The 54,913-nt window shown below is 72.4% G+C and carries 53 protein-coding genes and 1 riboswitch (1 of these 54 running past the window's edge); of the genes, 20 read left to right on the top strand and 33 right to left on the bottom strand.

Annotated features, from left to right (window positions below):
* From OEIGOIKO_RS37570 to OEIGOIKO_RS37545, 6 genes are all read right to left on the bottom strand, one after another.
* Positions 1–605, bottom strand: the 5' portion of a protein-coding gene (locus OEIGOIKO_RS37570; RefSeq protein ID WP_125057781.1) for a hypothetical protein. The gene continues 1 nt to the left of window position 1, outside the view; the window shows 605 of its 606 coding nt (coding positions 1–605); its start codon is at positions 603–605; the stop codon is cut by the window's left edge — 2 of its three bases fall inside, at positions 1–2.
* Entirely contained in the window at positions 602–1,621 is a 1,020-nt protein-coding gene (locus OEIGOIKO_RS37565; protein ID WP_125057780.1) for a WXG100 family type VII secretion target, read from the bottom strand. The genes OEIGOIKO_RS37570 and OEIGOIKO_RS37565 overlap by 4 nt, the downstream gene beginning before the upstream one ends.
* A complete protein-coding gene (locus OEIGOIKO_RS37560) occupies positions 1,618–1,932 on the bottom strand; it encodes a hypothetical protein (RefSeq protein ID WP_125057779.1) in 315 nt (104 codons plus the stop codon). The genes OEIGOIKO_RS37565 and OEIGOIKO_RS37560 overlap by 4 nt, the downstream gene beginning before the upstream one ends.
* 550 nt (positions 1,933–2,482) lie before the next feature.
* Positions 2,483–3,445: a GNAT family N-acetyltransferase gene (locus OEIGOIKO_RS37555; RefSeq protein WP_125057778.1), complete on the bottom strand. Its 963-nt coding sequence runs from the start codon at positions 3,443–3,445 to the stop codon at positions 2,483–2,485.
* Positions 3,446–3,669: 224 nt separating this feature from the next.
* Complete coding sequence (locus OEIGOIKO_RS37550; protein ID WP_125057777.1) at positions 3,670–4,419, bottom strand: SDR family oxidoreductase; 750 nt, start codon at positions 4,417–4,419, stop codon at positions 3,670–3,672.
* A gap of 46 nt (positions 4,420–4,465) precedes the next feature.
* Complete coding sequence (locus OEIGOIKO_RS37545) at positions 4,466–4,894, bottom strand: cupin domain-containing protein (protein WP_125057776.1); 429 nt, start codon at positions 4,892–4,894, stop codon at positions 4,466–4,468.
* A gap of 333 nt (positions 4,895–5,227) precedes the next feature.
* Positions 5,228–5,461, top strand: a riboswitch (cobalamin riboswitch).
* A 166-nt stretch (positions 5,462–5,627) separates the two neighbouring features.
* Between OEIGOIKO_RS37545 and metE the strand changes: the two genes are divergently transcribed.
* The gene (gene metE / locus OEIGOIKO_RS37540; RefSeq protein WP_125057775.1) at positions 5,628–7,946 is read left to right on the top strand and encodes a 5-methyltetrahydropteroyltriglutamate--homocysteine S-methyltransferase; all 2,319 of its coding nucleotides are present in this window, start codon (positions 5,628–5,630) and stop codon (positions 7,944–7,946) included.
* Positions 7,947–8,798: 852 nt separating this feature from the next.
* Here the strand turns inward: metE and OEIGOIKO_RS37535 are convergent.
* Genes OEIGOIKO_RS37535 through fdh form a run of 4 tightly spaced genes read right to left on the bottom strand, consistent with a single transcriptional unit; the run spans position 8,799 to position 14,546 of the window.
* Positions 8,799–9,185 (bottom strand): hypothetical protein, encoded by a 387-nt coding sequence (locus OEIGOIKO_RS37535; protein ID WP_125057774.1) that lies wholly within the window; start codon positions 9,183–9,185, stop codon positions 8,799–8,801.
* Positions 9,182–10,279: an NrfD/PsrC family molybdoenzyme membrane anchor subunit gene (gene nrfD, locus OEIGOIKO_RS37530; RefSeq protein WP_125057773.1), complete on the bottom strand. Its 1,098-nt coding sequence runs from the start codon at positions 10,277–10,279 to the stop codon at positions 9,182–9,184. The genes OEIGOIKO_RS37535 and nrfD overlap by 4 nt, the downstream gene beginning before the upstream one ends.
* Before the next feature lie 32 nt (positions 10,280–10,311).
* Positions 10,312–11,301 (bottom strand): 4Fe-4S dicluster domain-containing protein, encoded by a 990-nt coding sequence (locus OEIGOIKO_RS37525; RefSeq protein WP_246177812.1) that lies wholly within the window; start codon positions 11,299–11,301, stop codon positions 10,312–10,314.
* On the bottom strand, positions 11,298–14,546 hold the full coding sequence (gene fdh, locus OEIGOIKO_RS37520) for a formate dehydrogenase (protein ID WP_125057772.1): 3,249 nt from the start codon (positions 14,544–14,546) through the stop codon (positions 11,298–11,300). The genes OEIGOIKO_RS37525 and fdh overlap by 4 nt, the downstream gene beginning before the upstream one ends.
* A gap of 488 nt (positions 14,547–15,034) precedes the next feature.
* Between fdh and OEIGOIKO_RS37515 the strand changes: the two genes are divergently transcribed.
* The 6 genes from OEIGOIKO_RS37515 (at position 15,035) to OEIGOIKO_RS37490 (ending at position 20,642) form a co-directional block, all read left to right on the top strand.
* Positions 15,035–16,513 (top strand): aminotransferase class I/II-fold pyridoxal phosphate-dependent enzyme, encoded by a 1,479-nt coding sequence (locus OEIGOIKO_RS37515; RefSeq protein WP_125057771.1) that lies wholly within the window; start codon positions 15,035–15,037, stop codon positions 16,511–16,513.
* A gap of 1 nt (position 16,514) precedes the next feature.
* A complete protein-coding gene (locus tag OEIGOIKO_RS37510) occupies positions 16,515–17,060 on the top strand; it encodes a cysteine hydrolase family protein (protein ID WP_125057770.1) in 546 nt (181 codons plus the stop codon).
* Between the two features lie 463 nt (positions 17,061–17,523).
* Positions 17,524–17,715: a hypothetical protein gene (locus OEIGOIKO_RS37505; protein ID WP_032926801.1), complete on the top strand. Its 192-nt coding sequence runs from the start codon at positions 17,524–17,526 to the stop codon at positions 17,713–17,715.
* Positions 17,712–18,539: a hypothetical protein gene (locus OEIGOIKO_RS37500; RefSeq protein ID WP_125057769.1), complete on the top strand. Its 828-nt coding sequence runs from the start codon at positions 17,712–17,714 to the stop codon at positions 18,537–18,539. Before OEIGOIKO_RS37505 ends, OEIGOIKO_RS37500 begins: the two co-directional genes overlap by 4 nt.
* 10 nt (positions 18,540–18,549) lie before the next feature.
* A complete protein-coding gene (locus OEIGOIKO_RS37495; protein ID WP_125057768.1) occupies positions 18,550–19,494 on the top strand; it encodes a DUF6895 family protein in 945 nt (314 codons plus the stop codon).
* Positions 19,491–20,642, top strand: a complete 1,152-nt coding sequence (locus OEIGOIKO_RS37490) for a serine hydrolase domain-containing protein (RefSeq protein ID WP_246177810.1) — start codon at positions 19,491–19,493, stop codon at positions 20,640–20,642. Before OEIGOIKO_RS37495 ends, OEIGOIKO_RS37490 begins: the two co-directional genes overlap by 4 nt.
* A gap of 112 nt (positions 20,643–20,754) precedes the next feature.
* Here the strand turns inward: OEIGOIKO_RS37490 and OEIGOIKO_RS37485 are convergent, their stop codons facing one another.
* Positions 20,755–21,375 carry a YigZ family protein gene (locus tag OEIGOIKO_RS37485; RefSeq protein ID WP_125057767.1) on the bottom strand — a complete coding sequence of 207 codons (621 nt, stop codon included), beginning with the start codon at positions 21,373–21,375 and terminating at the stop codon, positions 20,755–20,757.
* 239 nt (positions 21,376–21,614) lie between these two features.
* On the opposite strand from OEIGOIKO_RS37485, the gene OEIGOIKO_RS37480 reads away from it, so the two are divergent.
* Together OEIGOIKO_RS37480 and OEIGOIKO_RS37475 are read left to right on the top strand one after the other, a co-directional pair.
* Entirely contained in the window at positions 21,615–22,022 is a 408-nt protein-coding gene (locus OEIGOIKO_RS37480; protein WP_125057766.1) for a CoA-binding protein, read from the top strand.
* Between the two features lie 55 nt (positions 22,023–22,077).
* Positions 22,078–22,575 (top strand): GNAT family N-acetyltransferase, encoded by a 498-nt coding sequence (locus OEIGOIKO_RS37475; protein ID WP_125057765.1) that lies wholly within the window; start codon positions 22,078–22,080, stop codon positions 22,573–22,575.
* Between the two features lie 27 nt (positions 22,576–22,602).
* Here OEIGOIKO_RS37475 and OEIGOIKO_RS37470 read toward each other — a convergent pair whose 3' ends face one another.
* The 3 genes from OEIGOIKO_RS37470 to OEIGOIKO_RS37460 all read right to left on the bottom strand — a co-directional run bounded on the left by OEIGOIKO_RS37470 (position 22,603) and on the right by OEIGOIKO_RS37460 (position 25,358).
* Positions 22,603–23,712: a helix-turn-helix domain-containing protein gene (locus OEIGOIKO_RS37470; protein WP_125057764.1), complete on the bottom strand. Its 1,110-nt coding sequence runs from the start codon at positions 23,710–23,712 to the stop codon at positions 22,603–22,605.
* A 327-nt stretch (positions 23,713–24,039) separates the two neighbouring features.
* A complete protein-coding gene (locus OEIGOIKO_RS37465) occupies positions 24,040–24,606 on the bottom strand; it encodes a YbaK/EbsC family protein (protein WP_125057763.1) in 567 nt (188 codons plus the stop codon).
* A gap of 44 nt (positions 24,607–24,650) precedes the next feature.
* Positions 24,651–25,358 carry a TetR/AcrR family transcriptional regulator gene (locus tag OEIGOIKO_RS37460; RefSeq protein ID WP_125057762.1) on the bottom strand — a complete coding sequence of 236 codons (708 nt, stop codon included), beginning with the start codon at positions 25,356–25,358 and terminating at the stop codon, positions 24,651–24,653.
* A gap of 65 nt (positions 25,359–25,423) precedes the next feature.
* Here OEIGOIKO_RS37460 and OEIGOIKO_RS37455 point away from each other — a divergent pair, with 65 nt between their 5' ends.
* Together OEIGOIKO_RS37455 and OEIGOIKO_RS37450 are read left to right on the top strand one after the other, a co-directional pair.
* The gene (locus OEIGOIKO_RS37455; protein WP_125048591.1) at positions 25,424–25,750 is read left to right on the top strand and encodes an STAS domain-containing protein; all 327 of its coding nucleotides are present in this window, start codon (positions 25,424–25,426) and stop codon (positions 25,748–25,750) included.
* 116 nt (positions 25,751–25,866) lie between these two features.
* Positions 25,867–27,084 carry a cytochrome P450 gene (locus OEIGOIKO_RS37450; protein WP_125057761.1) on the top strand — a complete coding sequence of 406 codons (1,218 nt, stop codon included), beginning with the start codon at positions 25,867–25,869 and terminating at the stop codon, positions 27,082–27,084.
* Positions 27,085–27,165: 81 nt separating this feature from the next.
* On the opposite strand, the gene OEIGOIKO_RS37445 is transcribed toward OEIGOIKO_RS37450, so the two are convergent.
* A complete protein-coding gene (locus OEIGOIKO_RS37445; RefSeq protein ID WP_371859039.1) occupies positions 27,166–28,158 on the bottom strand; it encodes a DUF3048 domain-containing protein in 993 nt (330 codons plus the stop codon).
* 215 nt (positions 28,159–28,373) lie between these two features.
* On the opposite strand from OEIGOIKO_RS37445, the gene OEIGOIKO_RS37440 reads away from it, so the two are divergent.
* Positions 28,374–29,159 carry a Mut7-C RNAse domain-containing protein gene (locus OEIGOIKO_RS37440; RefSeq protein ID WP_125057760.1) on the top strand — a complete coding sequence of 262 codons (786 nt, stop codon included), beginning with the start codon at positions 28,374–28,376 and terminating at the stop codon, positions 29,157–29,159.
* Between the two features lie 31 nt (positions 29,160–29,190).
* Here OEIGOIKO_RS37440 and OEIGOIKO_RS37435 read toward each other — a convergent pair whose 3' ends face one another.
* On the bottom strand, positions 29,191–30,036 hold the full coding sequence (locus OEIGOIKO_RS37435) for an acyltransferase (RefSeq protein ID WP_246177808.1): 846 nt from the start codon (positions 30,034–30,036) through the stop codon (positions 29,191–29,193).
* Positions 30,037–30,174: 138 nt separating this feature from the next.
* Here OEIGOIKO_RS37435 and OEIGOIKO_RS37430 point away from each other — a divergent pair, with 138 nt between their 5' ends.
* Together OEIGOIKO_RS37430 and OEIGOIKO_RS37425 are read left to right on the top strand one after the other, a co-directional pair.
* A complete protein-coding gene (locus tag OEIGOIKO_RS37430; RefSeq protein WP_125057759.1) occupies positions 30,175–30,666 on the top strand; it encodes a DUF6328 family protein in 492 nt (163 codons plus the stop codon).
* A 132-nt stretch (positions 30,667–30,798) separates the two neighbouring features.
* The gene (locus OEIGOIKO_RS37425; RefSeq protein ID WP_125057758.1) at positions 30,799–31,404 is read left to right on the top strand and encodes a flavodoxin family protein; all 606 of its coding nucleotides are present in this window, start codon (positions 30,799–30,801) and stop codon (positions 31,402–31,404) included.
* 28 nt (positions 31,405–31,432) lie between these two features.
* On the opposite strand, the gene OEIGOIKO_RS37420 is transcribed toward OEIGOIKO_RS37425, so the two are convergent.
* The 6 genes from OEIGOIKO_RS37420 to OEIGOIKO_RS41960 form a co-directional block, all read right to left on the bottom strand.
* Positions 31,433–32,473 carry an SDR family oxidoreductase gene (locus OEIGOIKO_RS37420; RefSeq protein WP_125057757.1) on the bottom strand — a complete coding sequence of 347 codons (1,041 nt, stop codon included), beginning with the start codon at positions 32,471–32,473 and terminating at the stop codon, positions 31,433–31,435.
* A complete protein-coding gene (locus OEIGOIKO_RS43660; protein ID WP_275126499.1) occupies positions 32,470–32,589 on the bottom strand; it encodes an LPFR motif small protein in 120 nt (39 codons plus the stop codon). The genes OEIGOIKO_RS37420 and OEIGOIKO_RS43660 overlap by 4 nt, the downstream gene beginning before the upstream one ends.
* Before the next feature lie 21 nt (positions 32,590–32,610).
* Positions 32,611–33,495, bottom strand: a complete 885-nt coding sequence (locus OEIGOIKO_RS37415) for an SDR family oxidoreductase (RefSeq protein WP_125057756.1) — start codon at positions 33,493–33,495, stop codon at positions 32,611–32,613.
* Positions 33,496–33,900: 405 nt separating this feature from the next.
* Positions 33,901–34,368: a DUF5709 domain-containing protein gene (locus tag OEIGOIKO_RS37410; protein WP_125057755.1), complete on the bottom strand. Its 468-nt coding sequence runs from the start codon at positions 34,366–34,368 to the stop codon at positions 33,901–33,903.
* 141 nt (positions 34,369–34,509) lie between these two features.
* The gene (locus tag OEIGOIKO_RS37405; protein ID WP_125057754.1) at positions 34,510–34,905 is read right to left on the bottom strand and encodes a DUF2795 domain-containing protein; all 396 of its coding nucleotides are present in this window, start codon (positions 34,903–34,905) and stop codon (positions 34,510–34,512) included.
* 176 nt (positions 34,906–35,081) lie between these two features.
* On the bottom strand, positions 35,082–35,819 hold the full coding sequence (locus OEIGOIKO_RS41960) for a GAF and ANTAR domain-containing protein (protein ID WP_170251968.1): 738 nt from the start codon (positions 35,817–35,819) through the stop codon (positions 35,082–35,084).
* A gap of 328 nt (positions 35,820–36,147) precedes the next feature.
* On the opposite strand from OEIGOIKO_RS41960, the gene OEIGOIKO_RS37395 reads away from it, so the two are divergent.
* Positions 36,148–37,266 carry a Ppx/GppA family phosphatase gene (locus OEIGOIKO_RS37395; RefSeq protein ID WP_125057752.1) on the top strand — a complete coding sequence of 373 codons (1,119 nt, stop codon included), beginning with the start codon at positions 36,148–36,150 and terminating at the stop codon, positions 37,264–37,266.
* A 158-nt stretch (positions 37,267–37,424) separates the two neighbouring features.
* A complete protein-coding gene (locus OEIGOIKO_RS37390) occupies positions 37,425–37,757 on the top strand; it encodes an STAS domain-containing protein (RefSeq protein WP_125057751.1) in 333 nt (110 codons plus the stop codon).
* 257 nt (positions 37,758–38,014) lie between these two features.
* Here OEIGOIKO_RS37390 and OEIGOIKO_RS37385 read toward each other — a convergent pair whose 3' ends face one another.
* From OEIGOIKO_RS37385 to OEIGOIKO_RS37370, 4 genes are all read right to left on the bottom strand, one after another.
* On the bottom strand, positions 38,015–38,311 hold the full coding sequence (locus OEIGOIKO_RS37385; protein WP_125057750.1) for a hypothetical protein: 297 nt from the start codon (positions 38,309–38,311) through the stop codon (positions 38,015–38,017).
* Between the two features lie 343 nt (positions 38,312–38,654).
* A complete protein-coding gene (gene ligD, locus OEIGOIKO_RS37380) occupies positions 38,655–39,617 on the bottom strand; it encodes a non-homologous end-joining DNA ligase (protein WP_125057749.1) in 963 nt (320 codons plus the stop codon).
* 74 nt (positions 39,618–39,691) lie between these two features.
* Entirely contained in the window at positions 39,692–40,225 is a 534-nt protein-coding gene (locus OEIGOIKO_RS37375; RefSeq protein ID WP_125057748.1) for a gamma carbonic anhydrase family protein, read from the bottom strand.
* 176 nt (positions 40,226–40,401) lie between these two features.
* Positions 40,402–41,427 carry an alpha/beta hydrolase gene (locus OEIGOIKO_RS37370; protein WP_125057747.1) on the bottom strand — a complete coding sequence of 342 codons (1,026 nt, stop codon included), beginning with the start codon at positions 41,425–41,427 and terminating at the stop codon, positions 40,402–40,404.
* 324 nt (positions 41,428–41,751) lie between these two features.
* On the opposite strand from OEIGOIKO_RS37370, the gene OEIGOIKO_RS37365 reads away from it, so the two are divergent.
* A complete protein-coding gene (locus OEIGOIKO_RS37365) occupies positions 41,752–43,566 on the top strand; it encodes an ATP-binding protein (protein ID WP_125057746.1) in 1,815 nt (604 codons plus the stop codon).
* Between the two features lie 59 nt (positions 43,567–43,625).
* On the opposite strand, the gene OEIGOIKO_RS37360 is transcribed toward OEIGOIKO_RS37365, so the two are convergent.
* Both OEIGOIKO_RS37360 and OEIGOIKO_RS37355 read right to left on the bottom strand, forming a co-directional pair.
* Entirely contained in the window at positions 43,626–44,270 is a 645-nt protein-coding gene (locus OEIGOIKO_RS37360; protein ID WP_125059477.1) for a DedA family protein, read from the bottom strand.
* Positions 44,271–44,592: 322 nt separating this feature from the next.
* Positions 44,593–45,057 (bottom strand): DUF4442 domain-containing protein, encoded by a 465-nt coding sequence (locus OEIGOIKO_RS37355; protein WP_125057745.1) that lies wholly within the window; start codon positions 45,055–45,057, stop codon positions 44,593–44,595.
* Between the two features lie 172 nt (positions 45,058–45,229).
* Between OEIGOIKO_RS37355 and OEIGOIKO_RS37350 the strand changes: the two genes are divergently transcribed.
* Positions 45,230–46,672 (top strand): MFS transporter, encoded by a 1,443-nt coding sequence (locus OEIGOIKO_RS37350; RefSeq protein ID WP_246177807.1) that lies wholly within the window; start codon positions 45,230–45,232, stop codon positions 46,670–46,672.
* Between the two features lie 160 nt (positions 46,673–46,832).
* On the opposite strand, the gene OEIGOIKO_RS37345 is transcribed toward OEIGOIKO_RS37350, so the two are convergent.
* From OEIGOIKO_RS37345 to OEIGOIKO_RS37330, 4 genes are all read right to left on the bottom strand, one after another.
* Positions 46,833–47,624: a spermidine synthase gene (locus OEIGOIKO_RS37345; protein WP_246178245.1), complete on the bottom strand. Its 792-nt coding sequence runs from the start codon at positions 47,622–47,624 to the stop codon at positions 46,833–46,835.
* A gap of 337 nt (positions 47,625–47,961) precedes the next feature.
* A complete protein-coding gene (locus OEIGOIKO_RS37340) occupies positions 47,962–48,804 on the bottom strand; it encodes a patatin-like phospholipase family protein (protein WP_125057744.1) in 843 nt (280 codons plus the stop codon).
* Positions 48,805–49,009: 205 nt separating this feature from the next.
* Positions 49,010–50,185 carry an elongation factor Tu gene (gene tuf / locus OEIGOIKO_RS37335; protein ID WP_125057743.1) on the bottom strand — a complete coding sequence of 392 codons (1,176 nt, stop codon included), beginning with the start codon at positions 50,183–50,185 and terminating at the stop codon, positions 49,010–49,012.
* A gap of 123 nt (positions 50,186–50,308) precedes the next feature.
* The gene (locus tag OEIGOIKO_RS37330) at positions 50,309–50,587 is read right to left on the bottom strand and encodes a hypothetical protein (protein ID WP_125057742.1); all 279 of its coding nucleotides are present in this window, start codon (positions 50,585–50,587) and stop codon (positions 50,309–50,311) included.
* 238 nt (positions 50,588–50,825) lie between these two features.
* Between OEIGOIKO_RS37330 and OEIGOIKO_RS37325 the strand changes: the two genes are divergently transcribed.
* Entirely contained in the window at positions 50,826–51,527 is a 702-nt protein-coding gene (locus tag OEIGOIKO_RS37325) for a TVP38/TMEM64 family protein (protein ID WP_125057741.1), read from the top strand.
* A 183-nt stretch (positions 51,528–51,710) separates the two neighbouring features.
* Positions 51,711–52,598, top strand: coding sequence for an undecaprenyl-diphosphate phosphatase (locus tag OEIGOIKO_RS37320; protein ID WP_125057740.1), 888 nt, complete (start codon positions 51,711–51,713; stop codon positions 52,596–52,598).
* A gap of 274 nt (positions 52,599–52,872) precedes the next feature.
* Here the strand turns inward: OEIGOIKO_RS37320 and OEIGOIKO_RS37315 are convergent, their stop codons facing one another.
* Complete coding sequence (locus OEIGOIKO_RS37315; protein ID WP_246177805.1) at positions 52,873–54,756, bottom strand: FG-GAP-like repeat-containing protein; 1,884 nt, start codon at positions 54,754–54,756, stop codon at positions 52,873–52,875.
* Positions 54,757–54,913: the final 157 nt, after the last annotated feature.

Below are 54,913 nucleotides of genomic sequence, written 5' to 3'. Positions count from 1 at the left end.
CAACCACCCCGCGGAAAACACTCCACGAAATACACGGCGTGCTGGCTCCGCATCTCCACCCGGGCCCAGGATTCGTCCGTGAAGCCGATTTCGTAGGTGTCCGCGTCGATGTCCGTACGGTGCCGGACCCACGCCACCTGGGACGCGGGCGTGCTCCAGCCCGCCTCGACCGCACCGAGTTCGCCGCGGCGGCGGCCGCGCTGCACATAGGTGACGTGCAAGTGGCGGTCGGTGAGCTGGAGTACGGGCAGCGCGTCGGTGGTCGGTACGCGGGGCCACAGGGCGGTGGCCAGTTGGCCTGCCAGGCTTTCCCAGCCGCCCTTCAGGGGCTTGCCCTTCTTGCGCCGACCGCCGAAGAGGTCGGGGATCGGCTGGATGATGGCATCGACCAGCCAGAAGACCCGTTTGGCGCCCTCCCAGCGGTCGCCCGGCAGGCGGCGGCCCGCCAGGACGCGGGGGCGGTTCCACCGGCGCGGCTTGGGCAGCCGGTGCCCGGGGAAGACCACTTCGTTCTGTACGAGCCGCTCGTCACCCGGCAGCGCTTCGCCGGCCCGCTCCCTGGCTTCCTTGTACGGGACCCTGCCCAGGGCCACGCGCAGACTCATCCGAACACCTCGCGTACCGGCTTGGCCGCCCGCGGAGCCGCCTCGGCCAGCCGCTCGTCGAAACTCTTGGGGTCGGGGCGGTCGGCGTACTGCTTCTGCTGCTCCGTGAGCGGGGGCGGCTTGCCCGCGTCCTGGTGCTCCACGTCCCACCGGTGGTCGCCGACCTGGACCCACTTGAGGCCGGTCGCGTCATGGAGTGCGGCCTCGCCCTTGTCGGCCCACTGGCCGGCCTTCTCCCCGACATCCACGCCGGTGTGGTGCTCGATGACGCTGTTGGCGAGCGGTGCCGCGTCGATGACGGCCCCGGCGGCCTTGGCTCCCGCGGCCCGCTTGACGACCTGCTTGACCCCTCTGCTGATCTTCTTGCGGGCGTTCTTGTTGCGCCACAGCGCCTTGGCCTTGATACGTGCCCTCCGCAGCTTCTGAAGGGCGCGCATCCGGTCGGCGAGATCCTTGAGCTTGTCCGCCAGCTTGGCGGTGATCCGTACGGCCTTCAGAGCCCGGTGCGCGGCCCCAGCGGCCCCGATCAGCGGGCCGATGGCCGCGCCGACGCCGGCCGTGAGGATCGCGACGATCGCCGCCGTCGCGGCGGCCACCAGCAGCGCCTCGACGATCTCGGTGATCAGCTCGATCATCGTCTCCTCGGCCTCGGTGCAGGCCTCCGCCGCCGTCTCCAGGAGTTCGGCGACCGTGATCATGTCCTCGGCCTCGCCCTTCAAGGCCTGCTCGAACTCGGTCATGGTCGTACCGAAGGCGGTGGACGCCTCCCCCGTCCAGGAGGCCTGCAGCGTCCGGCGCTCGGCCTGGAGGTCGTCGACGACGCCCTGCATCTCGGAGGCGGCGGTCCGCCACTCGCGGGCGGTGGCGATCAGCTTCTCGTTGTCGCCGCTGACCTTCTCCAGGTACTCGTCGAGTCCGAGGCTCTTGACCGCGCCGCGGATCGTGGAGTCGAGCGCGCCCGCAAGCGGGTTGCTCCAGTCGACGTCGAACCCGATACGTTCCAGTACCTGGCTCACGCCTGGCCACCGCCCATGAGCCGGACCTGGTCGTCCTCGTTGGTGTCGTAGCCGTCGGCCGCCAGCCGCATGCCGTCGGCGACGGCTCCCAGGGACTCCTTGACGTCATGGAGATCGCTGACGGCTTCCTCGGACTGCTTGTCGTAGTCCGCCTTGAGACTGTCGGACTCGGAGAGCATCCCGAACACCCCGCCGGACAGTTCCAGACCGCGGACCCGGTTACGGATTTTCTCGACCCGGCCCGCCGACTCGTCCACCGCGTTGGCATACCGGCGCAGAGCAGCGCTCTCGACGTCGTAGCCGTTACCCATTAGGCCCTCCTGTGTCCCCGTTGTCCGTATAGGGAGGCGCTGCAACCACTTGACGCCCCATATACGAATTACTGCCATCTCCATTCCAAGTCTTTACAGAAATGGGATGGCTGATCGCGCGAGATCACTGTAGCCACAGCCGGTGATCGATGCCGCACGGGTATGCCCGCACCCGCAGGCCGTACCGAAGAGCGGAGTGAAACGTGCATCGCATACGGGTCATCGGCGGTGGGATCGTGGCGCGGCAACCGTCTTGGCGCCGCATAAGGCCGGGTCCGAGGCCACCGGGCACAAGGCGCCTCCTGCAATGACCGAGAAAAAGACGTTATCCCAGCGTTCGCCGGGATCTCCGGAAGTAAAGAAAGACCACCACCGCGCCTGACAAAGCCGCTGGTCGAGGCCTGTGGTCCCCGCGCGTGCGGGGGTGGTCCCGGCACAGAAGGCAGTAACTGTGCTAAAGGCAGGTGGTCCCCGCACGTGCAGGGATGGCCCCGTCCGACGTGATCCTCGGCGGCCCCGTCATCCAGCGGCCACCCGCCCCCACCCCCCTTCAGAGCTCCCGCCGAAAACTCACCCGGTCCAGCGCGGGACCGTCGTAATCCGTGATCGGGGCCGACGGGGTGAAGCCCAAGGCGCTGTGGAAGGCGATGGAGCGGGTGTTTTGCGGGGACGTGATGGCCTTGACCACGGTTCGGTCGTGGGCGCGGGCCATGTCGAAGAAGCGTTCGTACAGGAAGCTGCCCAGGCCGGTGCGGCGCCAGGTGGGGGCCACTCCCGTGAAGTGGATGTACGCCTCTTGCGGGTTGGACGGGGAGAGGAAGCCGATGACGAAGCCTGCCAGTTCGCCGTCGTGTTCGGCGATCAGGCTGGTTCCGTAGAAGTGGTTCACGAAGACCCGCGTCAGGTCGCGGGAGGCGGCGCGGCCCCACCAGTCGTCGACCACACCCACGATGGTGTCGAAGTCCTGCGGTGTCGCCGCGCGCGTCGTGAAGGGGGCCAGGGTGCGTACCTCCGGCGCGCCAAGTTTGCGGCGGAAGGCCACTCGGTCCTGGCCCGGGCCGTCGTAGTCGGTGTGGACCGGGAGGCCGTCCACCTCCCGGTCGCCTGCTTCCAGTTCGAAGCCCATGGCTTGGTGGAAGGCGATGGAGCCGTTGTTCCGCGTCGAGGTGATGGCGCGCACCTCGGTGCGGCCGGCCGCTGCCGCGCGTTCGAAGAAGGTGGTGTAGAGGCGGCGTGCCACGCCCTGCTTCCGCAACTCGGGGTCCACTCCGACGAAGTGGATGTAGGCCTCTTCCGCGTGGTCGGCGGAGTAGAAGCCGACGAGGAACGCCCGGATTCCCTGCTCGTCCTCCAGCACCAGACTGGTGTCCGCGAAGTGCTGGAGGAACAACCGGGGCAGCAGCAGGGAGAGTTCCCTTGATTGTTCCGGGGTGCGTGAGTCGCCCCACCAGCGCTGGACGCACTCCACGAGGGTGGTGTGGTCGGTCGTACGGGCCCGGCGTACGTCTTGCATGTCCTGCCTTTCGGTGGGGGGATGGGTGGGGTGAGAGTTCTGCGGGGGTGGGTGGGTTGAGTTGAGGGTACTGCGGGGGTGGGTGGGGTGCTGGTGGCCTGGGTTCGGCTGCTCCCGGGAGTCAGCGGGGCGCCCCCCGGGCCGGTTGAGGGCGTCGCTCCGTCCGCGTCCGAGAGTCGGGGGCTGCTGGGGGTACCCGCCGATGGCTGCCGCCCGCACCGCCTTCAAGAGGAAGTACGCAACCAGTCGTCGAACCGGATCGTGGCCAGCCGGGCGCTGCCCTCGTCCGGGACGAGGCTGCGTTCTGCCAGTTCGGAGCCGAAGTAGCGGGCGTGCGGGTCGGGGACGACCGTGCGCGGGTCGTGCCAGGCGTGCAGGGCCCGGGTGACGAGTTCGTCGAAGCGGAAGACTTCGGGGCCGGCCACTTCGGTGGTGGCCTTCTGCGGAATTCCCACGGCGGCCTTGGTCACCGCTTCGGCTACGTCCTCGGCGGCCATGGGCTGGAAGAGCACGGGTGGTACGCGTACGGTGTCGCCGTCGGTGGCGGTGTCGGCGATGCCTTTGACGAACTCGAAGAACTGGGTCGCCCGGAGGATCGAGTAGGCAACCGGGCTCTGTTTGATCAGCCGCTCCTGGGCCGCCTTCGCCCGGAAGTAGCCGTTGTCGGGCAGGTCGTCGATGCCGACGATCGACAGCGCCAGGTGGTGCGTGACGCCCGCCTTCGTCTCGGCGGCCAGCAGGTTGCGGGTGGAGGTGGTGAAGAACTCCAGGACCGCCGACTCCTCGAAGGAGGGCGAGTTGGCCACGTCCACGACCACCTGGGCTCCGGCCAGCGCCGTGTCGAGGCCCTCGCCGGTGAGGGTGTTGACGCCCGTACCGGGCGCGGCGGGCACGGCCTCGTGTCCGCGCTCGGTGAGTTTGCCGACCACTTTGCCGCCGATGAGGCCGGTGCCTCCGATGACCACGATCTTCACTTCGTGAACTCCTCGCGCTGTGGGCGCCCGCTGGGGCGGAGCGGCGTCAGGGCTGCCGGGGTGCGCGCAGGTGGGCGCGCTGTTTGAGTTCTTCGTCGTCGACCAGGACCAGCATCGGCTGCCCCGGTTCGCAGAGCATGGTGACGACGAAGCGCAGGCGCGTGTCGGTGCGGGCGTTGCCGTCCTGGTAGTGGATGACCTCGCCGCCGGGCTCCCAGAACGCTTCCCCGGCGCGGACGATCCGCTCCGGCTCACCTTCCAGCTCGAAGCGCATCTCGCCCTCCACCACGTACCCGAAAGCCGGCCCGGGATGGCGGTGCGGCGGGGCGCCCTGGTCGCCGGGCGGATACTCGATCTGGACGGTCGACACATGCGCGCCCTCCGGGATGGCGGGCGGTGCGACCTCTTGCAGCACGGTGAGCGCGGTCTTCCATGCCTCCGAGTGCGGGTGCTGGTGCTCGTGGGTGCCGGGCACGGCGGGTCCTCCTTCTGCGGCGTCGGGGCCGGGGCCGGTTGTGATGGCGGTGCCGCCCCGACGCACGGTGCCGGTGCCGGTGCCGGTGCCCCCGGTGTACAGCACCAGACCTGGGCGGACGGTTCGCCGATGCACGGCCCAACCGAGAGATGTTCCATTGTTCAGACCCCCGGCATGCCCGGTGAGCGCCGATCCGGACACATCCGGGGCACCGTACGGGACCTCGGCTCCGCCGTGCCCGCCCGTTCCCGCCTCTGCCCGGCCCCCACCCCCGTGTCCCATCTCACGTACCACCATGTGAACAGGGGTGTCGGTACCGGCTGCGGCCGATCTACGCTGTCCGGTGCAGCTGGTTCGCCCTGCCCGCCAGGCAGGCGCGTCGCAAGAGGGAACCCGGTGGGAATCCGGGACTGCCCCGCAGCGGTGAGCGGGAACGACCGCCGTCATACGCACTGGATCCGGGCCGCGGATCCGGGAAGCGACGGCCAGTAGGTGTCCGCCGGACGACGTCACGTTCCGGCAGGCGTGCCCGCGAGTCCGAAGACCTGCCCGTTGCCCGCGCGCGTCCGTACGTGCGCGGCCCTTCCGGTGACCTTCGAGGGCGGGTCGGCGTGTCATGACAGGCGGGCAGGGGTGTCATCGGACGCTCCGCGGCCCGCCCGACGCGTCATTCCTTCGCGTTCTCGTCCGGTCACCGGGCTCGGAGAAGATCACGCTCGCGAAGGAGAGTTCCGTGACAGCGAAGCCCGCAGCCGCGGCAGCACGGGCCACCGTGTACGGCTACCCCCGCCAGGGACAGCACCGGGAACTGAAGAAGGCCGTCGAGGGGTACTGGAAGGGCCGCGTCATCGCGGACGCCCTCCGGGAGACCGCGCGGGACCTGCGCCGTTCCAACTGGCAGCAGCTGGCCGACGCCGGCATCCACGAGGTACCGACCGGTGACTTCTCGTACTACGACCACGTACTGGACACCAGCGTCATGGTCGGAGCTGTCCCGGAACGGCACCGCGCCGCCGTCGAAGCCGACGCCCTGGACGGCTACTTCGCGATGGCGCGCGGCACGCAGGACGTGGCACCGCTGGAGATGACCAAGTGGTTCGACACGAACTACCACTACCTGGTGCCCGAGTTGGGGCCCGACACGGTCTTCGCCACCGACTCCGCCAAACAGGTCGGCGAGGTGCGGGAGGCGCTCGCGCTCGGCCACACGCCACGCCCGGTCCTCGTCGGCCCGGTCACCTACCTCCTGCTGGCCAAGCCGGCCCCCGGTGTCGCCGCCGACTTCGACCCGCTGACCCTGCTCGACCGGCTTCTGCCCGTCTACGCGGAGGTGCTGGCGGACCTGCGTGCGGCCGGCGCCGAGTGGGCACAGCTGGACGAGCCCGCCCTGGTGCAGGACCGTACCCCGGCCGACCTCAACGCCGCCGAGCGCGCCTACCGCGTCCTCGGCGCGCTCACCGACCGCCCGAAGCTGCTGGTCGCCTCGTACTTCGACCAGCTCAGCGAGGCACTTCCGGTGCTCGCCAAGGCGCCCGTCGACGGGCTCGCCCTGGACTTCACCGAGGCCGCGGCGGGCAACCTGGACGCGCTCGCCGCCGCCGGCGGGCTGCCCGGCAAGCGGCTGGTCGCCGGTGTCGTCAACGGCCGCAACATCTGGATCAACGACTACGAGAAGTCGCTGGCCACCCTCGGTACGCTGCTGGGCCTGGCCGACCGGGTCGACGTGGCCGCCTCCTGCTCCCTGCTGCACGTACCGCTGGACGCCACCGCCGAGCGGGACATCGACCCGCAGGTCCTGCGCTGGCTGGCGTTCGCCCGGCAGAAGACCGCCGAGATCGCCACGCTCGCCCGCGGCCTCGCGCACGGCACTCACGCGATCGCCGCCGAACTGGCCGCCAACCGCGCGGACCTGGCGTCCCGCGCCGGTTCCGCGATCACCCACGATCCCGCCGTACGGGCCCGTACCGCCGCCGTCACCGACGCCGACGGCCGCCGCTCCGCGCCGTACGGGGAGCGGACCGCCGCCCAGCGGGCCCACCTCGGCCTGCCGCTGCTGCCGACGACCACCATCGGCTCCTTCCCGCAGACCGCCGAACTGCGCACCGCGCGCGCCGACCTACGGGCGGGGCGCCTCGACACGGCCGGGTACGAGGAGCGCATCGGGAACGAGATCCGCGAGGTGCTCGCCTTCCAGGAGGAGGCGGGCATCGATGTCCTCGTGCACGGCGAGCCCGAACGCAACGACATGGTGCAGTACTTCGCCGAGCAGCTGACGGGGTACCTCGCCACACAGCACGGCTGGGTCCAGTCGTACGGCACGCGGTACGTCCGTCCGCCGGTCCTCGCGGGGGACATCTCACGGCCCGAGCCGATGACGGTGCGGTGGACGCGGTACGCGCAGTCGCTCACCGACCGGCCGGTCAAGGGCATGCTGACCGGTCCGGTCACCATGCTCGCCTGGTCGTTCGTCCGGGACGACCAGCCGCTCGGCGACACCGCCCGGCAGGTGGCGCTGGCCCTGCGCGACGAGGTCGGCGACCTGGAGGCGGCCGGCACCTCGGTCATCCAGGTCGACGAACCGGCGCTGCGCGAGACGCTGCCGCTGCGCGCCGCCGGCCGCCCCGCCTACCTCGCCTGGGCCACCGAGGCGTTCCGGCTCACCACCGGTGGCGTACAGGACCGCACGCAGATCCATACGCACATGTGCTACGCCGAGTTCGGAGACATCGTGCAGGCCATCGACGATCTCGACGCCGACGTGATCAGCCTGGAGGCCGCGCGCTCACACATGCAGGTGGCCCGTGAACTGGCCGAACACGGTTATCCGCGGGAGGCCGGACCAGGCGTGTACGACATCCACTCGCCCCGCGTGCCGAGCGCCGAGGAAGCGGCGAGCCTGCTGCGCAAGGGCCTCGGCGCCATCCCGGCCGAGCGGCTGTGGGTCAACCCCGACTGCGGTCTGAAGACCCGGGGCTGGCCCGAGACCCGGGCTTCGCTGGAGAACCTCGTCACGGCTGCGCGGACGGTCCGGGCGGAGCTGCCCACGCCATGATCCAATAACGGCCGCATGATCCGGTGACGGCCGGGAGGACGCGTCCGCGCGCCTTCCCGGCCGTTCTTTCGTGCCGTCCGCGGGGAGCTGCCTCGGGAGCCGCCCAGGCGTGCGCGGTCGGCCCGCGGCGCTCGCCGCGCCGCACCGGCTCAGGGTTCCTGGGGTTCTGGAACCGCCCCCGGGTGCCGCCGGGGAAGTGGGGCCGCCCACCGGCCGAGAGCGGTCGCGGGTGGCCCGTGAACTGCCCTTCTCGCGGCTTATCGAGGAACGGCAATTGACCCCGCATTTCTTGGCGTTCTACGTGGACGACGTGACCACCGGGACCGTGCTCGGCCTCCGGCACACCGGCACCCCGATTCTCCCGAGCGCGTCGGCGAAGTCCTCGGTCCGGACTGCGGCGAGAACAGATTCGGTCAGCACAATCTGGGCTATTCCTATGCCCCGCCCGAGTTCTTCCGGCGACGCGATGACGTCCACAACGTCCAGGCGCCGTTTTCAGCCGACGCGGTGGTGTGGCGGAGAGAGCGGGCCGCGGCGTAGGCGACTTGGCAGCCTTGGCAGATCAGCGGGGGAAGATGTGCAGAAGTTGGCATCGCTCCACGCTTGATGGCGCTCAGTGCCACTGCCAGAGTCTCCGTACGGCCGCTCACGGTCCTCGTACCCGGGAGACGCCCCGAACGGCGCCCCTACGCCGCCGAGTGAAAAGCCGTCGTACGACACCGGGTGAGGGCCCGGTCGTACGCCGCCGGGGTGAGGGTCCCGGTCGCCGGAACGGGCGGGCGCGGAGCAGAACTGAGGCTGCTCCGCGCCCGCCCGCGGCACGCGTTCATCCGGTCCGGGCCGGAAAGGGCGTCAGCTCTGCCCCGTGCTCTCCAGGACGATCTGGAGCTCGACCTCCTGGTCGCCCGACACCGTGCCTTCCGTACGGACGGAGAACGCGCGCGTCAGCACGTCCCGCAGCCGGTCGACCGCCAAGTGGCTGCCCTGGAGGTCGGCGGTGACGGCGGCGGACAGGTCCGCGTCCGGCCGGACGTCGCCGCGGACTTCCGAGGTCTCGAAGGTCTCGGTCCAGACGACCGGGTGACCGGGCCGGTGCGGCTGGTCGTGCGCGGTGTCACCGTCGGCGCGGTCGGAGTCGAAGCAGCTGCGCAGCGTGCTGAACACGGCTTCGGCGTCGGCCGGGGACTGGGCGCTGAGCACGACCTGGGCCGGCTCGTCGGTGTGGGGTGTGCGGGTCATGTGGGCTGTGTCCTCTCCGCGCTGTGCGTCGGTGTGGTGCGGCGGGCTTCCTTGGCCGCCCGTTGGGGTACGACGGTGTACTTCGGGTCCTCGGCGGAGGCGATACCGGCCGCGAAGACCCCGAAGCGGGTGCACGCGGAACCGGCGAGCAGGGCCAGCCCGCCCGCGGCGGCCAGCGTGCGGGAACGGCCTCCGAAGGCGGCGCCGACGGCGGCTCCGGCCGCGGTGAGGGTCCGCGCCGTGCGGAGCAGCGTGCCGGCCCGCCTCTGGTGCCAGGTCTCCGCGACCATGCCGAGGCGCCGTTCGACGGCCTTGGTGACCGCTTCGTCGGCGACCGCGGCCAGTACCGCGGCGCACCGGGCGGGCGCCGTCTCCCGTACGGGACCGACGACGAGGGCCGTCCCGGAGGCGGCGGCCGTCGCCGATGCCGCGAACAGGTACGGGAGTTCACGGTGCGCGCCGTGCCACGCGGGGACGGCGGTGTCCGCCGCGAGGACCGCGGTGTAGGTGGCGACGGCCGGCCCGAGGAGCGCCGCGGCGCCGGTCGCCACGGCGCCCGCCCGGGGCAGCTTCCCGGTGACCGCCGAGGCGGCCGCGGCGCCCGCGGCGGGCCCGTAGGCGGCCAGCAGCCAGGAGCCGACGCTCATCGGCGAGGTCGGCTTGACGACCCGGAGCATGTTCGCGAACCGGCCGGGCCTGCCGAGGTCGTTGACGAGTGCGGCGGTGGACAGGGACACCCCCGCCAGGGACGAGATCTTCATCGCGGTGGCGGTGGTGGTGCGGCCGGTCGCGTGGGCTCCGGCGGCCAGCACCGATCCGGCGCCGGCCAGACCGCCGAGGAAGAAGTACCCGGCGATGTCCCGGGCGCGCCAGGCGGGGGCCTTGATGACCGGCCGGCCGTAGTACGACTCGAACTCGGCCGGAGGCGCCATGAGCTGCTCACCGCGGCCGCCACGGCCGCCACCACCACGTTTGCCGCCCTTGCGCCGCCCTCTCCCGTCGCCGCCGGACCCGCCGCGCAGCATCTCCGGCGCGGCGGCGCGGCCCGGCCGCCCGCCCTCGGAGCCTTCACGCGTGACATCGGAGCCACTCATCGCCTCCCCTTCCGTCTTCGCCTCCTCTTCCCTCATCGCCTTCCCTTCCGTCCGGTGGCTCCGGTGGCACGTCCGAACTGCTTCAGCGCGGGCCCGGCGAACGCCAGCGCGACACCGCCGGCCAGCGAGAGCGCCGCGGCGCCCGCGTGCTTCCACATGGCGGGCAGGTCGCGGGTGGTGACGACGGGGTCCGGCGGCAGTCCGTAGACCTCGGGTTCGTCGAGGAGCAGGAAGAACGCGCCGTCCCCGCCGACGCCGTCGTCCGGCTCGTGCCCGTACAGCCGCGCGTCGGTGACGCCTGCCGCGTGCAGCTGGTCGACGCGGAGCGCGGCCCGTTCGCGGAGTTCGTCCAGCGGCCCGTACTGGATGGACTCGGTCGGGCACGCCTTGGCGCAGGCGGGTTCCTGTCCGGCGCCGAGCCGGTCGTAGCACATCGTGCACTTGAAGGCGCGGCCGTCGGAGGGGCGTTGCTCGATGACGCCGTACGGGCAGGCGGGGACGCAGTAGCCGCAGCCGTTGCAGATGTCCTCCTGGACGACGACCGTGCCGAACTCGGTGCGGAAGAGCGAGCCGGTGGGGCAGACGTCCAGGCACGCGGCGTGGGTGCAGTGTTTGCAGACGTCGGAGGCCATCAGCCAGCGCAGCTCACCGCCGGTGCCGCTCCCGTCCTCCGTGTCGGCCAGCGGCAGTCGCGTACGTCCTTCAGCGGTGGGCGGCCCGCCACGCGGCGGCGCCTCCGGCCCGTCACCCGCCGGCACCTCTTGTTCGATGAAGGCCACATGCCGCCACGTGGAGGCCCCGAGCCCCTGCGTGTTGTCGTAGCTCATGCCCGAGAGGGACAGCCCGTCCTCGGGCAGGGCGTTCCACTCCTTGCAGGCCACCTCGCACGCCTTGCAGCCGATGCACACGGAGGTGTCGGTGAAGAAACCGGTACGGGGCGGCGCGCCGGAATGGCCGGCGTCCCCGGCCGGGTCCGGTTCGACGCCGCTGAGCAGGTGGTCGCCGAGCAGGTGGTCGGTCACGGTCGGGGCTCCGTTCCGGTGGTCTCGTCGATGCCGGCGCGCTGCCGGTAGGCCGCGACCAACTCCGGCAGGCCGGGTCCGCGGGGGCGGCGGCCCGGCCGGATGTCGGCGGTGAGCGCCTTGTCCTCCTGGATGTGGGCGTTGGGGTCGAGGGCGATGGCCACCAGTTCGTTGGCGGCGTCGCCGGTGACCACGCCGTTGGGTCCCCAGTGGAAGGGCAGCCCGATCTGGTGGACGGTACGGCCCTGCACGGTCAGCGAGGCGATCCGCCGGGTGACCAGGACCCGGGCCTCGATGGCGTTGCGCGCGGTGATGATCGTGGCCCAGCCCATGTGCTCCAGCCCGCGTTCGGCGGCGAGCTGCGGGGAGATCTCGCAGAACAGTTCCGGCTGGAGTTCGGCAAGGTAGGGCGACCAGCGGCTCATGCCGCCCGCGGTGAAGTGCTCGGTGAGCCGGTGGGTGGTGACGATGTACGGGTAGACGTCGGCGCCCGGTTCGTCGCCGCTGGGGTGGTAGCGGTTGCCCTCGTGGGGGTGCAGGCGGCGGACCGGGGAGCGCGGCGTCGACGGATACAGGGCGTTGCCGAACGGGGAGTCCTGCGGCTCGTAATGGGTGGGCAGCGGCCCGTCCACCAGGCCGGCCGGCACGTACAGCCAGCCCTTGCCGTCCGCCTGCATGATGAACGGGTCGTCGCCGCGCAAGGCGTCGGGTCCGGTCGCGCCGTCCGGCGGCTCGTAATCGGGCGCGCGGTCGGGAATGAAGTCCGGCACGTCGTGCCCGGTCCACTTCCCCGCTCCCGCGTCCCACCACACGTACGCCTTGCGTTCGCTCCAGGGGGTGCCGTCCGGGGCGGCCGAGGCCCGGTTGTAGAGAATGCGGCGGTTGGCGGGCCAGGCCCAGGCCCACTCCTCGGCCACCCAGTCCTGCTCGGTGTGCGGCTTCTTGCGGGCCGCCTGGTTGACGCCGTCCGCGTAGACGCCGCAGTAGATCCAGCAGCCGCACTTCGTCGAGCCGTCGTCCTTCAGCTCCGTGTACGCGCTCAGCGGTCCACCGTCCGGACCGAACCCGTTGATCTCGGCCAGGACGGCCGCGGCGACCGGCTCCTCCAGCGGACCTTGCACCGGATAGTCCCAGGTCAGGTCCTGTACGGGCCGGTCCATGGGGTCGGTGGAGGCGGCCAGCTTCGCCTTGACGCGCCGGCCGAGGTGGTACATGAACCACAGGTCGCTGCGGGCGTCGCCCTCGGGTTCGACGGCCGTGTGGTGCCATTGCACCCAGCGGTTGGTGTTGGTGAAGGAGCCGGACTTCTCGGTGTGCGCGGCGGCGGGGAAGAAGAACACCTCGGTGCCGATGTCCTCGGTGCGCAGTTCGCCGGTCTCGGTCTCCGGGCCGTCCTGCCACCAGGTCGCCGACTCGATGAGCGAGAAGTCCCGGACGACCAGCCATTCCAGGTTGGCCATGCCCAGACGTTGCAGGCGGGTGTTGGCGGAGCCGACGGCCGGGTTCTCCCCCATCAGGAAGTAGCCCTTGCAGGTGCCGTCGAGCTGCGCCATGACGGTCTCGTACGTGGCGTGGGCGCCGGTCAGGCGCGGCAGGTGACCGAAGCAGTAGTCGTTGTCGGCGGTGGCCGCGTCGCCGTAGTACGCCTTGAGCAGGCTGACGAAGTAGGCCCGCATGTTGCCCCAGAAACCCTTCTCGGTACGGCTCGACCGGACGAAGGTGCCCAGGTCCTCGTGTGCGTGGGCGTGCGGCATCGGCAGGTAGCCGGGCAGCAGGTTGAAGAGGGTGGGGATGTCGCTGGAGCCCTGGATGGAGGCGTGGCCGCGCAGGGCCTGGATGCCGCCGCCGGGGCGGCCGATGTTGCCGAGGAGCAGTTGCAGGACGCTGGCGGCCCGGATGTACTGCGCGCCGACCGAGTGCTGGGTCCAGCCGACCGCGTAGACGAAGGCGCTGGTGCGGTCGCGGCCCGAGTTGGCGGTCAGCTCCTCGCACACCCGCAGGAACGTCTCCTGCGGGACCCCGCAGATCCGCTCGACCATCTCAGGGGTGTAGCGGGCGTAGTGGCGCTTCAGCACCTGGTAGACGCAGCGCGGATGCTGGAGTGTCTCGTCCCGCGGCGGCTGCCCTCCGGTCCGCGCCCCGCCGGAACCGTGCTGCTCCGGCCCGCCGGCCTCCTGCACCCGGGCCTCGTACAGCTCGTCCACCTCGCCCGACGGCGCCTGGACGTCGACACCCTCGTACTGCCAGGTCAGGGTGTCGTAGTGAGTACCGTCCTCGCCCAGGCCGGAGAAGACGCCGGCCAGGTCCTCGGTGTCCCGGAAGTCCTCGCCGACCAGAGTGGCGGCGTTGGTGTAGTTCAGGACGTACTCACGAAAGTCCTTCTCCTCCGTCAGGACGTGATTGATGATCCCGCCGAGGAAGGCGATGTCGCTGCCCGCCCGCAGTGGTACATGCAAGTCGGCCAGAGCACTGGTCCGGGTGTACCGCGGATCGACATGGATGACACGGGCACCACGTGCCTTCGCCTCCATCACCCACTGGAAGCCGACGGGGTGCGCCTCGGCGAAATTGGATCCCTGGATGACGATGCAGTCCGCGTGCTGGAGATCCTGCATGAACGTGGTCGCGCCACCGCGCCCGAAGGAGGTGCCGAGGCCCGCGACGGTGGAGCTGTGACAGACCCGGGCCTGGTTCTCCACCTGCACCACGCCGAGGCCGGTCAGCAGCTTCTTGATGAGGTAGTTCTCCTCGTTGTCCAGAGTGGCGCCGCCCAGGCTGGCGATGCCCAGGGTCCGCGCCGTGTAGAGCCCCTCGTCGGACTCCCACTCCCAGGTACGGCGGCGGGTCTCGACCACCCGGTCGGCAACCATGTCCATGGCCGTCTCCAGATCCAGCGGCTCCCAGTCCGTCCCGTACGGACGCCGGTAGAGCACCTGGTGGCGGCGGGACGACCCGGTGGTGAGCTGGAGCGTCGCCGAACCCTTGGGACAGAGCCGACCACGGCTGACCGGCGAGTCCGGGTCACCCTCGATCTGGACGACCTTCTCGTCCTTGACGTACACCTGCTGGCCACAGCCGACCGCACAGTACGGGCAGACGGAACGCACCATCCGATCGGCGGAGTCCGTGCGCGGGCGCAGCCGCTCCGTGTACGGCGACATCGCGGCGCGCCCCCGGCCCAGCGGGTCGCCCCCGGTCAGCTGCCGGTACACGGGCCACTCGCGAACCCGTTTGCGCACGCCCATCGCTCCTCCTCCAGCGGGTCTGCGGTCTGCCACGGCGGGTGCCCCGGCGGCGGTACCTCCTCAAAGGCTCGCCCGCCGGAGGCCCCGCGGCGAGCGGTGGCGGCAAGCGGCGGCAGGCCGGCGCCGCCGACGCGATGGCGGGTTCCCCGCACTGGCCAGGGAAAACCCGTGTGGAACGGCAGAGATCCACAAGGCCCGGGGCGAGCTGGACGGAAGCACTTGCGAACACCCCGGGGCCGCCCTGCCCCCATACGGGTGAGCACCGCTTCCCACCACCCGCCCCGCGAGCCTCACCCCCAGGAGAGGCGGACCCCAGTGTCATTGAAACCTCCCCCCCACCGAACTCGGCTCGCCAAACCGGCCGGAGTTGGCCCCCTGCGCGCCCCCGCCCCCACCACGAAAGCAATGCGAACCGTGCGTCAGCACACCTCCCGCGCGCGAAGCGCGCCCCGTGATTGACCCACCCACCCCCGGGGAACCCCTGCCGCATGGCTGTCGATCACACACAGGCACCGGTACTGGAGGCGCTGTCCCGCTACCGTCAGGCTGGGGAGGTCTCCTTCACCCCACCGGGCCACAAGCAGGCCCGCGGCGCCGACCCCGCGGTGCGGGAGGTCCTGGGCGACGCAGTCTTCCACGGTGACCTACTGGCTTCCGGCGGTCTCGACGACCGGCTCGGCACGAGCCGAGTGCTGGACCGGGCCGAAGCACTCATGGCGGACGCGGTGCACGCCTCGCACACCTTCTTCTCCACCTGCGGCAGCTCCCTGTCCGTCAAGGCGGCGATGCTGTCCGTCGCGGGCCCGCACGAGAAGCTGCTGGTCGGACGGGACGCGCACAAGTCGGTGGTGTCGGGCCTGATCCTGTCCGGCGTCCGGCCGATCTGGGTGGACCCGCAGTGGGACGAGGAGCGCCGGATCGCCCACCCGCCGTCGGTCGAGGCGTTCGAGCGGGCCTTCGAGGAGCACCCCGACGCCCGCGGCGCGCTGGTGACCAGCCCGACACCGTACGGCGCCTGCGCGGACCTGGACGCGCTGGCGCGGGTGTGCCACCGGCGGGGACGCCCGCTGGTGGTGGACGAGGCGTGGGGAGCGCACCTGCCGTTCCATCCGGACCTGCCGTCCTGGGCGATGGACGCCGGCGCCGACGTCTGCGTGACGAGCATCCACAAGATGGGCAGCGGCCTGGAACAGGGCTCGGTGTTCCACCTGCGGGGCGACCTGGTCCGGCCGACCGTACTGAAGTCACGGGCGGACCTCTTCGGCACGACCAGCCCTTCGGTGCTGCTGTACGCGGGTCTGGACGGCTGGCGGCGGCAGATGGCCCTGCGGGGCCGTGACCTCCTGGGCCGGGCCCTGGACCTGGCCGCGCGGGTACGGGCCGCCATCGAGGAGATCGACGGACTGCACGTCAACGACCGGGCCGACTTCTGCGGCCCGGGGCTGGCCGACGACTTCGACCCGCTGCCCGTGGTGATCGACGTGAGCGGGCTCGGCACGTCCGGCTACCGGGCCGCGGACTGGCTGCGCGAACACCGTTCCGTCGACGCCCACCTCGCCGACCACCGGCGGATCAGCGCCCAGCTCACCCACGCCGACGACGACGCGACCACCGCGATTCTGCTCGACGCCCTGCGCGACCTGTCGCGGCACGCGGCGGATCTGCGCCCGGCCCCGGAGGTCGAGGTGCCGACGCCGGGCGAGCTGCGGCTGGAGCAGGTGTGCCTGCCGCGCGACGCCTACTTCGGCGAGGTGGAGGACGTACCGGTGCACGCGGCGGCGGGCCGCGTCGTGGCCGAGATGCTGACCCCCTACCCGCCGGGCATCCCGGCCGCGCTGCCCGGCGAACGGCTCGACGGGCCCGTGGTGCGGTACCTGACGAGCGGGGTGCGGGCCGGGATGAACGTGCCCGACGCGGCCGATCCCGAGCTGAAGACGGTCCGGGTACTCGTCGAAGGGAACGGCTGACATGCGGACGGCGCTCATCGTGATCGACATGATCAACACGTACGACCACCCGGACGCCGAGCAGTTGCTGCCGTCGGTACGCGAAGCGCTGCCCGGCATGCTGCGCGTACTGGAGCGGGCCCGTGCGAAGGGGTCGGACGTCGAAGTCATCTACGTCAACGACAACTTCGGCCGGTGGCGCTCGCACCATGACGAACTCGTCCGTACGGCACTGGACGGACCGCACTCCGACCTGGTGGAACCCCTCCGCCCCGACGACGACTCGCTGTTCGTGGTCAAGGCCCGGCACTCGATCTTCTACGAGACGCCGCTGGCGTACCTGCTCGGCCAGCACGGCATCGGACGGATAGTGCTCTGCGGCCAGGTGACCGAACAGTGCGTCCTGTACTCGGCCCTCGACGCGCACATCCGCCACCTGGACGTCACGGTCCCGCGCGACGCGGTGGCCCACATCCACGCCGACCTGGCGGACGCCGCGCTGCGGATGATGGAGCGCAACATGGGCGCGGACGTGACCGACTCCACGGCGGACGGTCTGTTCGGCTGACACCGGACGCGTGGCGCGCGCCACCGATCCGACACCGCTCGGCGGATTGTGACCGAGGCGCCGATGATCAGGCCCGCACCGAAGCCCGCCCAGAAGTGACCCGCCGTCATGTCGAAGCGTGCGGCGGACAGTGAAACGCCCCGTTCCACGCTGAAGTTGGCGACTGCGGCGACGACCACGGGCCCGGCGTCGAAGAGTTCGGCCATGAGGGCGAGCCCTTTCGCAGCGTCGGTGCGACGGTGCTACCGGTTCGAAGCGCGGGCGACACCTGCAGCCCCGCACAACCCCGTCCAGCCCACACAGCCCGCTCGACACCGCGCGGAGATTGTCCCTGCGCGCAGCCGTCTCCGCCACCCGAAAGGTTTTCCGGCACCAATGGTCGATATGTCGACTTTAGAGTACTTTGGTAGGTGGCATCGGGGGCATCACCGACCTTGGTGATGACATCTCTTCGAGGGAGCGAATGATGCTTGCCCAGACCCTTCAGCCCACTGGCCTCACACTCGACAAGGAAGCACTGGGGTGGGTGGCGACCCAGCCCGAAGCCCCGCTGAGCGACGCGCCGGTCCCCGCACCGCACGGCGCCGCATGGGGAGTTCTGCTCCTGGGCCTCCTGATCTCGCCCAAGGAGCCGAAGGAAACGAAGCGCCGGTGATCTCCGAGCGTTCCCGGACCGCCCACAGCGAATCGGCCGACCAGTTGGCCCGTCGCGCCCTCGATGCCCTCCGGGGCACCGGGGGCGCCGCCGTGGCCGCGAGCCACGTGGAGGCCGCGGCGGCGGAGTCCGGGGGCGACCCGGCGGTGGCGCTGGGCGCCGTCCGCATCCTGGGGGCGGACGTTCTCGCACCGTACGTACTGACCGGTCAGCCCCCGCCGGCCGGTGACACAGCCGCCATCGGCCTGGCACTCAGTGCCCTCCCTCCGGACGAGACGCCACCCCCCGCCCCGCCCGCGGGCACCGAGGAAGCGTGGACCATGGCCTGGATCGACTGGGGCCTCGCCACCGTGCTGGCCCGCCTCGACCCCGCCGACTCGCCGGTACGCGCAGCGTCCCTCCCCCAGGGCCCTCCCCGGTGCGGCGATGCCACGCCCCGCAATCTGCCGCCGACCACCGACACGGACGGTGGCGACCGCCAGGGCACCCCCGGCACCCCCGTACAGGAGGGCTGGATCTCCTGGTCCGTACGCATGGGCAAACTGGCCTCACTCGCCTTGCCGGGACTGGACGGACCGGTGCACGACGCCGCCCGGGCCGGCGCTTTGGGCCTGGCCCGCGGTGCCACCCGTGCCACCCTGCGACGGGACCACCCCACCGCCGCCCGGATCACCCGCTGGCTGGCCTGGCTCCATGCCGACGGGGTGAAGCTGCCGCTGGACCCCGCCGCCCTGACCGAGAACACCGGGCTGCTCGGCGGCGGCGACCGCCCCGCGCTGGACACCGCCATCGCCCGCCGACTGCTCGGCCTGGAGGACCTGTGAGTGACGAGACATGAGTCCGGCCCCGGCGCAGACCGCGCACACCATCGGCTCCCGGGCGCTGGCCTGGCTGCACGCCAACCGCGAGCACGGGAAGCTCTCCGACTGCCCGCGGGCGGACCTCGTCGACGACGCCGACACGTACAAGGGACTGGGCGAATCGGCGCTCGCCGCCTCCCTGGTCCTGCGCAGCGGTGTCGCGGGAACGGCGGAACTCGCCCTGGCCCGTGAGCTGCTGGAGTTCTGCTGGCAGCAGGTGGACAACGGTGCGCTGCTGTACGAGCGGCTGCTGCGGCACCCGCTCAAGACGGACCCGATGGAGACCTACGCCCACTTCGTCCGCGGCGGCTACCGCCACCCGCAGTTGGAGCGGCTGGCCGCCCACACGGTCACGCTGCGCTCGACGCACGCCGTGGAACACGTACCGAACCGGCGGCTCGCGGTCGCCAACTCCGCACGCGTCATCGGCCTCGACCACGGACCGGCCGCCTACGACTGGGCCACGCTGACCCGGGCGACCTGGCTCGGCGCCAGGCCCGAACCCTGGCACATCGACTGGCTGACCGGCTACGGCGTCACCCACGTCGCCTTCCACCTCACCGACTGGGGCCGGCTGCCCGACCGGCTCCCCGACGATCTCGCGGAGTACCTCACCCGGTGGCTCCCGGTGTGGACCGAAATCTGGGCGGAGTGCGGTCAGTGGGACCTGATGGCCGAGCTGATGATCGTCGGTGCCTGTCTGCCGGAGCCCTGGACGGAGACCGACGACTGGCAGCGGCTGATCGGCCTCCAGCGCGAGGACGGCCTGGTCCCCCGCGACGACCAGCCCGTCGAAGGCGACCCGGCCGAACTCTTCGACGCCCACCAGCACCCCACCGTCGTGGCCGTCGTCGCGGGCACTGTCGCCCTCACCCGGGCGCTGGGCGGCGCGGGACAGCCAGGCGCAGCCGGCCCATGATCCAGCCGATGGCACCGGCCGCGGCAGCGCCCGGCCTGCCCGTAGGGCTGCGGTGGGAGTCGGCGGAAGCGCTGCTGTCGGCCGCCCCGGGCGCGAGTGCCGTCGCCGTCGGCCTGTACCGGCGCGGACAGCGGTCCTTTCTCGTCCGGGGCAGCACCGCACGCGAGGGCGGGGTGCCGGTGGAGCCGTCCACCCGTTTCGAGATCGGTTCGCTCAGCAAGACGTTCACCGCGCTGCTCTTCGCCGAGCAGACCGCCCGGGGCGAGGTGGGGCACCACGATCCGGCCGCCCGCCATCTGCCCGCGGGGACGTGCGTCCCCGTACGCGGTACGGACATCACCCTCACCCACCTGGCCACCCACACCTCCGGCCTGCCCCGCCTGCCTCCGGGGCTGCTGCGCTCCGGCATCCGCCGTCTCCCGAGCAACCCCTACGCAAGCTTCACGCGCGCGGACGTGCTGCGCGCCCTGGCCCGTACCCGGCTGCGATCCCGGCCCGGCACCCGCGTGCGCTACTCCAACTTCGGTGTCGGCCTCCTGGGGCACGCCCTGTGCGGGGCGGCCGGCGGGCTGCCGTACGAGGATCTGCTCGCGGCCCGGGTCCTGCGGCCCCTCGGTCTGCACGACACGAGCGCCACCGCCGGTCCGCCTCCCGGCGGCACGCAGGTCACCGGCTACGGACACGGCCGTCCCCGCCCGCCGTTCGCCGTTCCGGGTCTGCCCGGTGCCGGTGCCGTCCGCTCCAGCGCCCGCGACCTGCTGACGGTGGCCGAGGCGCTGATCCGCCCGGGGGGCGCGGACGTCACGGGCGTGGGCGTTTCGAGCGATCTCGGCCTGCGGCACGCAGCCGTCACCGGCGCGCCCTCGGCGCTCTTGCGTACCGCCCTGGAGGACGTCACCCGCCCCCGTCTCGCCCTGCCCCGCACCACGTCCCGGCTCGCCCTGATCTGGAACATCCGCCTCCGGGCCGACGGCCCCGGCCTCTACCACCACTCGGGCGGCACCCGCGGCTGCACCGCCTTCGTCGCCTTCAGCCCGCGGCACGACACGGCGCTGGTCGCGCTGGCCAACTGCGCGCCGGGCCTCCGCGCCCCGTTCGTCCAGCAGGCGTACGACACCGTGTCGGACCTGCTCCGCACCCCGGCCTGACCCAGTCCTGATCCCAGCCTGGCCCAGTCCTGATCCCGGCCTGACCCCGACCTGGCCTGGTCCAGTCCTGATCCCGACCCGCCCCGGATCTGACCGCGGCCTGGCCCGGCCTCTACCCGTACGCCTCGCCGCCCAGTTCCAGACCCGCCGTGCCCGCCGTCGCATCGGCCAGCCAGCCACGAAAGGCGTCCAGGTCCGCTTCCGGCAGCCCGACCTCGATCCGTACGTCGGACCCGTACGTCACTTCGCGCACCGCCCGGCCCGTGGTCCGCAGGTCGTTCTCCACCCGCCCGGCGCGCTGGTGGTCGACGGTGACCGTGACCAGACGGAAGCGCTGCCGGGTGACCGTACCGAGAGCGTCCAGGGCCTCCCCCACGACACCCCCGTACGCGCGGATCAGACCGCCCGCCCCGAGCTTGATGCCGCCGAAGTAGCGGGTGACGACGGCGACGACGTACCTGACCTCGCGGCGCACCAGCATCTGCAGCATCGGCACCCCCGCGGTTCCGCCCGGTTCGCCGTCGTCGCTGGCCTTCTGCACCCCGCCGTCGGCACCCAGGACGTACGCGAAGCAGTTGTGCCGCGCCGTGGGGTGCTCCTTGCGGATACGCGCGATGAAGTCCTGGGCCTCGGTCTCGGTCGCGACGGGGGCGAGCGCGCAGATGAAGCGGGACTTGTTGATCTCGATCTCGTGAACACCCTCGCGCGCGAGAGTCCGGTACTGCTCCTGCATCAGGCCACCCTATGCGCCGCCGGAGGCGCCGGGCGCACCCCCGTGCGCACCCCGTCCTGCGGTCCCCAGGCGGAACCGCGCGCGCATCGGCAACCGGCGCCCGCCAAAGATCGCGGGGTCCGCCGGGATCCGCCGGAATCCGCGGGAATCTTCACCCCCTCGCACACGTTCTCGCATCAGACGGCCGCCGACGCGCGGTCGCATCCGACGGGCCCCGGTCCGACCCACGGGAGGCAGTTGTGTACGGCGATCCGGCGACGATCCGCAGGATCCTTCGGGACTCCGGCGACACCTGGGCCGTCGTGGGCCTGTCCACCAACCGGAACCGCGCCGCGTACGGCGTCGCCGGCGTCCTCCAGCGCTACGGCAAGCGCATCGTCCCGGTCCACCCGAAAGCCGAAGCGGTCCACGGCGAGCAGGGCTTTCCGAGCCTGGCCGCCATACCGTTCCCCGTCGACGTCGTGGATGTCTTCGTCAACAGCGACGCCGCAGGCGCTGTCGCCGAAGAAGCGGTCGAAATCGGCGCCAAGGCGGTCTGGTTCCAGCTCGGCGTGATCGACGAAGCGGCCTACGAGAAGGTCAGGGCCGCCGGGCTGGACATGGTGATGGACCGCTGCCCGGCCATCGAGATACCGAGGCTGGGCTGAGCCCCGGCATGCGGCTCAGGTGCCCGGCGTGCCGTCCTTCAGGCAGCGTCCGGGCATGATCGCGGTACGTGCTGCGGGGCCCGGGGACGCCGAAGAGATCGTCCGGCTGCGCCGGTTGATGTTCCGGGCCATGAACGGACGGGACGAGGGCGGTGCGTGGGAGCGGCTCGCGGTCGAGAGTGCGCGGCGACAGCTTTCGGACGCGGCGCCGTGCCTGGTCGGGTTCGTCGTGGAGGCCGATGACGGCGCCGGGTTGGCGGCGTGTGCGGTGGGGCGGGTCGAGGAGCGGCTGCCGGCTCCGGGGCACCCTTCGGGGCTGTTCGGCTTCGTGTTCACCGTCTGTACCGATCCGGCGTACCAGGGGCGCGGTTATGCGAGGGCCACGACCGAGGCGCTGCTGGAGTGTTTCGCGGAGCGGGGTGTGTCGCGGGTGGACCTGCACGCCACGCCCGACGCCGAACGGCTGTACCGGAGCCTCGGGTTCGCGGAGCACTCCACGCCGTTGTCGCTGGATGTGCGTTCCCGGGGCGGGCGGAGCGGCGGACGAGGGTGAGTTCCGGCGCTTCCGGGTGGGCCGGGGTCAGGGTGCGGGGTCGATGAGGAAGGACTGTTTCTCGCGGCCGGTGCACCGTTGCAAGGTCACCTCGGCCCCGGCGGTCGTACGGGCGTCGCGTACGCCGAGGCACTGCTCGCCGTCGGTGCGGAAGATGTAGCGGGCGGGCTTCCCGCCGTCCGCCTGCCGGGTCGATCCGGAGGGCCCGGGACCCGGGCCGGAGTCGGAGCCGGGGCCGGACCGGGGGTCGGGGCCGGGCCGGAGGTCGGGTTCGACTCGGAAACTGCTGGCCTGGGCGCAGGACTCCCACGGTTCGAGCAGGCCGTCCGCCGTCCCGCCCGACAGAGCCTTCAGGCAGCCCTTCCCGTGCTGGGGGTGCACCCACGCGATGCGGTAGGTACCCGTACCCACCGGTTCGAGTTCGGTGCGCTGCGGTGCGACGCCCCCGCACGGCCGCTGGACCGCCACCAGTGAGCTGTAGCGGCCGTCCTGGACGCGGCCGTCGGTCACGCACAGGGTGGGCGCTCCGGCCGGGCGAATCCGTATCCAGCCGGCGGGAACCGCGGCGTTCCGGGATCGGGCCTCGGGTTGCGGAGTCACAGCGGAGGGCGGACTGCCGGATGGCGGGTTGCCGGAGGGCGTATCGCCGGAGGGCGTGTCGCCGGAGGTCGCCATCCAGGCGATGGCAGCGGCGACGGCCAGAGGGAGAACGATCGCCGATGTGATCAGCAGAGGCCCGCGGCGGGTGTCACGGGTCCTGGCTCCGGTGTCCTCGGGCGCCCCAGCGGCCTGCGGCGGCGTCTGTTCCGTCGCGGCCGACCCCGCCGGGGCCGGTTCCGTCTTCGCCGTACGTGACCTGGCGGCGACATCCGCGCGGGCGTCGAGCCAGGCCGCGGCCCGGTCGCTGCTTTCGCCGCAGGCGCGTACGAAGACGGACAGGACTTCCGGGCGGGGCAGGCGTCTGCCGCTCAGGACGTCCGCGAGGGTGCTACGGGCCAGCACCTCACCCTGTTCGGCGGCGCGCTGTTCGAGCTGCCGGTACGTCAGCCCCCGGCGCTCCTTGAGTTCCCGCAGCATCGCGAGGAATTCGGCCACGTCACGGGCCTCGGCCGGGTCCGTGTTCCCCCTGGTGTCCATGGCGCGAATGATCGGGGCACTGCCTCCCGTACGGCTATTGGAGATTCCGCCAAGACTGCCCGATTCCGGACGGCGGCAGGGCAGGAGCCGGACATCGACCGGCCACAAACCGGACGCACCCGGAACCTTCCGGACAGCGCGCCGACCAGCTCGGACACGCGGCACCGCGCCCCGGACGCCCCCGGACACCCTTAGACACCCCGGACGCCCCCGGACACCCTCAGGCACCCCGGATGCCCCCGGACACACCGACGCCTCGGGACGCGGCACCGGGCACCCCGGCCGCCCCGCCGCTCCGGGCGGCTTCTCGGGCAGCGACCAGCCGCCCTACTCCCCCGGCACCGTCCCCAGCCCGTCAAGAACGGTCACCCCGGGCAGTTCGGCCAGGGCCTTGCCCGGCACGATGAGCTTGCCGCGCCGGCTGCCGCTGCCGATCAGCGCGTACGGGGTGTCCACCACGGCCGCGTCCAGGAGCAGCGGCCAGCTTCCGGGCAGTCCGATCGGGGTGATGCCGCCGTACTCCATGCCGCTCTCGCCGACAGCGGTGTCCATGGGAGCGAAGGACGCCTTGCGGGCTCCGAGCTCGCGCCGTACGGCTCCGTTCACGTCGACCCGGGTGTGCGAGAGGACCACGCAGGCGGCGAGCGTGACGGCACCGCCACGTTTGCCCGCCACGACGACGCAGTTCGCCGACTGCTCCAGGAGCCAGGAACCGTGCTGCTCGACCAGGACGGCGGTGTCCGCGATCGCGGGGTCGGTGTCCACATAGTGGAACTGTTCGACGGGCACGGTGCCCTGCCAGTCGCGGATCGCGGCGGCGACCGGGCCGGGCAGCAGGTCCAGGCAGTCGAGGGCAGGGCGTACGTCGTCGAAGGCGTCCATGGGCTCGGGCATGGCGCCCAAGCTAACAGTCCGGCCGGACCGTACGGAGTGCCGTCTCAGCGGGCGGTCCGGGGTGGGCCAGGGTGCGCGGGGCCGCCGTCGTCACGGGCAGCCGGGCCGTCGCCACCGGCAGCCGGGGCATCGTCTGCGTCAGCCGGACGATGCCGTTCGATGAGCGTACGGGCCATGTCCTGGGCCCGCCGGGCGGCCTCGGTGTCGCCCTCGGCCGCCGAGATGATCGACCCCTTCATGAGGATGTGCCAGGACCGGGCGAAGTTCTCGGTGTCCCGGAGTCCGGCTTCCTCGGCCAGGGACCGCAGGATGGCGCGGATGTTCTCCAGGTGGGCGATGCTCGCCTTGCCCAGCGGATGCTCCCAGCCCATCTCCAGCAGGACGTTCACGAAGGTGCAGGCGTCGAAGTCGGGCCGGCGGAACCACTCGTCGAACACGTCGAAGACGGCCAGCAGCCGCTCCTCCGGGTCCGCGCCCAGCCGCCGTGCCCCGGCCTCCACGTAGCCGCGGGTCCAGCGCTCCTCGCGGCGTTCGAGGAACGCGAGCACCAAGGTGTCCTTGGAGGGGAAGTTGCGGTAGAGCGTGGCTTTGGCCACACGGGAGCGGGCGATCACCTCGTCGACGCCGACCGCCCGGATCCCGCGCCGGGAGAACAGCTCGTAGGCCGTCTCCAGGATGCGCTCGCGCGCCTGGGCGGGCGGACGGACCGCCGGCACCGCCGTTCCCACGGCCGTCGCGTCCCCTGGAGCCATCGTGTCCCCCTGACAACGTGGTGATGATTGTGGACAGGCTCGTCCGACCCTGACACGGTAAGGGCATGGCCCCTGAGACAGAACTGTCTGGCCCGGACTTCCTGAACATCTTGACGGTCCGCACCCGGCTGCACGGCGACCGGGCCGTACTCAGCCCGAGAGGAGAGATCGACTGCGTTTCCGTACGCCTTCTCGACCAGGCTCTGGCCGGTCTGCCGTCCATGACCAGCAGTGTCACCCTGGACATCGCGGAGGTCACCTTCATGGACTCGGCGGGCCTGCACTTCGTGGAGCGCCTGCACGCCTTCGGCCACCGGCGCCGCATCCTGGCCCGCACCCGTAACTGGGGCAGCCAGCCGAGCCGGCTGCGGGAAGCCGCCCGCCACCGCTGACCCGCCACTCCTGAACACCCGCCGCCGGCCTGCCCGCCTGGGGAACTTCCGCGCGGCGGCCGGCTCCGTACGGCACCGGGGTGGCCACAGCGGGCTCCGGCGGTTAGCGTCCGCGCATGGCAGGAGCCCAGGCAGTCTTCGATCCCTGGTCGCCCGATTTCGTCGCCGACCCGTACCCCGCCTACGCCGAACTGCGTGCCCGTGGCCGGGTGCAGCACTTCGAACCCTCCGACCAGTGGCTCGTCCCGCACCATACGGACGTCTCGGCCCTGCTCCGCGACCGCCGGCTGGGCCGTACCTACCGGCACCGTTTCACCCACGAGGAGTTCGGGCGCACCGCGCCGCCGCCGGAGCACGAGCCGTTCCACGTCCTGAACGACAACGGGATGCTGGACCTGGAGGCGCCCGCCCACACCCGTATCCGCCGCCTGGTCGCGAAGGCGTTCACGGCCCGTACGGTCGAGCGGCTGCGGCCGTACGTCGAGGACCTGGCGGACCGGCTGGTCCGGGACCTGGTCGCGGACGGCGGCGGGGACCTCGCGGCGCGGGTCGCGGAGCCGCTGCCGGTCGCGGTGATCGCCGAGATGCTCGGTGTGCCGGAAGCGGACCGGCATCTGCTGCGGCCGTGGTCGGCCGCGATCTGCGGCATGTACGAGCTGAACCCGTCCGCCGGTACGGCACGGCGGGCGGTCACCGCGTCCCGTGAGTTCTCCGGCTATCTGCGGGAGTTGATCGCCGCGCGGCGGGCGGTGCCGGGGGACGACCTGGTCTCCGGGCTGATCGCCGCGTACGACGAGGGCGAGTCGCTCAGCGAGCAGGAGATGGTCTCGACCTGTGCCCTGCTGCTGAACGCCGGTCACGAGGCGAGCGTCAACGCCACGGTCAACGGCTGGTACGCGCTCTTCCGCCACCCGGCGCAGCTGGCGGCCCTGCGCGCGGACCCGGCCGGGCTGCTGCCCACGGCCGTGGAGGAACTGCTGCGCTACGACACGCCGCTTCAGCTCTTCGAGCGCTGGGTGCTGGACGACATCGAGATCGACGGCACGGTCGTCCCGCGCGGCAGCGAGGTGGCGCTGCTCTTCGGGTCGGCCAACCGCGATCCGGCGGTCTTCGCCCGGCCGGACGAGCTGGACCTCACCCGTAAGGACAACCCGCACATCTCCTTCAGCGCCGGCATCCACTACTGCATCGGTGCTCCCCTGGCCCGCCTCGAACTGACCGCCTCGCTCGCGGCATTGCTGCGCAGGGCTCCGTCGCTACGGCTGGCCGCCGTCCCGGAACGCAAGCCCAACTTCGTGATCCGGGGGCTGCGCGGCCTGCTGGTCGAGGTGTGACGGGACGCGTCGGCGCGCGCCGGACCGGCCTCGCACCGCGGGCCGTGCCTCCCGCCGGTCCCGGGAGCCCGCCGTCGAGGCCTACCCGGCCCCGCCGCCCACCGCATCCTCCGGTACGTACACCACCCACACCTGGCCCGCCGCGAAGTTGAGCGGTGTGCCGGCCGACGCCGTGGTGAAGTCCGTGCCGCCGTCGGGGGACGGCCGCGTCCAGTGGGCCTCGTACGCCTTGCCGTCCCGCAGCACCCGCGCGGGCCCGGAACCGGTGGTCTCGGTGTACGGGGAGTAGGCGCCCCAGCGGTCGTGGTAGCGCGAGGGGCGGATCCGTACGCCCTGGACGACGACGGTGGGGGCCACGAGCCGCTGCCCGGAAGCGGTCCTGGCCGGTGCGCCGTCCATGGACACCAGCCAGCCGCGCCGCTCCGCCGACCAGTCGAAGGTGAAGCGTGCGGCCGGGTAACGGGCCGTGTAGGAGGGCGTGCTGCGTCCGCCCGACGGCGCGGCGCCGAAGCGGAAGCCGATGTCGCGGGCGGTGCTCGCGCCGGAAGCCGCCTTGAGGGCGCGTTCGGGGCGCAGGTAGAGGTTGTGCGGCGCCGCGCGGTCACGGCCACGGAAATACGCTTCGGCGGTCTTCCCCGGCGGCTGCGGGTACAGCGGGGCCGCCTCGACGACGGGCTCCAGCTTCGCCTGCGTGCCGGAGTAGGCGAAGGCGGGGTGGCCGAACTGGCGCAGCAGTTCCAGGTCCGACTCACGGGCGCTGCGTACGGGGCCGACAGCCTCCGGCAGCCGGGAGGAGTAGACGGCCAGCAGCCGCGACAGTCCCGACTCGACCCGTTCCACGTAGACGATGTCGGCGGCGTCGAGGCCCGTCTGGGGGCGCGCGGCACGTACGTTGTCGATCTTCACGGCGAGCACCGGGGCGGCCCGCGCGGCCTTCCCCGTGAACGGCGAACGCCCGGCGGGCGTCCCGCTCTGCTGGCAGCCGCTCGTCACACCCGCCAGCAGGAGGCAGGCCAGTGCCGCTCCCAGCGGCGCTGCACGTCTACCCGTCAGCGCCGTACGTCGGCCCGTCAGGGCCGTACGTCTTCCCGACGGCGCCGTACGTCCTCCCGCCGGCCCCGTATGCTTCCTCGCTCGCACCGCCGTCCTCCCGTCAGTGCCACCCCGCCCGTCGAGGACACCACAGGAACGGCCGCGTGGCGAGAGGGCGCAGGCGGCCCCGCAGGGGGCGGCGGGGTCCCGGATGGCCCGGTACGCACCGCGCCACGGCGCGATGGCATGCTGACGGCGTGAACCGACCCGAGATCCATTGCACTGTCGCCCCTGAGCTGCGGCTCTTCGTCCCCGCCGACCGGCGCCAGGGCCGTACCGCCCTGCGCACCGACGGGACCTCCACCCTCGGACACGTCGTGGAATCGCTCGGTGTGCCGCTCACCGAGGTGGGGCGCCTGCTCGTGGACGGGCGGGAGGTGCCGGTGTCGCACGTCCCGCGGGACGGTGAGTCGGTCGAGGTGTGCGCGGTCGGACGGCCGCAGGAGGTGCCGGGCGCGCCGCTGCGGTTCCTGCTCGACGTGCATCTGGGGACCCTCGCGCGACGGCTGCGGCTGCTGGGTGTGGACGCGGCGTACGAGAGCGAGGACATCGGCGACCCGGCTCTGGCCGCGCGGTCGGCAGCCGAGCGGCGGGTGCTGTTGTCCCGGGACCGCGGTCTGCTGCGGCGGCGTGAGAACTGGGCGGGGGCGTACGTCTACAGCGACCGCCCCGACGAACAACTGCGCGACGTGCTCGGCCGGTTCGCGCCGGAGCTCGCGCCGTGGACCCGGTGCACCGCTTGCAACGGTCTGCTGGAGGAGGCCGAGAAGGGCACCGTCGAGGAGCGGCTGGAGGGCGGTACGCGGCGTACGTACGACGTGTTCGCCCAGTGCACCGTCTGCGACCGGGTGTACTGGCACGGCGCGCACCACGCGCGCCTGGAGGCCGTCGTCGACGCGGCGGTGCGCGAGTTCGGCGGCGCCGCGGCCGCTCCCGGTGGCGGTACCGCCGTACCCCGGGACGGCTCTGCCGCGCAGGGGTGAGGCGGGACGCGAGCCGTCCCCACCGCGTCCCTCAGGAAGCGTCGGCGGCCGCCCCCGGCACCGCCGTGCCGCGCCCGGTCACCGCCGTGCCGCGCCCGGTCACCGCCGTGCCGTGCTCCGGCTCCCCGGACAGCGCACCGTCCGCCGTGGCCTCCAGCGCGGCCAGGGCCATCAGCTCCCTGGACGTCACTCCCTCGGGCACCGGCACCGGCGCCGGAGTGCGCAGCGGCGGCTGCCACCCCGCCTCCGGGTCCCAGGAGCGGACCACCTTGGCGGGCGCCCCGGCCACCACCGCGTGGTCGGGCACCTCGCCCCGTACGACCGCTCCGGCGGCGACCACCACGTTGCGGCCCAGCCGGGCGCCCGGCAGTATCACCGCCCCGGTCCCCACCCAGCCGCCCGGCCCGATCGTGACGGGCTCGCTGCGCGGCCACTGCTTGCCGACCGGCAGTTCGGGGTCGTCGTAGCTGTGGTTGGTGGTCGTGACGTACACACCGGGGCCGAAGAAGCAGTCGTCGCCGATGGTCAGCCGGACATCGGCGATCACATGGCTGCCGCGGCCCAGGACGACGCCGTTGCCGAGGGTGAGGATCGGGTCGGCGCCGAGGTCGAGGCCGGGCATCATCCCGGCGGTCAGCGTCACGTCCTGGGCGATGATGCAGTACTCGCCGATCTCGATCCACGGGTCGCCGAAGACGGTGCCCTGCGGGAAGGCCAGCCGGGTGCCCGCCCCCAGCCGGCGGAACCGGTACGGCCCCGGGCGCTCGGTGGTGACGGCGCCCGCCTCCCGTACCCAGCGCGCTCCGCGGTGCACCGCGCGGGACACCGTCCGGCGGCGCCACGCCGCCACGGATGAGAACACGTTCTTCTTCGGCACCCGCTCACCGTACTCAGGCCGGTGCACCGCCCGCCCCGCCACCCCCTGTGATCTTCACCCCACCGGCGGCCGGGTGCGGTCCCGCCGACGCCCGGGCACCGACGGGACAGCGCCCGGCGGCCCGCCTATCGTTGGGACATGGAACCCGCCGAGCAGGCTGTCGACGGTCGTCACGAGTCCGCCGAAGAGCGGGCCGACCGGCGGTGGAACGAACTGCTGCAAGAGGTCCGGGTGGCCCAGACCGGCGTACAGATCCTCTTCGGCTTCCTGCTCACCGTCGTCTTCACCCCCCGCTTCGCCTCCCTCGAACCGGTCGACCGGGCCATCTACGTGGTGACGCTGTGCCTGGGCGCGGCCGCCAACGGCGCCCTCATCGGGCCGGTCGCCTTCCACCGGCTCGTCACCGGGCTGCACCTGAAGGCGCAGACGGTCGCCTGGGCGTCCCGGCTGACCGTCGTCGGCATCGTGCTGCTGCTCGCCACGATCATCTCGGCGTTCCTGCTCATCCTGCGCATCGCGCTGCACGACAGCGCCGTCCCGTGGATCGTCTCGGCTCTGGTCGCGTGGTTCCTGCTGTGCTGGTTCGCGCTGCCTGCTTGGGCCCGGCGCCGGTACGCGCGTGGCAGGTGAACGCCGTCGTGCCGCGCCGTACGTCCGCTCCGTGTCGAACGGCGGGACGCGGGCACCCGGGGTACGGTCCACACCACAGGTGACCCGAGCACCACGGTCTGCTCACACCCTGTCGATCCCCGAGGAGCTGCCATGATCCGCGCCCTGGCGTTCGTCTGCACCCTGAACCCGTCCCCCGCCTCCTCCAGCAGCCAGTTGCTGGCGGACCAGGTGCTCGCCGAACTGGGCGACCTCGGGGTGCAGTGCGAGTCGGTACGCGTCGCCGACCACGACATCCGCCCCGGCGTCGCCACCGACATGGGCGACGGCGACGCCTGGCCGGGCCTGCGCGAGAAGCTGCTGGCGGCCGACATCGTGCTGCTGGCCACCCCGATCTGGCTCGGCCACCCGTCCAGCCTGTGCCAGCGGGTGCTGGAGCGGATGAACGCCGACATCTCCGAGACGGACGAGCAGGGCCGGCAGCTGATGTACGGCAAGGTCGGCGCCGTGGCCGTCGTCGGCAACGAGGACGGCGCGCACAAGGTGAGCGCCGACCTCTTCCAGGGCCTCAACGACCTTGGCGTCTCCCTCGCCCCCAACGCCGTCACGTACTGGGTGGGCGAGGCGCAGCACGGCACGGACTACCAGGACCTGGACGAGCGGCCGAAGAACGTGGCCGCCACGACGCGCACGCTCGCCGTGAACGCCGTGCACCTGGTGCGGCTGCTGCGCCAGTACTCCTACCCGCCGTCGTCCTGACGGGCCGGGCGGCGCCCCCACCTGTGCCTCATCTGCCGCGCCTGCCGCGACGTACGGGCCCCAGTACGGCACCCACCGCCGCTCCCGCCGCGGCCGAGGCGGCCGCCACCAGGACGGGGTGACGCGCGAGGGCCGCCTGGGGCGAGTGCGGGTGAGAGCTGTCGTCGAAGACACCGTGCGCGCCGTGATCGACGCCGTCCGGCCCGTCCGCCGGCTGCCACAGGTTCTCCGGCCGGTGCGCTTCCGCCCGCTGGTCCGTCTGCTGCGCGGCGTACCCCGTACGGGCGAGACAGCGGTCCAGGAGCGCGGGCGCGACCCGGTTGCCCAGGATGGTCGCCACCGTGGAGAGGCCGACGTAGTACTGCTTGCGCCGTGGGTGGGCCGCCGCGTGCAGCACGGCCCGCGCGGCGACCTCCGGCTGATAGACCGGGGCGACCGGCCGGGGTGTCTTCGGCAGCCGGGACAGCACCCAGTCGAACTGCGGCGTGTTGACGGCCGGCATCTGGACGACGGTGATCGCCACCCGGCTGCCCTGGTGCAGCAGTTCGGTGCGGACGCTGGACGTGAAGCCGTTGATGGCGTGCTTGGCGCCACAGTACACCGACTGCAGGGGTACGGAGCGGAAGCCGAGGGCGGAGCCGACCTGCACGATCGCGCCCGCGTCCCGTGGCAGCATCCGCCGCAGCGCGGCCCGGGTGCCGTTGACGAATCCCAGGTACGTCACCTCGGTGGCGCGCCGGTACTCGTCCGCGTCGACCTCCGTGAACGGCGCGAACACCGTGCTGAAGGCGTCGTTGACCCAGACGTCGATCGGCCCGAAGGCGTCCTCCGCCGCCCGGGCCGCCGCCTCCACCTGCTCCGCGTCGGCCACGTCGGTGGGCAGCACCAGCGCCCGGCCGCCCCGCTCCTCGACCTCGGCGGCCGCGGCGTCGAGTCCGGTACGGCCGCGGGCGAGCAGGGCGACGTTCGCGCCCTGCGCGGCGAAGAGCCGGGCGGTCGCGCGGCCGATCCCGGCGCTGGCGCCGGTGATGACGACGGTCCGCGGTCCGGGCCGGTGCCGGCGGCTCACCGGGCACCGCGCGAGGCGCCGCCGAAGAGGCGGGCGAGGGCGCGGAAGGGCAGGGTGACGACGGAGGCGAGCGTGCTCCCGATGGCGCGGAACACGTCGGCGATGGCGCTGAGCATGGGAACCTCCCTGGACGCCGGCTACGGCAGCGGGGTGCCGCCGGTCGCGTTCACGATCTCCGAAGTGATGTAACTGGCCTGCTGGGACGCGAGGAAGACATAGGCGGGCGCCATCTCCACGGGCTGCGCCGCCCGCCCCAGCGGGCTCTGCTTGCCGAATTCGGTGGTGTCCGGCAGCGTCGCGGGGATCAGCGGGGTCCACACCGGCCCCGGGGCCACCGCGTTGACGCGGATGCCGCGCTCGGCGAGGTCACTGGCCAGCGCGTGGGTGAAGGTGACGATGGCGCCCTTGGTGGTCGCGTAGTCGAGCAGCTGCGGGCTCGGCTGATACGCCTGCACGGACGTCGTGTTGATGATGCTGCCGCCCTCGGGAATGTGCGGCAGCGACATCTTGGAGAGCCAGAACATGCCGTAGACATTCGTGCGCAGCACCCGGTCGAACTGCTCCGTGGAAATACCCTCGATGCCCTCGGACTGCGCCATCTGGTAAGCCGCGTTGTTGACCAGGACGTCGATACGGCCGAATTCCCGCACCACCCGGTCGACCAGCGCGCGGCACTGCTCCTCCGTACGGATGTCGCACGACACCGCGAGGGCCCGCTGCCCCGCTTCCTCGATCAGCCGGACGGTTTCCTTCGCGTCCTTCTCCTCTTCCTCCAGATACGTGAAGGCGACGTCCGCCCCTTCACGGGCGAAGGCGAGCGCGACCGCGCGTCCGATGCCCGAGTCACCGCCGGTGATCAGCGTACGGCGGTCCCGCAGCCGTCCGGTGCCCTCGTACGACGTCTCGCCGTGGTCGGGCCGCGGCGTCATGTCGTCCGTAGCGCCCGGATGCGGCTGGTCCTGCTGGGGGAATTCCGGCTTCGGGTGCTCGTCCACGGGATTGCGCTGGTCGTTCCCGGTCATTGTCGATACCTCCACGTGCTGATGTGTCTACGCCGGTACCCGCCTTGCCGACGCGAACACGTGACGTTTTCTGTCCTTTCCGGCCCGGGTGCTGGAGCGGGTCCCGTGCATTTCCACCAGGTCTCGCAGAGTCCCCACGAGAAGGCAAAGGGGAAGGGAAAAAGGCGACGGCGAAGCCCAGTACCGGCGGACGCCGTTTCCGGTGCAGGGGGAACAGCGGCCGGACATCCACCGCCGACCTGTCACAGCTCAGCAAGGCCGAACTGTACGAACGCGCCACCGAGGCCGGCCTCCCGGGCCGGTCCTCGATGACGCGTGCGGATCTCGTCGCGGCCCTCTCCGGCAGCGGCCCAGCCCGTCGACGCGCCGGACCGTCAGGCGTCAGGCTGTCGACGCGTCAGGCCGTCAACGCGACAGATCGGGATCGTCGACAATGTGCACCGCGGCCTCCTCCGCCGACGCCGCGCCGCCGTCGATCCCCACGTCACGGCCGATCTCGTCGTTGCGCAGCCGCAGCGCGTCGCCCTCGTCGGTGCCGGTCATCCGGCCGGCGCGCTCGTCACCCACCTGGCGGTCCACCGGTTCGCCCTCGGCGTCCTGCTGGTCGCCGATGCCGTCGCCGTCCGGCGGTTCGACGTCCGGCACCTCCTTGGCGAGCCGTTCGTCGAGGCTCTCGCCCTCGCGCTGCTCGTTGGCGGTGGTGCCCGTCTGATTCACGGCCAGCGGCTTTTCGGGGGGCGAATACCCCTGGTCCAGCATGTCGTCGTAGTCCGGCTCGTCGAGAGCGTCTTCCATGTCGAGTTCGTCGGACGTTCCCTGGTTGTCGGACGCGGTCGGCTGATACACCTCGTCGCCCATGGCTTCATCGGACATGACAGCTCTCTTTCCGGCGCGGTGCCGGTCTCCCGCCCGCTACGGGCCTTTCGGCACGGCCCGTCGTACCGGGCGTTCTCCGGCGACATCGGTAACCGTCGGTGACGGTCGTTCGGGTTCTCGTGCGGTCGCGGTGCCCCGCTACCTGCTGAGCCCCAGTGATTCCACGATGCGCTGTGCGTTCTCGTACCGCTCGTTCTCCGGAAGGCGCTGCGCCAGTGCGACCAGCCGGTCCGGGGCATTGTTCTCCCGCAGCGTGCTGACGATGGTGTCGCGGTCGGCCGGATACAGACTCCGGCGCAGGTGCTGGGCCATTTCGGTACGGATTTCCACGGCCTGCGGCGTCATGCCGTCCGGAACGCTGCCCGGCGCGGGGCCACCGGCGGTCCGGCTCACCTCGGGCTGGTCCTCGCCGGCGGGCTCCAGTTCGTGGTCCTCTTCGGCGCGCAGTGCGCGGTCGGCCTTCAATTCGCCCTGGAGCTCTTTCTTCATCATGTCGTCCCGGGCCGGGCCGGCCTTGTTCGTACCGTGATCCATTGCTTCTCTGCCTCCAGGACTCACCGAATTCTTTCCGTTCCCGCCCCGCACGTCCCACCCCTTTCGTGCCATGCGTTACGGAGTGCCCGCCGGACCTTTCGCGAAACAGCCCGAAGCCGAGAGCGAACGCGGGAACGGCCGGCACCGTGGCGGCCGGACCGGCACGGACGCACCGGTCAGCGGGGCGCGGGCCGGGCGAACGGGCCGGATTCGGCCGGTCCGCCGAGGACCTGCCGGGCGACCTCGGTCAGCTTGCGCTGGTGGGCGCGGGCGTAGCCGCGCATCACCTGGAACGCGTCGTCGGGGGTACGGCCCTGCCGCTCGGCGAGCGCGCCCTTGGCCTGTTCGATGATCACCCTGCTGTCCAGGGCGGCCTGCAGCTGCCCGGACCGGACCCTGAGGTCGCGCAGGTCCCTGCGGTACGCCAGTCCGATGGCCACCGCGTCGGCCAGCGCCTGCCCCGTCGCGACCTCCCTGCGTGCCAGCGCCCGGTGCTCGTGGAAGAAGTTGAGGGAACCCAGCCGACGGCTCCGGTAACGCACCGGCAGGGCGGTCGCCGCACTGAACCCCTCGTCCAGCGCCTGAGTGGTGAAGCGCGGCCAGCGGGCCCGGTAGTCCGGGTGGCTCAGCGGTACGTCGGTGAGCCTCCGCCCCGTACGCCAGGCGTCCCGGCAGGGCCCCTCGTCGAGCGCGGCCTCGACGCGCCCCAGCCGCGCGGCCGCGTCCCCGAAGCCCACCGCCAGCGCGGGCTGCCGGTCGCGCGCCATCAGCACACCACTCGCCTGCACCCCCGGGAGCCGTACGCAGTACTCGGCGAGCCGCTCCACGGGGCCGGTCGCTTCCGGTCCCGTGGCCGGGTCGGCCAGTTCCAGCAAGGCGGTGATCAGCGATTCTTCCCGGTCGGACGCTGACATGGCAGGCTCTCCCTCCGACAGGCCGCTCCAGCGGCTGTCGCTCTTGGGGCGAATGCGCCACCCCGGATATGCCCCCGGGTATCCCGGAACCGGCCGGACAAGCTCCTGGCAGAGGCTCGGGCGTGCACCGGGGCGCGGGGCCCGTACTCCGCGCCGGGCCCCGTACCGCGCGCCGGGACGCTGCGCCGACGGCGGGGCGCTGCGCCGACGGCGGGGCCGCGCCCGGAACCGCCGCTTCCGGCAGCCGGCACGTCCCTCCGGCAGCAAAGGCACCGGTCTGGCTGGTACCAGGGCGCTGAAACAGGCCGTAAGGGGTACCCGCACAGACATGCGCTTAGCCGTCCTCGACGCCGGGTCGAACTCCGTACATCTGCTCATCAGCGAGGTCGTCGGCGGCATGCCGTTGCCCGCGCACTCCCTGAAGGGCCCCGTCCACCTGGCCGAGCAGGTGGCCGTGGACGGAACGGTGCCCCCGAAGGCGGCACGGCGGCTGGCGGAGGCGGTGGCGCAGGCCCGCGAGCAGGCGGGCCGGTGGCGCTGCGACCGGCTGTTCGCGTACGCCACGGCGGTGGTCCGGGACGCCGCCAACCGCGACGAGGTGCTGGAGACGGTACGCGCCGGGAGCGGGATGCGGCTGGCGGTGCTGCCCGGTGAGGTGGAGGCGGAGCTGACGTTCCGGGCGGCGCGGCGCTGGGTCGGGCTGCAGGCCGGTCCGATGGCGCTGCTGGACATCGGCGGGGGTTCGCTGGAGGTCGCTTTCGGCCGCGGTGCCCTGCCGGACTTCGCGTTCTCCCTGCCCCTGGGGGCGGGACGGCTGACCCGCGAGTTCCTGCCGGGCAAGGGCAGACCCGGCCGCGAGGAGCTGCGCGAGCTGCGCCGGTACGTGCGCGCCACGCTCAAGGACGTGGCGGCCCGGGTGCGCTGGGAGGAGCCGCACACCGTGGTGGCCACGTCCCGGATGTTCCAGCAGCTGGCCCGGCTGTGCGGGGCCGCGCCCGGCCGCGACGGCCCGTTCGTCACGCGCCGGCTGGCCCGTACCGATCTGAAGGAGGCGGTGCGCCGGCTGTCCCGGCTGACCGCGGCCGAGCGGGCGGAGCTGCCGGGCATCTCGGCCGCCCGCTGCCGCCAGGCACCGGCCGGGGCCGTCGTCGCCCACCAGGCGATGAAGAGCATGGGGATCGACCAGGTCACCATCTGTCCGTGGGCCCTGCGCGAGGGCGTCCTGCTGCGCCACCTGGAACAGGGCGGCCAGGACTGGTGGCCGAGCCCGGTGCTGCGGAAGGAAGGCTCCGTGTCCGGCCCACTGTCCGGCGGCCCGTCGACCGGCCTCCGGCCCGGCCCGTCAGCCGGCCCGCTGACCGGTTCGTCGACCGGCTCGCCGACCGGCAGCGGGTCCTCGCCACCCGTGCCGCGCCGTCTGCCGCTCGGCCGGGCGCCGGCCGACTGATCCCACACGTACGTACGGGCCGGTGCCGCGGCCGTGAGCGCCCCGCCCACGAAGCCGGGCCCCTCAGGGACCGGCACCGGCCTTGCCGCTTCCGGAACCGTTCCGAACCGTCCACACCGAACCGCACCGGGCGTTCCGCGCCCCGTGCCGGAGTCATCATGTACTTGTCGAACTACCGCATCGCCGACCGCCTCGTGATCGAGGTTCCCGAGATCATCGACATAGCCAACACCGGGCAGGTCGCCGCCGGCCTCCAGGGCCTGCTGCGCGAACCCCAGGCCAACGGGGTCGTCATCGACCTGCGCGCGCCCATCATCACCGTGGCCGGGCTGCAGACCCTGCTGCGCTGCCAGCGGACCGCGCGGGAGCACGGTGTGACGCTGAGTGTGGCCGCGGACCGCCCCATGGTCCGCAAGGCGTTCCGGCTCACCGGGGTGCACCGCACCATCCCGCTGCACAGCTCGCTGGCGGACGCCCTCGCCGCGGCGTAGCTCCTGTGCGGCGCGCCCGCCCCGCCCGCACCTCGCCGAAGTACGCCGTCACGCCCCCTCACCCCCTCGTCCCGGCTGTCACTCAACCCATCACTCAAAAGGGGTGTTTACCGACTGGTGCGGTGAGTTACCCGTCCCCCAGCCTTCCGCAAGCGGCCGCCGGAAGGCAGGCGCCGGGCCGGTTGAGACCACAGCCGCCGGCGCCGCTCCCGGCCATCCGCTGGGACGCTCCCGGCCCACTCGCCGGCCAGGAGGGGTCAGGAGGAGGGCCGGTGCCCGTGGCGCCGAGGAAGCCGCTGGGGCGCGCCGGTCCGGAGGACCAGCGGATGGGCGGGCAGCCTGGTCAGGGGCGAGGAGTGCCGGTAACGGTCGATGGAGGCGGCCCGGCCGTACGGGCCCGTCCTGCGGTGCCGACCGCGGGCGGCCGTGTCCGACGGCTCGGCCGGGGGCGGCTGATGCGGCCGACGGGGGCGGAGCAGGGCGTCTTCGTACCGGCCCAGGGCAATCACGAGTCCGAGCATCGCCAGAGGCCAGAGGGCGGCGAGCAAGGGCATGGCCGCTCCCTTCCTTGCCGGTCGTACACGCTGGCTGGAGCTTCACGTCGACTGTCGGGTCACCCCACGGCGACACGGCAAACCACCGGACAGGACCGACCACTCCACCGGCCCCGCGCGCCGTACTTTTCCCGCCCGCCGCCCTCGGCGCCCGCCGCACCACATAACAGCAGGCCGGCGAGGTGCGCCCGGCCACCACCCCGCTCCCGGCCCGCCCGCGAGCCCGCCCGACGGCTTGCGCGATCGCACTCCTCATGCCGTGTTGCCCAGCACACCCCCACCAGTCCTTCACCAGCCCCCATCACCCCTTCACCCCTCCTCCACCAGCCGCTAGCCCGCCCCCTCAGTCCAGCCGGGTGAGATCAGGGCGCAACCGATGCCAGGTCGGCTGCCGGAGGCGGTCGGCCGAGGTCCACCCGGAGAAGGTCACCTCGGCGACGAGCCGCGGTTCCGCCCAGTGGGCTCCGGGCACGTCGACCGCGTTGCTGAAGGGTGCGGTGTCCCGTCGTACGACCTCCAGGTACCCGGCGAGTTCCCGGCGTTCAGGGCCGGAGAGCCCCGAGCCCACGGAACCGACGTACCGCAGCCCGCCCGGCCCGTCCACCCCCGCCAGTACGGCGCCGGGCAGCCCGGCGAGGCCGCCGCGGCCCTCCGTCCAGCCGCCGATGACCACGTCAAGGGTCACCAGGTGTTTCGTCTTGCGCCACTCGGACGACCGGACGCCGGGTGCGTAGCGGGACGTCAGCCGTTTGGCGACGACCCCCTCGAAGCCGGCGTCCAGGGTCGCCTCCCAGGTCGCCTGCGCGTGGCCCGTCACGTACGAGGGGACCGACCAGTGCGGCCCGTCGTCGAGCCCGAGCCCGGACAGGACGGCGCGGCGGTCCACGTACGGGAGTTCCAGCAGCGGCCGTCCGTCGAGACGCAGGACGTCGAACAGGACGAGGTGGGCCGGACGGTCCCCGGCCAGCGCGGCCGCGCGGCGCCGGCTCGTGACGCCCATCCGGCGCTGGAGCAGCCCGAAGTCCGGCCGCCCTCCGGCGTCCAGGACCACCACCTCGCCGTCGAGGACCGCGGGCCGGTCCCGCAGCCGTTCACCGAGCGGCGCCAGCTCGGGGTACGTCGCCGTCGCGTCGTTGCCCGCCCTGGTGACCAGCCGCAACGACCCGTCGCCCGGCGCGTCGGCCAGGCACCGCGCCCCGTCCCACTTCGCCTCGAACGCCCACTCCCGTTCCTCCCCGGGAGCGGGCAGCGGTCCAGGGGTGGCCAGCATGGGCCGCAAGACGGACGGCGCGGAGGACAAAACCATGCCCCCGATGATCGGCGGCGCCCCCGCACCCGGCCACCGGACGCAAGGGCTCCCCGTCCTCTCCTCCGTGGCCGTTACCGGCCCTCCGCCACCGCCGCATGGCTCTTCGCCAGTTCCAGATACATCGTGGCGTTGAGCCGGATGCCGTCCCGCTCCTCCTCGGTCAGCTCCCGCCTGACCTTGGCGGGCACTCCGGCGACCAGCGACCCCGGCGGCACCCGCATCCCCTGCGGCACCAGCGCCTGCGCCGCGACCAGCGACCCGGCACCGATGTGCGCGCCGTTGAGGACGGTGGCGCCCATACCGATCAGTACGTCGTCCTCGACCGTGCAGCCGTGCAGCACGGCGTTGTGCCCCACCGAGACCCGCTCTCCGACGGTCACGGGAAAGCCCGGGTCGACATGCACGGTGCAGTTGTCCTGGATGTTGCTGTCCGCGCCCAGCACGATCGGGCCACAGTCGGCACGCAGCACCGCGTGGTACCAGATCCCGGCACCGGGCCCGAGCGTGACATCACCGACCACGACCGAGGTCGGCGCGGTGAACGCCGTCGGATCGACCGACGGCTCCTTGCCGCCCACACCCGCGATCAGTGCTCGCTGCTCCATACCCGTACTCCTCGTCACCGGACCGACCGTTCGCGTTCCCGTCCGGGCTCGCGCCTGGGGGCACAGTAGGCGACGGGGCTGCGGGCATCGCGGGCGGGACCGCGGAGCGTGGGGCGGCGCAGGCATCACCTGCCACCGCTTCGCATCAGCACACCACGGCGTGCCCTGTCCCCGGTTCAGGAGTTCGGCCGCGTCTCCATCGGCACCGGCCCGAGCATCTGCTCGCTGATCCAGTGCAGCGACTCCGGCATCCGCTGGATGTACGTGTGGCCGCTGTGCTTGCCGTCGGGGATTTCGAACAGGGTCTGGTGGACGGGGCCGCCGGTGTGCTCCCGGATGAACTTCTTCACGTACGGCACCGCCTCCTCCTTCGAGCCCAGTTCGAAGGCGAGGTAGACGTCCGGGCCGCCGCGGGTCTTGAGCTGATCGGCCAGCCGGCGCGGGTCGTTGGCGCGCTTCTCGGCGGGGTGGCCGTTCCACATCGGCGAGTCCGGCGCGGTGTCGGGGCCGTTCGCGATGGCCGCCTTGAACTTCTCCGGATGCTTCAGCACGGCCTTCAGGCCCGCGAAGCCGCCCGAGGAGGAGCCCATGAACGCCCATCCGTCGCGGCTGTCGTACGTGCGGTAGTTCGCGCGGGCGAAGGCCGGGACGTCCTCGGTCAGCCAGGTGCCCATCTTCGGCTGCCCGGGTATGTCACTGCCGTCGTGGTACTTCTTCTTCGGGTTCAGGACCGGCATCACCAGGATGAACGGCAGCGTCTTGCCGGACTGCGACCATTCGGCGATCTTCTCCTCCAGCTTGAAGTCACCGCCGATCCAGTAGTTGTCCGGATAGCCGTACGAGCCGGGCAGCGCTATCAGGACCGGGAAGGCGCTCTTGGCGTACTGGGGCTGGTCGTACTGCGGCGGGACCCAGGACCATATGGTGCCGGTGAAGCCGGATTTCGCACCGTGCCACCGGGTCTTGACTATCTTCGTCCCGTCGTCGCCCGTGGTGCGCTGCGTCACGAAGTGCGAACGCGGCCCGGTGGGCTGGACGACCTTGGCGGTCCCGCTGCTCGCCTCGCGCGCCTGCTGCCGCAGCTGCGGTACGTGGGAGGCGTCCACCTCGTCCCGGTCCTTGCTGCCGCAGCCGGCCACGAGCCCCATCGCCAACAGGCTCACCGTGGCGACGGCCGCGGTACTGGTACGCAGGCGCTTCATCGGGACGAACTCCTTGCAGACTCGTGTCCGGCGGGGGCAGCGGTCTCCACCTCCACCGCTTCAGGCGAAAGACACCAGAATAAGATCAGCCGACCGGCCGTCCGCGGCTCCCCCAGGGGTGCCGGTCCGGCCGCCCGCCGTACGTGGGCGGCACGGTCGCGCACACCGTCGTGCGTCTCCAGGGGTATGGATGTCGAACAGGCGGGTTCAGGTTCCCTCGATCGGTATGCCGGGTTGTGGTTGATTCGCGCACCGGCTCTGGGCATCGTGTTTTTCCGACTGGCGACGGTGCGGCACGAGGCGGCGCCACGGACGGGGTGACCGATGAGCACAGGGGCCGAGGACCCGCCTCCGCCCGGGATCGCGGGGCGCGCGGCGGAGCGCAGCGCACTGCGCGGGCTGCTCGCCCGTACGCCGCTGGTGACCGTGACCGGCCCCGCGAACGTGGGCAAGAGCACACTCGCCCGCGCCGTCCTGGAAGAGGCCGCGCGGGGCGCCGGCCGCCCCGGTGGCCTCCCCGACGGCGCCTTCGTGCGGGTCGGCTGCCGGGAGGACGTGCACGCTGCGGGCGTCGCGGCGGCCCTCAACCGGGCGGCGGGCCTGCCGGACGACACTCCGCCGCAGACGCTGGCCGTCCACTGCGCCCGGCGGGGCCTGACCGTCCTGCTGGACGACTGTGATCCGGTGGCGGGGGCGTGTGGGTGGTTGGTGCGGCAGTTGTTGCGGGTGAGGGTGGGAGTTGGGGGTGTCTTCCGGCCGGAGGCCGGTGCCGGGGCTGTCGCATCGGCCGGGCTGCGGATCGTGGTCACCGCGCGGCAGCCGCTGGGGCTCGGTGCGGAGCGTGTCTTCGCGGTGCGGCCGCTGCCGGTGACGTGGGGCGGCGGTACGCCGCTGTCCGCACCTCCCGCACCCTCCGCTCCGTACGACATGCCCTGCGGATCGGCCGGCGGTCCGCTGCCCGCGTCCTACGACGTGGCAGTCCGCTCCCCGGCCACCGCACTCGGTGCCTGCTCGCCCGCGGACCGGCTGGTGTGGGCGCGGCTGTCCGTCCTCCCCGGGGACTTCGACGGGTGGCTGGCGGGGTGCGTGGCTGGTCGCAGTGACGTTCCTGCGCATGAGGTCGCGGCCTCGCTCGGCCGTCTGCTCAGGGCTTCCGTACTCGCCCTGGTACGGGCACGGGCGGAGGTACGGCACGCACCGGACGCCGCCCCGACCGCGCGTCCCGCCCCCGGCCTCCACCCCGCCGATACCGGAACCGCCACCGCCACCCAGGTCCGGTCTCCGCACCCGCCCCGCTACCGCCTGCCCGCCGCCGCCCGCGCCGTGGGCCTCGCGCATCTCAGGGCAGCGGGCGAGGAAGCCGCGACGCTGCGCGCCTTCCGGACGGCCTGCGCGGCGCTCGCCGCCGAGGCGCAGATCGCCTGGCAGGGCTCCGACCGCCGGGTGGCCGTACACCTGGCCGAGACCGAGCGGCACCACCTGCGCGCGGCGCTGACCCTGCCCCCGCAGGACGCGGAGGACGCCCTCACCGCGCTGGACATCGCCGTCTCCCTGTGGTTCCGGTGGGCCGCCTGCGGCCGCCGGGACGAGGGGCGCGCCCACCTCGCCCGGCTGCTGCGGCACTCCCGGGACGACACCGCCGTACGGGCCCGGGCCCTGTGGCTGGCGGGCTGGCTCGCCGCACAGGACCACGCCCACCGCACCGCCGAAGCGCTGCTGGACCGGGCCGGCCGGGCGGCCGCCCGGCACGCCGACCCGGACACGCTGGCCCGCGTCGCGCACGCCCGCGGTCTTCTCGCGCTCCGTCGCGCGGACCCCCGTACCGCCGCGGCCTACCTACGCCGAGCGGCCGAGCACACGTATCAGGACGCCTGGTACGGGCCCGGGCCGGCCCACAGCCAGGTTCTGCTCGCCGTCACTCTGGCCGCGCAGGACCCGACGAAGGCGCCCGCGCCCGCGTCCCCCCTGGCGCCCGCCACCGCTCCCCCTCCCGCTCCCCTTCCCGCTGTCGACCTGGCATCCGTTGCCGCGACAGGCGCCACCACCACGGGCCGCGGCACCGTCACGCCCTCGTCCGCACACGACGAAGCCCGCGGCAGCCCCTTCCCAGGGACCCGCCGCGGGCTCCACCTCAGCTGACTCACGTGACGGAACGTCCGCCCGTCACTTCACCGGCCGGCCACCGGACGCTCCGCCCGTCACTCCGCCATCGCATCCGCCGGCCGGTCCGCGGCCACCTCGCGCCGGGCCGCCGCCTTCGCCGCGCGCCGCTTCATCACGAGGAACGAACCGACACCGAACAGCACCGCGGCCACCAGGCCCACCCAGGAGAACCGCTTGAGCCAGGACTCTGCGACGACACCGACGTAGTAGATCAGCGCGGTCGTGCCGCCGGCCCAGACGACGCCGCCGAGCACGTTGGCGATGAGGAACTTCCAGTACGGCATCTTCAGCACACCCGAGAGCGGACCGGCGAAGATGCGCAGCAGGGCGACGAAGCGGCCGAAGAAGACCGCCCACATGCCCCACTTGTCGAACTTCTCCTCGGCCATCGCCACCTGGTCGGGCCCGAAGTGCTTCGGGAACTTCCGTCCGGCCCAGTTGACCAGCGGCTGTCCGCCCTTGCGGCCGATCAGATAGCCGATGGAATCCCCGATGATCGCGCCGGCGGAGGCGCAGGCACCCAGCACCAGCGGATCGATGTGGTCCGTCGTCGCGGCCAGGAGCGCCGAGCTCACCAGGACGATCTCACCGGGCAGCGGAATGCCGAGGCTCTCCAGGCCGATGACCAACCCCACCAGGAGGTACACGCTCACGGCCGGTACCGTCTCCAGCCACTCCATCTGCAACGCCGCATCCTCCACTAGGTGTAGGGCCCCCGTGGGCCGCCGCCCGGCGTCCGACGACGCCGTCGATGACCGCGGTTCTCCCCGCGGGCGCGCGCCACGGCGCGCCCGGGAAGCCTACTCGATCTCTTCGGGCCGCCCCGCTGTCCGGCGTCGCGGCCCCGGCCCGCCGCGGCGGGCGCGACGGGCCGGGGTGAAGCATCGGACGGCGGGCCGGTGACCGGGCCTTTTCTCCGTACGAGACGCGCCTCGGGGGCGTGGAGTTGCCTCGGGCTCGGAGGAATGTGCGGCGGAGCTTGCGGCGGAACCCGCGGACCCGCTAAGCGGCGGGAGCGTTCGGCCGCAGCGTCCACACGATGGTCATCTCGCCGGTGACCGCGCCGTCCTCCCTGGTGATGGCGACGTTCACCGGGAATTCCGGCCGCTCCCCCGCGTCCAGCCGGGCGACGATCTCGGCGGCCGGCCGGCCGAGCTCGGCGGTGGCGGTGACCGGGCCCATGGCGAGCTTCTTGTAGCCGATCTCGGCCCGTACGGCGAGCGGCACGGCCCGGGAGAGCTGGTCGCCGAAGGCCGCGAGCACGATCGCGCCGCTGGCCGACTCGGCGAGCGTGAACATCGCGCCGGCGTGCGGGCCGCCGACGTGGTTGTGGTAATCCGCCTGGTCGGGCAGCCGGACCACGGCCCGTTCGGGGCTGGTCTCGGTGAACTCCAGGTTGAGCGTACGGGCCATCGGCACGGTGGCCGCCATCATTTCGCCGATCGACGGCTTGGTCTCGGAGGACATGGCGGCATGTTACCTACGAGTAGCTTGCCGGGGAAGCCCCGCCCGGCGTTCCGCCCCGCCACCCCGGACGCTTATCGTGGTGGCTCATGTGGCCAGGTCAGCAGCCGCCCGGAGGCGAGCAGAACCCGAATCCCGCGCGGCCCGCGGTCCCGTGGCGGACCCGGGAGCGGCCGTGCTGACCCCCCGTACGGACGGCCGCGACGGCTTCGCCCGCCGCTTCCGCCGCCCCGCCTGGGCCGGCCGCAACTACACCCTGCTGACCACCGCCGCCGTGGTCGCCAACCTCGGCAGCGCCGGTTCGCTGATCGCGGCGGCGTTCGCGGTGCTCGGCACGGGCGGTTCGGCCACCGACGTCGGCCTGGTGGCCACGGCCCGTACGATTCCGCTCGTCGTCTTCCTGCTGATCGGCGGCGCGGTCGCCGACCGGCTGCCGCGGCACCGCGTCATGGTCGCCGCGAACGCGCTCAACTGCGTCTCGCAGGGCCTCTTCGCCGTCCTCGTACTGACCGGGGAGGCAAGGCTCTGGCAGATGGCGGTGCTGGCCGCCCTGGGCGGCACCGGCCAGGCGTTCTTCGCGCCGGCCTCCGAGGGCATGGTCCTCTCCACCGTCTCCGGCGAGCACGCGAGCCGGGCCTTCGCCTTCTTCCGTATGAGCATGAACGGCGCGAACATCGGCGGCGCCGCGCTCGGCGGCGCCCTGGTCGCCGCGGTCGGGCCCGGCTGGGTGCTGGCCGTGGACGCCGCCGCCTTCGCCGTCGCGGGCGCGCTGCGCGCCTTCCTGGACGTCCACCACATCCCCGGACGCGCCCCCACCGCCGGACTCCTCAGGGACCTCCGCGACGGCTGGCGCGAGGTGGTCTCCCGGCCCTGGCTGTGGGCCGTCGTCGGCCAGTTCGCGGTCGTCAACGCCGTCGTGGTGGCGGCGGAGGCGGTGTACGGGCCGATGGTCGCCGAGGAGCACCTGGGCGGCCCCCGCCCGTGGGGCCTGGCGCTGGCCGCCTTCGGCGCGGGCACGGTCGGCGGCGCGCTGCTCATGATGCGGCTCAAGCCCCGTCGCATCCTGCTCACCGGCATCCTGTGCGTCTTCCCGCTCGCCCTCCCCTCGGCCGCGCTCGCCGTGCCGGTGCCGGTGACCGTCCTCCTCCTGGTGATGTTCGGCACCGGTGTCGCGCTCGAAGTGTTCGGCGTGCTGTGGATGGTGGCGCTGCACCAGGAGATACCGGAGGAGAAGTTCTCCCGGGTCTCGTCGTACGACTGGTTCGGCTCACTGGCGATCACTCCGGTGGCCACCGCGCTGGCCGGGCCCGTACAGGACCTCATCGGGCGGACCGCCGCGCTGTGGGGCTGCTCCGCGCTGATCGCGCTGCTGACGGCGGCCGTGCTGTGCGTACCGGACGTCCGGCGGCTCACCCGCCGCCCCTCCGCGGGCTCCCGGCTGTCCGGGGCATCGGCCACGGGGCTGAAGGAGGACGGGACGGTGGCGCCGGGCGGCGGTGCGAGCGGCGCGGGCAATCCGAGCGCTACGGGCGACACGGGCGCTGCGGGCAATGCAAGCGATGTAGGCAGTGCGGTTTCGTCGGCTGCTGGGAGCGGGAGCGCCGTCTCGGCTCCGTAGCGTCACCGTGGACCGGCGCGGCATCGGTCGGCCCGGCGTCAGTCGGCCCGGCATCGGTCGGCCCGGCATCGGTCGGCCCGGCATCAGCTGGCCCGGCGTCGGCTGCTCAGCCATTGCCGGAGCCGCCGGAGCCGCCGACGCCGCCTCATGGCACGTGGGCTCAGCCGATGCTGAAGGCGCCGTCCGGCGGGCGGGGCGACGGCACGGCCTGGGCATCGTGCACGGGGACGGCGTCGCCGGTCAGCCGCCGTAGCGCGGCGCCGTGCTCGACCCGCGCGGGGAACACGTCGGCGGCCGCGCGCCGGGCCACCTGTGTGAGCGGCAGCTCGACGCGGGAAGCGGCCACCACGATGTTGCCGAAGCGGCGGCCGCGCAGCACGGCCGGTTCCGCGATCACACAGAGGTGGCCGAAGACCGACGCGTAGTTCGCCAGCTGGGACCGCAGGAAGTCGAAGGGCGCGCTGTCGGCGAGGTTCGCCGTGTAGATCCCGTCCGGACGCAGCACGCGGGCGGCAGCACGCGCGTACTCGACCGAGGCCAGGTGCGCGGGCACCCGCGAGCCGCCGAAGACGTCCGCCACGATCACGTCCGCGCTGTGCTCGGGCGCCGCTTCCAGTGCCGTACGGGCATCCTCGGCCCGCACCGTGATCCCGCAGTCCGGAGGGAGCGGCAGCTGTTCGGCGACCAGCGCGAGCAGCCCCCGGTCGGCCTCGACGACGTCCTGGCGGGAGCCGGGGCGGGTCGCGGCGAGATAGCGCGGCAGGGTCAGCGCCCCGCCGCCGAGGTGCAGTACGTCGAGCGGCTCGGCCGGGGCGGCGGCCGCGTCCAGTACGGCCGCGAGCCGGCGCGCGTACTCGAATTCCAGGTCGGTCGGCGCGTCGAGGTCGACGTACGACTGCGGAGCCCCGTCCACGGTCAGCAGCCAGGCACGCGGCCGGTCCACGTCCGGCATCAGCTTGGCGGTGCCGCAGTCGACGGTGCGGGTGACGGGGATGGGGCCGGCATCGGCGCCGGCATCGGCATCGGCATCCGCATCCGCATCCGCATCCGCATCAGTCTCCAGCACGGACTGGCCACCGGTACGGGGAGCGATCACCTCAGGAACCGGCCCAACCGGCCCGCCCGGCCCAACCGGCCCGCCCGGCTCGGCCGCCCCGCTCTCCACCGGCGTTCCCGCTATCTGCTCGGCTGCTTCGTCCACCGTCCCATTGTGCCGGTACGAAGGCGCGCGGCGACCCTCCTCGAACCGGCCGCCCGCCCCCTTCCCCGCACCTTTCGCTTTCTCCCCCTCACTCCCCCCACACCGACATCACCTCCTTCAGATGTGCTGCTGCCTGGCGGCGTCCGGCGTGAGCCGCGGCGGCGCGCTTCGACGGGTCCAGGACGTTGCGGCCGAAGGCGGCGCGGGCCGCGCGGTCGGGCACCAGTACGCACACCCGTGCGCCCCGCCGTGCCAGCGCCGCGCCCTGCGACTGCGCGGTGGCGATGGGCCCGCCGCCGGCTGCCACGGGCGCCAGGACGACGACCCGCCCGTACCCGGCGGCGAGGTCCGCGTTGGCGCTGGAGTGCACCCCGCCGTCGATCCACCACGTCTCGCCGATCCGCACCGGCGGCCACACGCCGGGCACGGCGCAGCTCGCGCTCACCGCGTCGACCAGGTCCGCCCCGCTCGTGTCGTCGAAGGCTGTCCGCTGCCCGGTCGTCGCGTCCACGGCGGTGATCATCAGTCGGCGCGCGGGCCAGTCGTGGCTGACCAGGCGCCGGGCGACGGCGTCGCGACGGCTGGGGCCCGCGGCCGCGCGGGAGCCCAGCGCGAGGCGCCCCATCCGCGCGCCGAAATCGACGGCGTCGCGCGAGCGCAGCGCCAGGTACGCGAAGCGCGCCAGTTCCCGCGCCCCCATGCGCGCCGCGGTCTCGCCCGTGACCGGGGCCAGCTGACGCGTGAAGAACTCGTCCGGTGCCAGCCGGCCCGACGTGAGCTGGGCGCCCACGATCGAACCGGCCGAGGTTCCGATGACCGCATCGGCCGTCGCCAGGTCGACGCCCGCCGCGGCGAACCCGGCGAGCATGCCGATCTCCCATCCGATGCCGGTGTAGCCCCCGCCGCCCAGTACCAGCGCCGTGCCCGTCATCGCGGTCCCCTCTCCGGTTGCGTCCGGGTCGCCGCGGTACAGCGGCTTCGTACGGCAGTGTGGCAGCCGTACCGTTCCGGGACCCGGCGCACCGGCGGGCCCGGAGCGGGTGCGGGCGCGAACTCCTACCGCCCCCGCACCCGCACCCGCACCCGCACCCGCACCCGCACCCGCCTACCGCCATGTCCCGGCCAGGCGGGCGCGGCTAAACCTCGGCGACCGTCCGGACCGTCCCCGCCGCCACTGTCCTGCCGCCCTCACGGACGGCGAAGCCGAGTCCGGGCTCCAGCGGGGTGTCACGCCCCAGCTCGACGGTCATCGTCACCGTCTCGCCGGGCCGGGCGATGCCGCGCTCGCCGAGGTCGATGTCGCCGACCACGTCCGCCGTACGGATGTAGAACTGCGGGCGGTAGCCCGTGGACAGCGGTGTGCGGCGGCCGCCCTCCTCCGTGGACAGGACGTACACCTCGGCGGTGAAGCGCCGTCGTGGCGTCACGCTGCCGGGCGCCGCGACGACGTGTCCCCTGCGCACCTCGTCCCGGTTCAGGCCGCGCAGCAGCAGCGCGACGTTGTCACCTGCCTGCGCCGACTCCATCGGTTTGCCGAAGGTCTCCACGCCGGTCACGGTCGTCTCCGTGTCGGCGCCCAGTACCGCCACCCGGTCACCGACGCGTACTGTGCCGCGCTCGACGGCGCCGGTGACGACCGTGCCGCGGCCGGTGATGGTCAGAACGTTCTCCACCGGCAGCAGGAACGGCGCGTCGAGGTACCGCTCCGGCGTCGGCACGTACGTGTCCACCGCGTCGAGCAGCGCGTCGATGGCCTGGCTCCAGCGCGGGTCGCCCTCCAGGGCACGCAGTCCCGAGACCCGTACGACGGGTACGTGGTCCCCGTCGTAACCGTGCGCCGTCAGCAGCTCGCGGACCTCCAGCTCCACCAGGTCGGTCAGCTCGGGGTCGCCCGCGTCCGCCTTGTTCAGCGCGACGACGATGTACCGGACGCCGACCTGCTTGGCGAGCAGGACGTGCTCGGCGGTCTGCGGCATGATCCCGTCGAGCGCGGAGACGACGAGGATCGCACCGTCGAGCTGTGCCGCGCCGGTGACCATGTTCTTGATGAAGTCGGCGTGCCCCGGCATGTCGACGTGGGCGTAGTGCCGGGTGTCCGTCTCGTACTCGACGTGCGAGATGTTGATGGTGATGCCGCGCGCGGCCTCCTCCGGGGCCCGGTCGATCCGGTCGAAGGGCACGAAGGTGCCGCTCCCGCGCTCGCTGAGCACCTTGGTGATCGCTGCGGTCAAAGTCGTCTTACCGTGGTCGACGTGGCCCATGGTGCCGATGTTCAGGTGCGGCTTGGTCCGCACGTATGCCGTCTTGGGCATGGCTGTTCTTCCTCGCGAAGCAATGCGGTGAATACGGCGGCGTCGGCGTGACAGGCCGCCGTGGGAACCCCTGAGCCCCACCGACCCTCCCCCTGCGGGGTCCGCCGGTCGATCCGGAGAGGGTCAGCTTCGCGCGCCGCCGGAGGCGGGGGCGGCAGTGTCTGCCGCGGCCGCGGTTGCGGCGGGGACGGCCGCGACGATGTCGGCGGCGGGGACGGTGGCCACTGCGGCAGCGACAGCAGTCGCGGTGGCGGTGGCGGTGTCCGCCGCGACGGCGCCGGGAGACGGCACCGCGCCGGCCTCGGCCTTGAGCGCGGCGATCAGCGCCGCGAGCGAGTCGACGGCAGCCTTCGGCGCGTCCGCGACTGCGGACGTGAGCGCGAGGTACGGCTGCCGGAACATGCGCCAAGGATCTCGTGCGGGGCGCGCCACGTCGAACGATTTATCAGCGCCGCGAGCGCCGCCCCCGTCCCCCACTCCAGCTCTCCCCCACTCACCACCCCCACCCTCCATCCCCCCTCACCCTCTCCGCCCTCCTTCCTCCCCTCCCCCCTCCCCCCTCCACCTCCCTCCACCCCCCTTCACCCCACAGCGATCGCGAATACACCTCCTCGCCACGCTTGTCGGTTACGCTCCCGGGATGCTCGAACCCGCCGCAACGCCCGACGGCCTCGCCGCGCGCTGCACGCGTGTGCTCTTCTCCCCCTGGGCCCGCCTCGCCGTACTCCTCGTCCTGCTCGCCGGCGCCGCGGCCGCGATGATCGTCTGGCAGCCGCAGCGACTGCTGGCGCACGGCTGGCCGCCCGAGTGGGCCGGCGGCGGCGCCGTCGTGATCTTCGGCCTCGCGTACGGGGTGTGCACCACCGCCTTCGTCCCCCGGCCGGTCCTGAACCTCGCGGCCGGCGCCATCTTCGGCAGCCTGTCCGGCTTCCTGTCGGCCCTGGCCGGTACGGTCCTCGGCGCGGGCCTGGCCTTCGCCCTGGGCCGGCTGCTGGGACAGGACGCGCTACGCCCCTTCCTGCGCGCCCGCTGGCTGGCCGCCGCCGACCGGCAGCTCAGCGAACACGGGTTCCGTTCCATGCTGGCGATCCGGCTCTTCCCCGGCCTGCCGTTCTGCGCCACGAATTACTGCGCGGCGGTCTCCCGCATGGGCTGGGGCGCGTTCCTGCTGGCCACCTTGCTCGGCAGCGTGCCGAACACGGCCGCGTACGTCATCGCCGGCGCCCAGGCCTCCACGCCCACCTCGCCCGCCTTCCTGATCTCCACGGCCTTCATCGCGGTCTCCGGTCTGGCCGCGGTGCTCGTGGCGTGGCGCAAGCGCGCGTCACTCCGGGGGCGTTGACCCGCAGGCGTCCGGAAAGGGCCCTTTGAGCACTCGGACACTTTCGGGCGCTACGCTGCCCCTCGACCGGTCACCGATCCCGCCGACCGCACGCACGCATTCCCGTCCCTTCCGCCCTCGTGTCGCCTGACCCGGGTCTCTGCTGGGTAAGCGCTTGATCACCCTCTGGATAGCGTAGCTACGATGCACTGGTTTGAATCCTTCATCCTCGGCCTGGTCCAAGGGTTGACCGAGTTCCTGCCCATCTCCTCCAGCGCACACCTGCGGCTGACCGCGGCGTTCGCCGGCTGGCACGACCCCGGCGCCGCCTTCACCGCGATCACGCAGATCGGCACCGAGGCCGCCGTACTGATCTACTTCCGCAAGGACATCGCGCGGATCGTCTCGACCTGGGCGCGCTCCCTCGTCAACCGCGACCTGCGACACGACCACGACGCCCAGATGGGGTGGCTGGTCATCGTCGGCTCCATCCCGATCGGTGTCCTGGGCATCACCCTCAAGGACGCCATCGAGGGTCCCTTCCGCGACCTGCGCCTGATCGCGACGACCCTCATCGTCATGGGCGTCGTCCTGGGCATCGCGGACCGCCTGGCCGCACGCGACGAGTCCGGCGGCCGGCACCGCGCGGTCAAACAGCGCAAGACCCTCACCGACCTGAACGTGAAGGACGGCCTGATCTACGGCGTCTGCCAGGCCATGGCCCTGATTCCCGGCGTCTCCCGTTCCGGCGCCACCATCAGCGGCGGCCTGCTGATGGGCTACACCCGCGAAGCGGCGGCCCGCTACTCCTTCCTCCTCGCCATCCCCGCCGTACTGGCCTCCGGCGTCTACGAACTCAAGGACGCCTTCGGCAACGACGCCACCGCCAGCCACGTCTCCTGGGGCCCGACCATCTTCGCCACGGTCATCGCCTTCGTGGTCGGTTATGCCGTCATCGCATGGTTCATGAAGTTCATCACGACGAAGAGCTTCATGCCGTTCGTCATCTACCGGATTCTGCTCGGCATCGCCCTCTTCGCCCTGGTGGGAGCGGGCGTCCTGAGCCCGCACGCGGGGGAATCGGCAGGCTGAGGGGGCGGTTCCGGACGCCGGAACTTGCCGGCGCGGCCCCTGGAACTACTGACCCCTGGAATGAGGGCACCGACGGCGGGCGCAGCGGTGCCTCCCCGTGGAAGCGTGGCGGGGCGCGGCCGTGGACGGCTACGAGGGGTTCGCGCACGGTGCGCAGCTCAGGGCGGAGGCCGTCCCCGGGAGCGATCACCCGAGGCGGGGCCTGCAACGGCTCGTCACAGACCCCGCCAACCGCCTGGGCACCATGCACTACAGGCTGCCCGTGCGCCCTGTGCTACAGGCTGTTGTCCCACACCTTGCGCGGGGCGTCGAAGCCGTTCCCCTTGCTGGTGAAGATCCACAGGCCGGTACCGACACGACCGTCCGCGCCGAGTCCGTAGTCGTACGTGACGCTGATGTCGGCCCGGCCGTCGCCGTTGAAGTCGCCTGCCACCGGCTCACTGGCCTGCCAGTTCCAGCTGTCCTTGCCGCTCTCCCACACCTTGCGCGGAGCGTCGAAGCCGTCCTTGCTGCCGTCGAACACCCACAGCGCGGCCTGGTTACGGCCGTCGGCGCTCTGGCCATAGTTGTAGAGGACGGCGAGGTCGGTCTTGCCGTCACCGCTGTAGTCGCCGGCGACCAGCTTGCTGGCCTGCCAGTTCCAGCTGTCCTTGCCGCTCTCCCACACCTTGCGCGGAGCGTCGAAGCCGTCCTTGCTGCCGTCGAACACCCACAGCGCGGCCTGGTTGCGGCCGTCGGCACTGCGGCCGTAGTCGTACAGGACGGCGACGTCGGCCTTGCCGTCACCGTTGAAGTCGCCGGCGACCAGCTTGCTGGCCTGCCAGTTCCAGCTGTCCTTGCCGCTGTCCCAGACCTTGCGCGGAGACTCAAAACCGTCGCCGTTGCCGGCAAAGGTCATCAGACCGGTCTGGTTGCGGCCGTCGGCGCTCTGACCGTAGTTGTAGAGGACGGCGAGGTCGGCCTTGCCGTCACCGTCGTAGTCGCCGGCCACGACCTTGCTGGACGCCCAGTTCCAGCTGTTCCAGTTGCTGTCCTTGCTGCTCTCCCACACCTTGCGGGGGGCCGCGAAACCGGCGTCGCCCCGGCTGGTGAAGGTCCACAGGCCGGTCTCGTTGCGGCCGTCGGCGCTCTGACCGTAGTTGTAGAGGACGGCGAGGTCGGCCTTGCCGTCACCGTTGTAATCACCGGCGACCAGCTTGCCGGACTCCCAGTTCCAGCTGTCGGAACCGCTGTCCCAGACCGTACGCGGCCCGGAGAAGCCGTCACCCTTGGCGGTGTACACCCACAGTGCGGCCCGGTTGCGCCCGTCCTTGGACCGGCCGTAGTCGGCGAGCAGCGCCAGGTCGGCCTTGCCGTCGCCGTCGAAGTCACCGGTCGCGGTCAGGTAGCGCTTGGGCAGCGAACGGACCTGCTGGACCCAGTGGTTGATGTCGTCGACGCGGCTCTCGACGGCGCCCTTGCGGGTCTCCTGCTCGTTGGCGAAGCAGCCGCCCTGCCAGGAGGCGCTGCTGACGCCGGCCAGTTCGATCCGCCCGTCCCGCTCCCGCAGGGCCGGGCCGCCGGTGTCACCCTTGCACACCGCGGTGTCCTTGCCGGTGATGCCCAGCTTCCCGTCCTGCACCGTGCCCACGGTGAACAGGCCGGCGTGCAGCGTGTCGGGAACCCATTCGGTCTTGGTGCGGCCGAAGCCGAGAACCTTCAGCTCCTCACCCGAGGCCGGAGCGGCCGAGGCGACGGGGACCGGGGCGATACCGTCGGCCGGCTTGGCGAGCCTGGCCATGACCAGGTCACGGTCGCCGCGGGGGACCAGCTCGACGACATCCGTGACGCTGCCGCCGGCCTGGTTCAGGTCGGCGCGGCCGATGGTGGCGGTGGTCTTGAGCTTCGGCGGCCCGGCAGGCACCTTCAGGCTCTGCGCGGGGTCGTCGGCGAAGCAGCTGGCGGCCGTGATCAGCCACTGCTCGTCGACCAGTGCCGCGGAGCAACTGCGCATGCCGTTGCCGATGTCCAGCTTGGCGGTGAACGCGTACGTCCCTTCGGTGGCGGCGCTGCCGCCTGCCACGGCCTGGGCCGGGGCGGCGGCCGCCAGCATGCCGACGGCGACGGTGAAAGCCCCGACCCCTGCCTTCCGCAGCGGTCGGGAGCGTCCTCTCAACATGTTCTGTGTGTTCCTTAATCGCACGGACGGAACTGCGGTCGGCGCCGCGTCGGCGCCCGCAGCAACGCTGCCCCTTCGGACGGCACGGTCCGCTCCCCGCACGCCGACCGTCAGGGTCAGCGGTGGCGAGATCCCGTCACCGGAATCCTTCCGGGGA

The sequence above is a fragment of the Streptomyces paromomycinus genome (assembly GCF_003865155.1).
GTDB classification, from domain to species: domain Bacteria; phylum Actinomycetota; class Actinomycetes; order Streptomycetales; family Streptomycetaceae; genus Streptomyces; species Streptomyces chrestomyceticus.
The sequence above is the reverse complement of the archived record's forward strand: the minus strand, read 5'-3'. Positions and strand labels throughout refer to the sequence as shown.

Excerpts from the sequence above, each read along its gene's own strand:
- ligD (WP_125057749.1), bottom strand. The coding sequence starts at position 39,617 with ATGGTTTTGTCCTCCGCGCCGTCCGTCTTGCGGCCCATGCTGGCCACC.
- OEIGOIKO_RS37340 (WP_125057744.1), bottom strand. The coding sequence starts at position 48,804 with ATGACGGGCACGGCGCTGGTACTGGGCGGCGGGGGCTACACCGGCATC.
- OEIGOIKO_RS37510 (WP_125057770.1), top strand. The coding sequence starts at position 16,515 with ATGCGGACGGCGCTCATCGTGATCGACATGATCAACACGTACGACCAC.
- OEIGOIKO_RS43660 (WP_275126499.1), bottom strand. The coding sequence starts at position 32,589 with ATGCTCAGCGCCATCGCCGACGTGTTCCGCGCCATCGGGAGCACGCTC.
- OEIGOIKO_RS37430 (WP_125057759.1), top strand. The coding sequence starts at position 30,175 with ATGGAACCCGCCGAGCAGGCTGTCGACGGTCGTCACGAGTCCGCCGAA.
- OEIGOIKO_RS37360 (WP_125059477.1), bottom strand. The coding sequence starts at position 44,270 with ATGGAGTGGCTGGAGACGGTACCGGCCGTGAGCGTGTACCTCCTGGTG.
- OEIGOIKO_RS37410 (WP_125057755.1), bottom strand. The coding sequence starts at position 34,368 with ATGTCCGATGAAGCCATGGGCGACGAGGTGTATCAGCCGACCGCGTCC.
- OEIGOIKO_RS37515 (WP_125057771.1), top strand. The coding sequence starts at position 15,035 with ATGGCTGTCGATCACACACAGGCACCGGTACTGGAGGCGCTGTCCCGC.
- OEIGOIKO_RS37405 (WP_125057754.1), bottom strand. The coding sequence starts at position 34,905 with ATGGATCACGGTACGAACAAGGCCGGCCCGGCCCGGGACGACATGATG.
- OEIGOIKO_RS37375 (WP_125057748.1), bottom strand. The coding sequence starts at position 40,225 with ATGGAGCAGCGAGCACTGATCGCGGGTGTGGGCGGCAAGGAGCCGTCG.
- OEIGOIKO_RS37460 (WP_125057762.1), bottom strand. The coding sequence starts at position 25,358 with ATGGCTCCAGGGGACGCGACGGCCGTGGGAACGGCGGTGCCGGCGGTC.
- OEIGOIKO_RS37415 (WP_125057756.1), bottom strand. The coding sequence starts at position 33,495 with ATGACCGGGAACGACCAGCGCAATCCCGTGGACGAGCACCCGAAGCCG.
- OEIGOIKO_RS37555 (WP_125057778.1), bottom strand. The coding sequence starts at position 3,445 with ATGCAAGACGTACGCCGGGCCCGTACGACCGACCACACCACCCTCGTG.
- nrfD (WP_125057773.1), bottom strand. The coding sequence starts at position 10,279 with ATGAGTGGCTCCGATGTCACGCGTGAAGGCTCCGAGGGCGGGCGGCCG.
- OEIGOIKO_RS37465 (WP_125057763.1), bottom strand. The coding sequence starts at position 24,606 with ATGCCCGAGCCCATGGACGCCTTCGACGACGTACGCCCTGCCCTCGAC.
- OEIGOIKO_RS37395 (WP_125057752.1), top strand. The coding sequence starts at position 36,148 with ATGCGCTTAGCCGTCCTCGACGCCGGGTCGAACTCCGTACATCTGCTC.
- OEIGOIKO_RS37365 (WP_125057746.1), top strand. The coding sequence starts at position 41,752 with ATGAGCACAGGGGCCGAGGACCCGCCTCCGCCCGGGATCGCGGGGCGC.
- OEIGOIKO_RS37345 (WP_246178245.1), bottom strand. The coding sequence starts at position 47,624 with ATGCCGGACGTGGACCGGCCGCGTGCCTGGCTGCTGACCGTGGACGGG.
- OEIGOIKO_RS37535 (WP_125057774.1), bottom strand. The coding sequence starts at position 9,185 with ATGACCCGCACACCCCACACCGACGAGCCGGCCCAGGTCGTGCTCAGC.
- OEIGOIKO_RS37330 (WP_125057742.1), bottom strand. The coding sequence starts at position 50,587 with ATGTTCCGGCAGCCGTACCTCGCGCTCACGTCCGCAGTCGCGGACGCG.
- OEIGOIKO_RS37425 (WP_125057758.1), top strand. The coding sequence starts at position 30,799 with ATGATCCGCGCCCTGGCGTTCGTCTGCACCCTGAACCCGTCCCCCGCC.
- OEIGOIKO_RS37470 (WP_125057764.1), bottom strand. The coding sequence starts at position 23,712 with ATGGACACCAGGGGGAACACGGACCCGGCCGAGGCCCGTGACGTGGCC.
- OEIGOIKO_RS37385 (WP_125057750.1), bottom strand. The coding sequence starts at position 38,311 with ATGCCCTTGCTCGCCGCCCTCTGGCCTCTGGCGATGCTCGGACTCGTG.
- OEIGOIKO_RS37495 (WP_125057768.1), top strand. The coding sequence starts at position 18,550 with ATGAGTCCGGCCCCGGCGCAGACCGCGCACACCATCGGCTCCCGGGCG.
- OEIGOIKO_RS37450 (WP_125057761.1), top strand. The coding sequence starts at position 25,867 with ATGGCAGGAGCCCAGGCAGTCTTCGATCCCTGGTCGCCCGATTTCGTC.
- OEIGOIKO_RS37475 (WP_125057765.1), top strand. The coding sequence starts at position 22,078 with ATGATCGCGGTACGTGCTGCGGGGCCCGGGGACGCCGAAGAGATCGTC.
- OEIGOIKO_RS37490 (WP_246177810.1), top strand. The coding sequence starts at position 19,491 with ATGATCCAGCCGATGGCACCGGCCGCGGCAGCGCCCGGCCTGCCCGTA.
- OEIGOIKO_RS37455 (WP_125048591.1), top strand. The coding sequence starts at position 25,424 with ATGGCCCCTGAGACAGAACTGTCTGGCCCGGACTTCCTGAACATCTTG.
- OEIGOIKO_RS37560 (WP_125057779.1), bottom strand. The coding sequence starts at position 1,932 with ATGGGTAACGGCTACGACGTCGAGAGCGCTGCTCTGCGCCGGTATGCC.
- OEIGOIKO_RS37355 (WP_125057745.1), bottom strand. The coding sequence starts at position 45,057 with ATGTCCTCCGAGACCAAGCCGTCGATCGGCGAAATGATGGCGGCCACC.
- OEIGOIKO_RS41960 (WP_170251968.1), bottom strand. The coding sequence starts at position 35,819 with ATGTCAGCGTCCGACCGGGAAGAATCGCTGATCACCGCCTTGCTGGAA.
- OEIGOIKO_RS37370 (WP_125057747.1), bottom strand. The coding sequence starts at position 41,427 with ATGAAGCGCCTGCGTACCAGTACCGCGGCCGTCGCCACGGTGAGCCTG.
- tuf (WP_125057743.1), bottom strand. The coding sequence starts at position 50,185 with ATGCCCAAGACGGCATACGTGCGGACCAAGCCGCACCTGAACATCGGC.
- OEIGOIKO_RS37315 (WP_246177805.1), bottom strand. The coding sequence starts at position 54,756 with ATGTTGAGAGGACGCTCCCGACCGCTGCGGAAGGCAGGGGTCGGGGCT.
- OEIGOIKO_RS37325 (WP_125057741.1), top strand. The coding sequence starts at position 50,826 with ATGCTCGAACCCGCCGCAACGCCCGACGGCCTCGCCGCGCGCTGCACG.
- OEIGOIKO_RS37320 (WP_125057740.1), top strand. The coding sequence starts at position 51,711 with ATGCACTGGTTTGAATCCTTCATCCTCGGCCTGGTCCAAGGGTTGACC.
- OEIGOIKO_RS37390 (WP_125057751.1), top strand. The coding sequence starts at position 37,425 with ATGTACTTGTCGAACTACCGCATCGCCGACCGCCTCGTGATCGAGGTT.
- fdh (WP_125057772.1), bottom strand. The coding sequence starts at position 14,546 with ATGGGCGTGCGCAAACGGGTTCGCGAGTGGCCCGTGTACCGGCAGCTG.
- OEIGOIKO_RS37485 (WP_125057767.1), bottom strand. The coding sequence starts at position 21,375 with ATGCAGGAGCAGTACCGGACTCTCGCGCGCGAGGGTGTTCACGAGATC.
- OEIGOIKO_RS37505 (WP_032926801.1), top strand. The coding sequence starts at position 17,524 with ATGATGCTTGCCCAGACCCTTCAGCCCACTGGCCTCACACTCGACAAG.